Origin of the sequence: Microbispora sp. ATCC PTA-5024 (assembly GCF_000511135.2) — a bacterium.
In the GTDB taxonomy this organism is placed as follows: domain Bacteria; phylum Actinomycetota; class Actinomycetes; order Streptosporangiales; family Streptosporangiaceae; genus Microbispora; species Microbispora corallina.
On the sequence record NZ_KI866523.1, the window covers coordinates 1,565,572 to 1,615,770 of the forward strand.

General features: G+C 72.5%; 51 protein-coding genes, 2 tRNA genes and 2 pseudogenes. 34 read left to right on the top strand and 21 right to left on the bottom strand.

Features of this window, described 5'->3' with window-relative positions:
• Positions 1 to 1,262 (top strand): annotated as a pseudogene (locus MPTA5024_RS19805) (BTAD domain-containing putative transcriptional regulator); the annotation flags it as partial.
• Positions 1,263 to 1,313: 51 nt separating this feature from the next.
• Here MPTA5024_RS19805 and MPTA5024_RS19810 read toward each other — a convergent pair.
• Entirely contained in the window at positions 1,314 to 1,937 is a 624-nt protein-coding gene (locus MPTA5024_RS19810; RefSeq protein ID WP_036325589.1) for a hemerythrin domain-containing protein, read from the bottom strand.
• A gap of 146 nt (positions 1,938 to 2,083) precedes the next feature.
• On the opposite strand from MPTA5024_RS19810, the gene MPTA5024_RS19815 reads away from it, so the two are divergent.
• From MPTA5024_RS19815 to MPTA5024_RS19860, 10 genes are all read left to right on the top strand, one after another.
• Positions 2,084 to 2,293 (top strand): hypothetical protein, encoded by a 210-nt coding sequence (locus MPTA5024_RS19815; protein WP_036325590.1) that lies wholly within the window; start codon positions 2,084 to 2,086, stop codon positions 2,291 to 2,293.
• Between the two features lie 88 nt (positions 2,294 to 2,381).
• Complete coding sequence (locus MPTA5024_RS19820) at positions 2,382 to 2,828, top strand: hypothetical protein (protein ID WP_051458373.1); 447 nt, start codon at positions 2,382 to 2,384, stop codon at positions 2,826 to 2,828.
• Between the two features lie 115 nt (positions 2,829 to 2,943).
• Positions 2,944 to 3,016 (top strand) — tRNA-Thr (locus tag MPTA5024_RS19825).
• A 158-nt stretch (positions 3,017 to 3,174) separates the two neighbouring features.
• Positions 3,175 to 3,248 (top strand) — tRNA-Met (locus MPTA5024_RS19830).
• Between the two features lie 79 nt (positions 3,249 to 3,327).
• Complete coding sequence (gene rpmG / locus MPTA5024_RS19835; RefSeq protein WP_036325591.1) at positions 3,328 to 3,492, top strand: 50S ribosomal protein L33; 165 nt, start codon at positions 3,328 to 3,330, stop codon at positions 3,490 to 3,492.
• Between the two features lie 367 nt (positions 3,493 to 3,859).
• The gene (locus MPTA5024_RS19840; RefSeq protein ID WP_036325592.1) at positions 3,860 to 4,309 is read left to right on the top strand and encodes a MaoC family dehydratase N-terminal domain-containing protein; all 450 of its coding nucleotides are present in this window, start codon (positions 3,860 to 3,862) and stop codon (positions 4,307 to 4,309) included.
• 2 nt (positions 4,310 to 4,311) lie between these two features.
• Positions 4,312 to 4,740, top strand: coding sequence for a MaoC family dehydratase (locus MPTA5024_RS19845; RefSeq protein ID WP_036325594.1), 429 nt, complete (start codon positions 4,312 to 4,314; stop codon positions 4,738 to 4,740).
• 61 nt (positions 4,741 to 4,801) lie between these two features.
• On the top strand, positions 4,802 to 5,239 hold the full coding sequence (locus MPTA5024_RS19850) for a hypothetical protein (RefSeq protein WP_036325596.1): 438 nt from the start codon (positions 4,802 to 4,804) through the stop codon (positions 5,237 to 5,239).
• Between the two features lie 218 nt (positions 5,240 to 5,457).
• A complete protein-coding gene (locus MPTA5024_RS19855; protein WP_036325601.1) occupies positions 5,458 to 6,507 on the top strand; it encodes a UDP-N-acetylmuramate dehydrogenase in 1,050 nt (349 codons plus the stop codon).
• Positions 6,508 to 6,783: 276 nt separating this feature from the next.
• A complete protein-coding gene (locus tag MPTA5024_RS19860) occupies positions 6,784 to 7,353 on the top strand; it encodes a TMEM165/GDT1 family protein (protein WP_036325602.1) in 570 nt (189 codons plus the stop codon).
• Positions 7,354 to 7,363: 10 nt separating this feature from the next.
• On the opposite strand, the gene MPTA5024_RS44320 is transcribed toward MPTA5024_RS19860, so the two are convergent.
• Positions 7,364 to 10,228, bottom strand: coding sequence for an ATP-binding protein (locus MPTA5024_RS44320; protein ID WP_269750606.1), 2,865 nt, complete (start codon positions 10,226 to 10,228; stop codon positions 7,364 to 7,366).
• A 178-nt stretch (positions 10,229 to 10,406) separates the two neighbouring features.
• Positions 10,407 to 10,574, bottom strand: a complete 168-nt coding sequence (locus tag MPTA5024_RS41065) for a hypothetical protein (RefSeq protein ID WP_157099568.1) — start codon at positions 10,572 to 10,574, stop codon at positions 10,407 to 10,409.
• Between the two features lie 272 nt (positions 10,575 to 10,846).
• On the opposite strand from MPTA5024_RS41065, the gene deoC reads away from it, so the two are divergent.
• The 5 genes from deoC to MPTA5024_RS19885 all read left to right on the top strand — a co-directional run bounded on the left by deoC (position 10,847) and on the right by MPTA5024_RS19885 (position 15,130).
• Positions 10,847 to 11,812: a deoxyribose-phosphate aldolase gene (deoC, locus tag MPTA5024_RS19870; protein ID WP_036325605.1), complete on the top strand. Its 966-nt coding sequence runs from the start codon at positions 10,847 to 10,849 to the stop codon at positions 11,810 to 11,812.
• A 4-nt stretch (positions 11,813 to 11,816) separates the two neighbouring features.
• Positions 11,817 to 13,244, top strand: a complete 1,428-nt coding sequence (locus MPTA5024_RS19875) for an aldehyde dehydrogenase family protein (protein WP_036325607.1) — start codon at positions 11,817 to 11,819, stop codon at positions 13,242 to 13,244.
• Positions 13,245 to 13,459: 215 nt separating this feature from the next.
• The gene (locus tag MPTA5024_RS19880) at positions 13,460 to 14,326 is read left to right on the top strand and encodes an aldehyde dehydrogenase family protein (protein ID WP_036325609.1); all 867 of its coding nucleotides are present in this window, start codon (positions 13,460 to 13,462) and stop codon (positions 14,324 to 14,326) included.
• A 160-nt stretch (positions 14,327 to 14,486) separates the two neighbouring features.
• Positions 14,487 to 14,660, top strand: coding sequence for a hypothetical protein (locus MPTA5024_RS41070; RefSeq protein ID WP_157099569.1), 174 nt, complete (start codon positions 14,487 to 14,489; stop codon positions 14,658 to 14,660).
• On the top strand, positions 14,657 to 15,130 hold the full coding sequence (locus MPTA5024_RS19885) for a type II toxin-antitoxin system VapC family toxin (RefSeq protein WP_084369814.1): 474 nt from the start codon (positions 14,657 to 14,659) through the stop codon (positions 15,128 to 15,130). The genes MPTA5024_RS41070 and MPTA5024_RS19885 overlap by 4 nt, the downstream gene beginning before the upstream one ends.
• A gap of 9 nt (positions 15,131 to 15,139) precedes the next feature.
• Here MPTA5024_RS19885 and MPTA5024_RS19890 read toward each other — a convergent pair whose 3' ends face one another.
• The 4 genes and pseudogenes from MPTA5024_RS19890 to MPTA5024_RS19905 all read right to left on the bottom strand — a co-directional run bounded on the left by MPTA5024_RS19890 (position 15,140) and on the right by MPTA5024_RS19905 (position 18,107).
• Positions 15,140 to 15,415, bottom strand: a complete 276-nt coding sequence (locus MPTA5024_RS19890) for a hypothetical protein (RefSeq protein WP_036325611.1) — start codon at positions 15,413 to 15,415, stop codon at positions 15,140 to 15,142.
• 29 nt (positions 15,416 to 15,444) lie between these two features.
• Positions 15,445 to 16,506: pseudogene (gene rho / locus MPTA5024_RS19895) on the bottom strand (transcription termination factor Rho); the annotation flags it as partial.
• A gap of 386 nt (positions 16,507 to 16,892) precedes the next feature.
• On the bottom strand, positions 16,893 to 17,471 hold the full coding sequence (locus MPTA5024_RS19900; RefSeq protein ID WP_036325618.1) for a hypothetical protein: 579 nt from the start codon (positions 17,469 to 17,471) through the stop codon (positions 16,893 to 16,895).
• A gap of 30 nt (positions 17,472 to 17,501) precedes the next feature.
• Positions 17,502 to 18,107, bottom strand: coding sequence for a TetR/AcrR family transcriptional regulator (locus tag MPTA5024_RS19905; protein WP_036325621.1), 606 nt, complete (start codon positions 18,105 to 18,107; stop codon positions 17,502 to 17,504).
• 73 nt (positions 18,108 to 18,180) lie between these two features.
• Between MPTA5024_RS19905 and MPTA5024_RS19910 the strand changes: the two genes are divergently transcribed.
• The 4 genes from MPTA5024_RS19910 (at position 18,181) to lipB (ending at position 21,352) form a co-directional block, all read left to right on the top strand.
• Positions 18,181 to 19,140, top strand: coding sequence for a hypothetical protein (locus MPTA5024_RS19910; RefSeq protein ID WP_051458375.1), 960 nt, complete (start codon positions 18,181 to 18,183; stop codon positions 19,138 to 19,140).
• Positions 19,141 to 19,301: 161 nt separating this feature from the next.
• Positions 19,302 to 20,327: a lysylphosphatidylglycerol synthase transmembrane domain-containing protein gene (locus tag MPTA5024_RS19915; RefSeq protein ID WP_036325622.1), complete on the top strand. Its 1,026-nt coding sequence runs from the start codon at positions 19,302 to 19,304 to the stop codon at positions 20,325 to 20,327.
• A gap of 105 nt (positions 20,328 to 20,432) precedes the next feature.
• Positions 20,433 to 20,630 (top strand): PspC domain-containing protein, encoded by a 198-nt coding sequence (locus MPTA5024_RS19920; RefSeq protein WP_036325623.1) that lies wholly within the window; start codon positions 20,433 to 20,435, stop codon positions 20,628 to 20,630.
• An 86-nt stretch (positions 20,631 to 20,716) separates the two neighbouring features.
• Positions 20,717 to 21,352, top strand: a complete 636-nt coding sequence (lipB, locus tag MPTA5024_RS19925) for a lipoyl(octanoyl) transferase LipB (protein WP_051458376.1) — start codon at positions 20,717 to 20,719, stop codon at positions 21,350 to 21,352.
• Positions 21,353 to 21,362: 10 nt separating this feature from the next.
• On the opposite strand, the gene MPTA5024_RS19930 is transcribed toward lipB, so the two are convergent.
• The 4 genes from MPTA5024_RS19930 to MPTA5024_RS19945 all read right to left on the bottom strand — a co-directional run bounded on the left by MPTA5024_RS19930 (position 21,363) and on the right by MPTA5024_RS19945 (position 26,152).
• Positions 21,363 to 22,760 carry a hypothetical protein gene (locus MPTA5024_RS19930; RefSeq protein WP_036325633.1) on the bottom strand — a complete coding sequence of 466 codons (1,398 nt, stop codon included), beginning with the start codon at positions 22,758 to 22,760 and terminating at the stop codon, positions 21,363 to 21,365.
• Between the two features lie 107 nt (positions 22,761 to 22,867).
• A complete protein-coding gene (locus MPTA5024_RS19935) occupies positions 22,868 to 23,509 on the bottom strand; it encodes a hypothetical protein (protein WP_036325635.1) in 642 nt (213 codons plus the stop codon).
• Positions 23,510 to 23,670: 161 nt separating this feature from the next.
• Positions 23,671 to 25,218, bottom strand: coding sequence for an amino acid permease (locus MPTA5024_RS19940; protein ID WP_036325637.1), 1,548 nt, complete (start codon positions 25,216 to 25,218; stop codon positions 23,671 to 23,673).
• Positions 25,219 to 25,228: 10 nt separating this feature from the next.
• Positions 25,229 to 26,152, bottom strand: a complete 924-nt coding sequence (locus tag MPTA5024_RS19945) for a phosphotransferase (RefSeq protein WP_051458377.1) — start codon at positions 26,150 to 26,152, stop codon at positions 25,229 to 25,231.
• Positions 26,153 to 26,224: 72 nt separating this feature from the next.
• On the opposite strand from MPTA5024_RS19945, the gene MPTA5024_RS19950 reads away from it, so the two are divergent.
• Positions 26,225 to 28,663, top strand: a complete 2,439-nt coding sequence (locus MPTA5024_RS19950; protein WP_036325642.1) for a GcvT family protein — start codon at positions 26,225 to 26,227, stop codon at positions 28,661 to 28,663.
• Positions 28,664 to 28,775: 112 nt separating this feature from the next.
• On the opposite strand, the gene MPTA5024_RS19955 is transcribed toward MPTA5024_RS19950, so the two are convergent.
• Complete coding sequence (locus MPTA5024_RS19955; protein WP_036325643.1) at positions 28,776 to 29,654, bottom strand: sugar kinase; 879 nt, start codon at positions 29,652 to 29,654, stop codon at positions 28,776 to 28,778.
• A gap of 99 nt (positions 29,655 to 29,753) precedes the next feature.
• Entirely contained in the window at positions 29,754 to 30,299 is a 546-nt protein-coding gene (locus MPTA5024_RS19960; protein WP_036325646.1) for a type 1 glutamine amidotransferase domain-containing protein, read from the bottom strand.
• A gap of 137 nt (positions 30,300 to 30,436) precedes the next feature.
• On the opposite strand from MPTA5024_RS19960, the gene MPTA5024_RS19965 reads away from it, so the two are divergent.
• From MPTA5024_RS19965 to MPTA5024_RS19975, 3 genes are all read left to right on the top strand, one after another.
• On the top strand, positions 30,437 to 31,231 hold the full coding sequence (locus MPTA5024_RS19965; protein WP_051458378.1) for a DUF72 domain-containing protein: 795 nt from the start codon (positions 30,437 to 30,439) through the stop codon (positions 31,229 to 31,231).
• A 198-nt stretch (positions 31,232 to 31,429) separates the two neighbouring features.
• A complete protein-coding gene (locus MPTA5024_RS19970) occupies positions 31,430 to 31,900 on the top strand; it encodes a hypothetical protein (protein ID WP_036325649.1) in 471 nt (156 codons plus the stop codon).
• A gap of 12 nt (positions 31,901 to 31,912) precedes the next feature.
• Entirely contained in the window at positions 31,913 to 33,394 is a 1,482-nt protein-coding gene (locus tag MPTA5024_RS19975) for a multicopper oxidase family protein (RefSeq protein ID WP_198167238.1), read from the top strand.
• 107 nt (positions 33,395 to 33,501) lie between these two features.
• Here MPTA5024_RS19975 and MPTA5024_RS19980 read toward each other — a convergent pair whose 3' ends face one another.
• Positions 33,502 to 34,068: a hypothetical protein gene (locus MPTA5024_RS19980; protein ID WP_036325652.1), complete on the bottom strand. Its 567-nt coding sequence runs from the start codon at positions 34,066 to 34,068 to the stop codon at positions 33,502 to 33,504.
• 230 nt (positions 34,069 to 34,298) lie between these two features.
• On the opposite strand from MPTA5024_RS19980, the gene glnII reads away from it, so the two are divergent.
• From glnII to MPTA5024_RS20010, 6 genes are all read left to right on the top strand, one after another.
• Positions 34,299 to 35,312, top strand: a complete 1,014-nt coding sequence (glnII, locus tag MPTA5024_RS19985) for a glutamine synthetase (protein ID WP_036325653.1) — start codon at positions 34,299 to 34,301, stop codon at positions 35,310 to 35,312.
• 107 nt (positions 35,313 to 35,419) lie between these two features.
• Entirely contained in the window at positions 35,420 to 36,463 is a 1,044-nt protein-coding gene (locus tag MPTA5024_RS19990; RefSeq protein ID WP_232326545.1) for a glycerophosphodiester phosphodiesterase family protein, read from the top strand.
• 173 nt (positions 36,464 to 36,636) lie between these two features.
• The gene (locus MPTA5024_RS19995) at positions 36,637 to 37,584 is read left to right on the top strand and encodes a metal ABC transporter substrate-binding protein (RefSeq protein WP_036325657.1); all 948 of its coding nucleotides are present in this window, start codon (positions 36,637 to 36,639) and stop codon (positions 37,582 to 37,584) included.
• Positions 37,581 to 38,414: a metal ABC transporter ATP-binding protein gene (locus tag MPTA5024_RS20000; RefSeq protein ID WP_084369817.1), complete on the top strand. Its 834-nt coding sequence runs from the start codon at positions 37,581 to 37,583 to the stop codon at positions 38,412 to 38,414. Before MPTA5024_RS19995 ends, MPTA5024_RS20000 begins: the two co-directional genes overlap by 4 nt.
• Positions 38,411 to 39,289: a metal ABC transporter permease gene (locus MPTA5024_RS20005; RefSeq protein ID WP_036325659.1), complete on the top strand. Its 879-nt coding sequence runs from the start codon at positions 38,411 to 38,413 to the stop codon at positions 39,287 to 39,289. The genes MPTA5024_RS20000 and MPTA5024_RS20005 overlap by 4 nt, the downstream gene beginning before the upstream one ends.
• Positions 39,286 to 40,140: a metal ABC transporter permease gene (locus MPTA5024_RS20010; RefSeq protein ID WP_063794715.1), complete on the top strand. Its 855-nt coding sequence runs from the start codon at positions 39,286 to 39,288 to the stop codon at positions 40,138 to 40,140. The genes MPTA5024_RS20005 and MPTA5024_RS20010 overlap by 4 nt, the downstream gene beginning before the upstream one ends.
• A gap of 13 nt (positions 40,141 to 40,153) precedes the next feature.
• On the opposite strand, the gene MPTA5024_RS20015 is transcribed toward MPTA5024_RS20010, so the two are convergent.
• The 3 genes from MPTA5024_RS20015 to MPTA5024_RS20025 all read right to left on the bottom strand — a co-directional run bounded on the left by MPTA5024_RS20015 (position 40,154) and on the right by MPTA5024_RS20025 (position 42,613).
• Positions 40,154 to 41,335 (bottom strand): zinc-dependent alcohol dehydrogenase, encoded by a 1,182-nt coding sequence (locus MPTA5024_RS20015; protein WP_036325661.1) that lies wholly within the window; start codon positions 41,333 to 41,335, stop codon positions 40,154 to 40,156.
• 191 nt (positions 41,336 to 41,526) lie between these two features.
• Positions 41,527 to 41,802, bottom strand: coding sequence for an isoamylase early set domain-containing protein (locus MPTA5024_RS20020; protein WP_036325663.1), 276 nt, complete (start codon positions 41,800 to 41,802; stop codon positions 41,527 to 41,529).
• Positions 41,803 to 41,920: 118 nt separating this feature from the next.
• Positions 41,921 to 42,613 carry an SDR family NAD(P)-dependent oxidoreductase gene (locus MPTA5024_RS20025; RefSeq protein WP_036325664.1) on the bottom strand — a complete coding sequence of 231 codons (693 nt, stop codon included), beginning with the start codon at positions 42,611 to 42,613 and terminating at the stop codon, positions 41,921 to 41,923.
• Positions 42,614 to 42,708: 95 nt separating this feature from the next.
• Here MPTA5024_RS20025 and MPTA5024_RS20030 point away from each other — a divergent pair, with 95 nt between their 5' ends.
• Positions 42,709 to 43,344: a TetR/AcrR family transcriptional regulator gene (locus MPTA5024_RS20030; protein ID WP_198167239.1), complete on the top strand. Its 636-nt coding sequence runs from the start codon at positions 42,709 to 42,711 to the stop codon at positions 43,342 to 43,344.
• A gap of 7 nt (positions 43,345 to 43,351) precedes the next feature.
• On the opposite strand, the gene MPTA5024_RS20035 is transcribed toward MPTA5024_RS20030, so the two are convergent.
• The 3 genes from MPTA5024_RS20035 to MPTA5024_RS41075 all read right to left on the bottom strand — a co-directional run bounded on the left by MPTA5024_RS20035 (position 43,352) and on the right by MPTA5024_RS41075 (position 45,673).
• The gene (locus MPTA5024_RS20035) at positions 43,352 to 44,170 is read right to left on the bottom strand and encodes an SAM-dependent methyltransferase (RefSeq protein ID WP_036325668.1); all 819 of its coding nucleotides are present in this window, start codon (positions 44,168 to 44,170) and stop codon (positions 43,352 to 43,354) included.
• Between the two features lie 150 nt (positions 44,171 to 44,320).
• Complete coding sequence (locus tag MPTA5024_RS20040; protein WP_051458379.1) at positions 44,321 to 45,394, bottom strand: sulfite oxidase; 1,074 nt, start codon at positions 45,392 to 45,394, stop codon at positions 44,321 to 44,323.
• 117 nt (positions 45,395 to 45,511) lie between these two features.
• On the bottom strand, positions 45,512 to 45,673 hold the full coding sequence (locus MPTA5024_RS41075; protein WP_157099570.1) for a hypothetical protein: 162 nt from the start codon (positions 45,671 to 45,673) through the stop codon (positions 45,512 to 45,514).
• Positions 45,674 to 45,847: 174 nt separating this feature from the next.
• On the opposite strand from MPTA5024_RS41075, the gene MPTA5024_RS20045 reads away from it, so the two are divergent.
• Positions 45,848 to 47,806: an ABC1 kinase family protein gene (locus MPTA5024_RS20045; RefSeq protein WP_036325671.1), complete on the top strand. Its 1,959-nt coding sequence runs from the start codon at positions 45,848 to 45,850 to the stop codon at positions 47,804 to 47,806.
• A gap of 36 nt (positions 47,807 to 47,842) precedes the next feature.
• Here the strand turns inward: MPTA5024_RS20045 and MPTA5024_RS20050 are convergent, their stop codons facing one another.
• Entirely contained in the window at positions 47,843 to 48,622 is a 780-nt protein-coding gene (locus MPTA5024_RS20050) for an SDR family NAD(P)-dependent oxidoreductase (RefSeq protein WP_036325672.1), read from the bottom strand.
• Positions 48,623 to 48,736: 114 nt separating this feature from the next.
• Here MPTA5024_RS20050 and MPTA5024_RS20055 point away from each other — a divergent pair, with 114 nt between their 5' ends.
• Together MPTA5024_RS20055 and MPTA5024_RS20060 are read left to right on the top strand one after the other, a co-directional pair.
• Positions 48,737 to 49,606: a sigma-70 family RNA polymerase sigma factor gene (locus MPTA5024_RS20055; protein ID WP_036325675.1), complete on the top strand. Its 870-nt coding sequence runs from the start codon at positions 48,737 to 48,739 to the stop codon at positions 49,604 to 49,606.
• A gap of 26 nt (positions 49,607 to 49,632) precedes the next feature.
• A complete protein-coding gene (locus tag MPTA5024_RS20060; protein WP_232326546.1) occupies positions 49,633 to 50,094 on the top strand; it encodes a carboxymuconolactone decarboxylase family protein in 462 nt (153 codons plus the stop codon).
• Positions 50,095 to 50,199 lie beyond the last annotated feature (105 nt).

A 50,199-nucleotide genomic window follows, 5' to 3' on the forward strand; every position in this document is an offset into this window, starting at 1 on the left:
CGCTGGACGCGCTCGGCCTGCTCGCGGAGCCGCCCGCGGACACCCGGATCGACCTGCTGTGCCGCCTGGTGTCCGCGCTGGCGCACGCCGGCGAGGTGGAGACGGCGGTCGCGACCCGGGACGCGGCGCTGGCCGCCGCGCGCGGGACGGGCGACCGGCGGGCGATCGCCCGGGCCGCCACGGCGTTCGACGCGCCGATCATCTGGACGATCCAGCCCGAACGGCGGTTCGAGCGCGAACTGGTGCGGGTCATCGAGGACGCGATCCGCGACGAGACCGGGGAGCTGCGCTGCCGCCTCCTGTCCGCCCTGTGCCACGAGGTCGAGGGACACGATCCCGGACGGCTCGAGTCGGCGAGCGTGGAGGCCCTGGCCATCGCCCGCGACCTCGGCGACCCCCGCCTGCTGTGCACGGCGCTCAACGCCCGCTACTGGGCCTGCCTCGGTCCCGGCAGGCGCGACGAGCTGGAGGAGCTCGGCCGCGAGCTGCTGGAGGTCTCGACCGCGGCCGGGCTGCTGGGCCACCGGATGCTGGGGCACGTGGCGCTGTGCATGGTCGCGCTCGGCCGCAACGACTGGGCCGAGGCCCGCCGGCACGCCGACCAGGCCGTCGAGCACTCCACGAGCGGCCAGCTCGGCCTCGCCCTCGGCATCCTCGCGTTCCTCGACGCCGTTCACCTGCTGATCCGCGGGGAGTTCGAGCGGGCGGAGCACGCCTACACCCTGCTGGGGGAGCGGATAGCCGAGACGGGCGGCGGCGCCAGCGGGCACCTCATGGGGGTGTGGTGCCGGTTCGCGGTCCGTCTCGTCGTCGGGCGCGGCCACGAGTCCGTGGACGAGATCGCCCCGGTGTGGCGGCGGATACCGACGGTGACCGACGAGATCTACACCCGCGCGCTCGTCGCCGCCGGACGCCTGGAGGACGCGGCGGCCGTCTGGTCCCCCGTGCGCCTGCCGAGCGCCGACTACAGCTGGCTGATGATGATGGTCCTGCGGGCCGAGAACGCGATGGCGCTCGGGGCGCGGGCGGCGGCCGAGGAGTGCTACCGGCTCCTCCTGCCGGCGGAGGGCGAGATGGGCGGGCTGAGCATGGCGTCGGTCACGCTCGGGCCGGTGGCCCACACGCTCGGCGATCTCTCGGTGTACCTCGGCAGGCCCGGGGCCGCCGCCGGCCACTACGCGCGGGCGGCGGAGGTCGCCCGGCGGATCGGCTCACCGCACTGGGAGGAGGCGGCCCTTCGCGCGCTCGCCGGGGTCTCCTGACCCGGGCGGCCTCGGTCACGTGGCGAGGCGTGGTCACAGGGCGCCGGGTGGTCAGGGGGCGCCGAAGACGAGGCGCTCGCGGCGGCGGTGGCCGGGGCGCAGCAGGGCGAGCAGGAGCACCAGCACGGGGCCCGCCAGCTTCCGCAGCTCCGCCATCTCGGACGGCTGTACGTACCGCTCGATACGGGGCAGCTCGAAGCGGATGTCGCCGCCCTTCTGGGCCGCCTTCTCCACCTGCTCCCAGTCCCCGGCCGAGACGTGCCCCAGGATAACGGGGAACAGCAGCCGCTCCTCCTCCTCGATGTGCTCGTCGAGCAGGTCGGCGAGGCGGGCGAGCGGCTTCGCCAGGGCGGCCGGGTCCCCGGCGGCAGCGGTGATCTCGTTCAGCAGCGGGTCGAGGGCCGAGTGGTCGTCGGTCAGGTCGCTCAGGTCCACCTCGGCGCCGGCGGAGCGGACGATGACGGGCCAGAGCACGTCGTCCTCCGTCTTGTGGTGGTGGTGGATCCCTGCGCACAGCTTGACGACGTAGTCGCGGATCGCGGCCGCGCGCCGGGCGTCGCAGGCCTGCCGGCCCTCGGCGATCGCGCGGGTGGTCTCCGCCAGCCGGCGGGAGTCGCCCCGCATGGTCCGGTGGCCGAGGCGGAAGCCCAGCAGGTTGGGAGTGGTGGCGGACATCGGGTGACCTCTCGTTGCGTCTCGATGGTGTACGACCACCGTGCGGGAGGACACTTGGCGTTCGTTAGGTCCGCACTTAAACCCGGTCCCTATGGGACGAGTGTCATTTCAAGATATGCTGGGGAAATCCGATAGCTTGTTCCCCTATGGACAGGCGATGGGTGGGGCCCGACGGGCTCGAGATCGTGCCGGCGCACCGCGCCGGCCGCCAGGTCCTCCGTCTCCGGCGGCACGGCCTCGTCGTGGCCGACTGCCTGTCCGTCGAGGAGGTCGCCCGTTACGTCGATCTCGCCGACCTGTGCGAGGTCATCGCGCTGCCCGGGGCCCGGCAGGACGCCCGCGCCGCCGTACGCTGACCGTCACGGGATGACCTAGAGTCACAGATCGACGCCGAAGCGTAACTGTGATCGTGGATGGGCACCACACCCCGTGAGAGGGGATCCGATGCGTCTGCCCAGCCCGACCGTGCGCCCGGCCGCGACAGCGGCGTGCGCGATCACCGTGGCCGCGCTCGGCCTCACGGCGGCCGGCTGCGGCGCGCCGGAGACGGCCGCGGCCGGTGAGCCGCCGATCTACGTGCTCAACTTCCACAACGCGGAGCGGGGCCGCGCCGACCGGCGGCCGGCCGACCTCGTGCTGTCGGAGTTCAGCACGCTCACGAAGGTGACCTGGCGGACCTGGGGGCCGTCCGGCGCCACCGGGGCCGGCAAGCTCAGCGGCACCTGGTGCCTGCCCCGCTGCGCCACGGCGCCGTACGACGCGACGGTGACGCTCAGCGCGGTGGTCCCGGTCCGCGGGAACGGCTATTTCACGAGGTACCGGGTCCGGGCGAGGCTGCCTGCGGACGAGCGCGCCCAGGCCGACCTGGACGGGGTCCTGCCGACGCCCTGAGCCGGTACGGGCGGGTCCCGCCGCCGCTCGGAGGCGCCGCTGTTTGATTTCGCATCGGCCGTCGGGGACGTGTATGGTTACACCTGTCCGCGACGCGCGAGCGCACACCGGGCACGCCCCTATAGCTCAGTCGGCAGAGCGTCTCCATGGTAAGGAGAAGGTCAACGGTTCGATTCCGTTTGGGGGCTCTGGCCGGAAAGTCCTGTCCGAGGTCATCGGATGGGGCTTTTGGCTTGGTGGGGGTCTCTCCCCATCGGAAGACCGATCTCGATCACGGCATATCCCGTTGAGGGAAAGCCGTCCAGGTCGGGTATCCTTGCGTGGCCGGTTCCCGTTTTCCGGCCAAGGCGGAGTAGCTCAGTCAGGCAGAGCAAGCGGCTCATAATCGCTGTGTCGCCGGTTCAAGTCCGGCCTCCGCTACTACCCGCGCCGGCCGCCCCCGAAGGGTGGCTCCGGCCCGGGTTGTCCAGTAGTCCCGAACGCAGAAAGGCACTCCCACGTGGCTGCCACAGACGTTAGGCCGAAGATCACGCTGGCCTGCCAGGAGTGCAAGCACCGCAACTACATCACGCGGAAGAACCGGCGCAACGACCCGGACAGGCTTGAGCTGAAGAAGTACTGCCCCAACTGCAAGACGCACCGGGCGCACCGCGAGACCCGCTGACCCGGATCCGTCCGCGGCCCCTCGCGTGAACGGGGCCGCCGGGCCCGTGCGGCGCATCCGCGCACGCGCATCCTCGGGACGCCGTGGCGCGCGTCAAGCGCCGCCCCTCCTCAGGGTCGCGGTCTATCGCGATCTTCACATAGATACGTACGCGGACGGCCGGCGTTCCCGCCTGGGAGCGCCGGTTTGTCGTGTCCGGACAGGGAACGGCCCGCGATCGTTGGCGCCGCCCGACAGCCCCGTCTGAGCGCCCCGGCCACTAGCGTGGACAGTCGCCGGCGGGGGCGCTGCCGCCTCACGACAGCGGAACCTTGTTCTGTTACCGTCGGCCGCAGAGGTCTGGCGCAGCAGCGAAGGAGTCCCGCCGATGGCGTTGAACCGCGATTTCGTCGGGCGGACGTACGAGTCGTCCGCTCCCTACGAGGTCAGTCGCGTGAAGATCAGGGAGTTCGCCGCCGCGATCGGCGAGACGAACCCGGTGTGCCACGACCGGGACGCCGCGGTGGCGGCCGGGCACCCCGACCTGGTGGCCCCGCCGACCTTCCCCATCGTGTTCAGCCTGTCGAGCACCGGCGGCGCGCTCGCCGACCCCGGTCTCGGGCTCGACTTCTCCATGGTCGTCCACGGCGAGCAGCGGTTCGAGTACGACCGGCCGATCTACGCCGGGGACGAGCTCGTGTGCACCTCGACGATCACCGAGATCCGCAGCGTCGGCCGCAACGAGTTCCTGACCCTGCGCAGCGACGTCAGCACCACGTCCGGCGAGTCGGTCTGCCGGACCTACAACACCATCGTCGAGCGCGGAGGGGCGGCGTGACCATGGCTGCGACGGTCAAGTACGACGAGGTGGAGGCGGGCCAGGAGATCCCGGCCGTCGAGTACCCCGTCCACCGGGTCGACCTCGTGCGGTACGCCGGGGCCTCGGGCGACTTCAACCCGATCCACTGGAACGAGCGCTACGCCAAGGCGGTCGGCCTGCCCGACGTCATCGCGCACGGCATGTACACGATGGCCCAGGGCGGGCGCTTCGTCACCGAGTGGGCGGGTGATCCGTCGGCCGTCGTCGACTTCGGGGTGCGGTTCTCCTCGATGGTGGTCGTCCCCGACGACGACGCCGGCGCGACGATCAGGATCAGCGGCGTCGTGGAGGAGAAGCTCGAGGACAAGCGCGTGGTGGTCGTGCTGACCGCCAAGTCGGGCGACGCCCGGGTGCTGTCCAAGGCTCGCGCCGTCGTCCAGCTGTCCTGAGCGGCCCGTACGGCCCGGGCGGGGCCGATTGGGTGCGGCGCCGCTGGGTAGCGGTGGGGACGTGAGCGAGCGAACCAGACAGACCGACCGGGCCGGCGAGACCGAGGGTGTGGTGGACGAGCCGGTCACGAGCCAGAAGAAGTGGCCCCACGACGCCGAGACGGCGGAGCAGAGCCAGCCGGGCGGCCACGCCGCGACCGCGCCGGGGATGCCGCCGCCCCGGGCCGAGAACGCCCGGCAGGCCGCGGGCGCCGCGGGCGAGGAGGCCGTCACCGAGGTCAAGCGGGACGTCGCGCCCGGCGGGACGATCGAGACGGCCCTGACGGAGTCGGGCACGGCCTCGATGGTCGCCTCCCAGCTGCTGTGGGACGGCAGCTCCGCCACCTCGCGGATCGACGCGGTCATCGCCGGCGCCCAGAACGACGCCCAGAACGACGCGGCGGAGGACGCGGCGGAGGACGGCCGGGGCGAGACCGGCGGGGCTCCCGGGGGACGGTGAACCCGGCGCGGGGCGAGAGGGCGGCGGGAAACCGGATCACCGACCTGTACGGCCGGTCCTGACTATTCTGTTCGTCGGGACGTTCCGGATACTCCCGGGCCGCATTCCGGCTTCCGGGCATGCCGTTGGGAACGGGCGAGGCCCGGCGTCCCCGGCCGGCGCGGGTCCACCGCCGCCTGGCGGGTTCCCGTCGTGCTGAGGAGACGCTGAGGGTGCGCATGGCTGAACGGCTGGCAGGGGTACGGCTCGCGCCGTACACGACGATCCGGGTGGGCGGCCCGGCCAGGGCGTTCGCCGAGGCCCGCTCCCAGGACGAGCTCGTCGGGATCGTGGCGGAGGCCGACCGCGAGGGCGAGCCGGTCCTGATCCTGGGCGGCGGCAGCAACCTCGTCGTCGCCGACGAGGGCTTCGACGGGCTCGTGGTCCGGGTGGCCGGCACGGGCGTCGAGGTGGCCGCCGACGGCGACCGGGTGACGGTCACCGCCCAGGCGGGCGAGGACTGGGACGCCCTGGTCGCCCGCTGCGTCGAGGAGGGCTGGTCGGGCGTGGAGTGCCTGTCCGGCGTCCCCGGGCTGGTGGGGTCCACCCCCATCCAGAACGTGGGCGCGTACGGGCAGGACGTCTCGCAGACCGTCACCGGCGTGCGCGTCTACGACCGGATGACGGGGGAGACGGCCGACCTGACGGCGGCCGAATGCGGCTTCGCCTACCGCGACAGCGCGTTCAAGGCCGACCCGGGCCGCCACGTGGTGCTGTCGGTGACGTACGCGCTGGAGCGCGGAGAGCTGTCCGGCCCGGTGGCCTACAAGGAGCTGGCCCAGCGGCTCGGAGTGGAGATCGGCGAGCGGGTGCCGCTGGCCGAGGTCCGGGAGGCGGTGCTGGCCCTGCGGCGCGGCAAGGGCATGGTGCTCGACCCGGACGACCCCGACACCCGCAGCGCGGGCTCGTTCTTCACCAACCCCGTTTTGGACGCCGCGGAGGCGGCCGACCTGGACAGGCGCGCCCCCGGCCACCCCCGCTGGGACATGCCGGACGGGACGGTGAAGGTGCCGGCCGCGTGGCTGATCGAGAACGCCGGGTTCCCGAAGGGATACGAGAAGGGCGCGGTACGGATCTCGACCAAGCACACGCTGGCCCTGACCAACCCCACGGGCGAGGCGGGCGCGGCCGACCTGCTCGCGCTGGCGCGGGAGGTCCGCGAGGGCGTGCAGGAGAAGTTCGGCGTGCTGCTCGTGAACGAGCCCGTCCTGGTCGGTGTCACGCTCTGACCGGTTTTTACCCTCGATGTCCGGTGCTCGGGGACGGTCCGGCCGCTGGAGCCCGTTAGACTCTGACGGAACACCGAAGGGGAGTAGTCCCGAATCCACTGATCGACATACTGGCCCGAGCCGTCCCCGGTTCGTACGGCCCGGTCGTGGAGCCCCCGTGGCGGACGAGACCTTCGGCCCGACAGCGACGCGTACGCCGCCGGGCCGAAGTCGCGTGCCCGAAACTCCCCGGGTGTGAGACGGCGGCCCGGTCGCGCCCCACCGGAAAGGCCGTCCGTGCAAGCCCTCTGGATCTCCCTCGTGGTCGTCTTCGTCGCCGAGCTCGGCGACAAGAGCCAGCTCATGGCCCTCACCTTCGCGACCAGGTTCAAGCCGCTGCCCGTCCTGGCCGGCATCACCGCGGCCACCGCGCTCGTGCACCTCGTGAGCGTCGCCCTCGGCCGTCTGGTCGGCGACGCCCTCCCCACCACCGCCATCTCGATCGTCGCCGGCCTGGCGTTCCTCGGCTTCGCCGCGTGGACGCTGCGGGGCGACGAGCTCACCGAGGAGGAGTCGGGCAAGGCGGCCAGGACGACGCGCAACGCGTTCATCGCGGTCGCCGTCGCGTTCTTCCTCAGCGAGCTGGGCGACAAGACCATGCTCGCGACGATCACGCTCGCCACCCAGCACGGCTGGTTCGGCACGTGGATCGGCTCCACGGTCGGCATGGTCGCCGCGGACGCGCTCGCCATCCTCGTCGGCCGCTTCGTCGGCGCGCGGCTGCCCGAGAAGTGGATCCGGTACGGCGCGGCCGCGGCCTTCGCCGTCTTCGGGGTGGTCCTCCTCCTGGAGCCGCTGCTGGCGTAGCCGGCCGGGCTCAGCCGAGCAGCTGCAGCCGGTGGGCCGCGGCGGCCGCCTCGCCCCGGGTGGAGACCCCGAGCTTGGGCAGGATGTTCGACACGTGGACGCTGACGGTCTTGGCGGAGATGAACAGCTCGGCGGCGATGTCCCGGTTGCTCCGCCCGGCCGCCACGAGCCGGAGGACCTCCAGCTCGCGGGGGGTCAGCGCGGCGGGGTCGTCGGCGGGCCGCGCCGTCTCGGACAGGGGGGCGCCGACGCGGCGGGCCAGCGTCTCGATCTGCGTCCTCAGCGGGTCGGCCCGCAGAGCCTCGGCCAGCGGGCACGCCTCACGCAGGCGGGCCGTCGCCCCGTCGCGGTCGCCCGCGGCGGCCGCCACCCCGGCGGCGTGCAGCAGCGCCTTGGCCCGTACGTAGGGGCGGCCGAGCCGCTTCCACTCCTCGGCGGCCGCGTCGAAGTCGCCCTGGTAGACCAGGCGGAACGCCCTGCCCACCGGGCCGTCCTCGGTCATGTCCGCGGCGAGCTCCTCGGTCCGGGCGCGCACCGCCGCCACTCTCGCGCCGTCGACGGGCTCGGCCGCGTCGCACACGCTCCTGATGGCGGCCAGCAGCCGCCAGCCGAGCATGGCCTTGCGTGACAGCGGCGGGTCGTCCAGCGCCACCTCGGCCACCTCGACGGCCTTCAGCGGCTTGCCCCGGAGCATGAAGTACGCGATCAGCAGCCGGGTGTTGTTCGTCCACTCCTGGGTCTGCTCCTCGGGCTGCGGGGAGAACGCGCCGACCTCGGCGAGGATGCCGTGGGCAACCTCCTCCTCGCCGCGGGCGATCGCGATGTCCGCCCTGACCCGGAGCATGTGCCAGCGGTTGCGCGGGGACGGGCCCATGGTGAAGGCCCGCTCGATGATCTCGATGGCCTCGTCCCACCTGCCCAGCGACTCCAATGCCTCGGCCCGGTTGTTGGCGATGAACACGCCCTGGTGCCGGTACCGGCCGTACCTCCGGGCCAGCTTCTCGCCCTCCAGCGCGAGCTCGACGGCCTCCTTCGAGCGGCCGAGGTTGTCGAGGGCGTCGACGTTGTTGGCGAGCGCGCGCAGCACGATGCGGGGCGCGTTGAGCCGGGTGCCGATCGCCAGCGCCCGCTCGTTCGTGGCGAAGGTGAGCTCCAGGTCGCCCGAGACGGAGTGGCCCAGCGCGAGGTTCATGAGGAGGTCGGCCTCCTGGCACTCGTCGCCGGTCTCCCGGGCGTAGCGCAGCGCCTCCTCCGTGACGGCCGTGCCCTCCACCACCCGGTCGGTGCACATGAGTATGGTGCCGAGCCGGGTGAGCACGAGCGTACGGGTGTCGCTCGGCCGCGGGACCAGGCGCTCGGCGCGCCGCAGGTCCTCCACCGCCCCCGGGCGGCCCTTGTGCTGCTTGATGTCCGCCATCCGGACCATCAGCTCGGCCACCCGCTCGGGTGTGGTCCGCTCGTCCAGCTCGTGGAGCGCCCCCCGGACGAACTTCATGCTGCGTTCCATGTCGCCGCTGACGTACGCGGCCTCCGAGGCCCGCTCCAGCACCGTGCAGTGGTCGACGCCGATGCGCTCGGCGGCGTCGGGGACCTTGTCCCACAGCGTCAGCACGCGTTCGAGGAGCTGGATCTGCTCGGTGTACGCGAACGACTTGGCCGCCTTCTGGGCCGCCTCCCAGGCGGAGATGAGCGCCCACAGGTCGTCGCGGGCCGAGTACCAGTGGTGGGCGATCTCTATCGCCGCCCGGCCGTGCGGCACGAGCGTGCGGTCCCTGTCGATCTCCTCGGCGTACCGCGCGTGCAGGCGGGCGTGCTCGCCGGGCAGCAGTTCGTCGTGGACGGCCTCGCGGATCAGCGCGTGCCGGAAGGTGTACGCCCGTCCGTCGGCCACCTGCAGCACGTTGGCGGCGATGGCCGGCCGCAGGGCGTCCTCCAGGTCCACGTCGGACAGGCCGCCGACGGCCGCGAGCAGGTCGTGGCCCACCCGCACGCCTCCGGCGGCGGCGATGCGCAGCACCCGCTGGGTCTCCTCCGGCAGCCGCTCGACCGAGCCGATGATCAGGTCGTGCAGGGAGTCGGGGAACGAGCAGTCGCTGCCGGAGTCGAGCAGCGCCTCCACGAACAGCGCGATGCCGCCGCTACGCTCGAAGACCTGGTCGACCCGGGCGAAGTCGGGCGTCACGCCGAGGATGCCGGCCATCTGCTCGGCGACCTCATCCTGCGTGAAGCGCGGCAGGTCGACCCTGATGACCCCGTTCACCCGGGCCAGCTCGGCCAGCACCGGCCGCAGGGGATGCGTGCGGTGCAGCTCGTCCGACCGGTACGTCATCACCATCAGGACGGGCGCGGTCCTGAGGTTGCGGCTGAGGAACGCGATGAGGTCGCGGCTCGACCGGTCCGCCCAGTGGAGGTCCTCGATGATGAGGACCACGGGCCGCCGCTCGGCCAGCCGTTCCAGCAGCGTGAGGATGAGCTCGAACAGCCGCGCGCGGGCCGACTCGCTTTCGCCGTCGCCGCTGGGCTCGCCGAACTCGGGCAGCAGCCGGGCGAGGTCCCGCCCCGCGCCGTCCGGCAGCAGGGCCGCCACCTCGGCCGCGCTCGTCTCGCGGACGAGCTGGCGCAGCGCGGCGGTGAACGGCGCGTACGCGAGGCCCTCGGCGGACAGTTCCACGCAGCCCCCGACGAGCACGTGGGCGCCGTCCTGCTCGGCCTGCTCGGCGAAGCGGCTGACGAGGCGGGTCTTCCCCACGCCCGCCTCACCGCCGATCAGCGCCGCGGCGGTGGCCTGCTTTCGAGCCTGGTCGTAGGCCTCTCCCAACGTCTCGAGTTCGGCGCCCCGCCCGACGAAGACGGGGCTGACAGCCCGGCGCGTCATGTCGTTAAGCATGTCATGCCCTCTGTATGGCTTCGCCTGATTTATTGGGGAGGTTCGCGTTGCCCGCTCGCCCTCCCGCCGCCTCCGTCAGGCCGCTCAGGGCGGCGGCCCGGAACGGCTCAGGGCGGCTGGAAAGCCCGGCCGGGAGGGAGGTTCCGGCCGGGCTTCCTGATGCGGCTCACGACGTGCGAAGCTTGCCGAAGGCGGCGCGCAGGCGGCGGTTGCCCGACTGCTGCTGCGCCTTCCTGGCGGCCTGCGCCTCGCGGACGCGCCGGTGGCTGGCCGCCTCCTGCTGGAGCTCAGCGGCGCGGTTGATGACGAACTGGTAGTGGAGTTCGGGACCCATCACGGTGTCTCCTTGTGTGCGCTTTTCCTTTACACACTCAAGGTTCGGTCTAAGGCCCCCACCCCCACATCGGGCGGATGCCTTATCTCCGGGAGGTCCTGCGGCGTAGGACCTCTAAGGCGGCCCCTCGGACGCCTTAGACAGGCGTAGGGCGGTCTGAGCACCTGCTCGGGGCCACTCCGGCCAGAGCTGCCAAAAATCGCGGGGCCGTCTCGGCTGCGGTCGGTTTGGAATCATTCACACTGGTCGGCGATGCTGGACCCGTGCCAACTTTGACTACTCCGCTCGCGGAGGTCGCCTCTTCCACCTCGACGTTGCGGGCGTTCCTGCACGGCCTTCCCGGGGTCGACCGGGTGGGCGCGGACGCCAGGGCCGCGATGCTGGGCACCCGATCGATCAAGACCACGGCCAAGAAGCAGGCCATCGACCTCGCCATCCGCATGATGGACCTCACGACCCTCGAGGGCGCGGACACCCCCGGCAAGGTCAGGGCCATGTGCGCCAAGGCGGTGCGGCCCGACCCCACCGACGCCTCCGTTCCCCCGGTGGCGGCGGTGTGCGTGTACCCCGACCTCGTCCCGACCGCCGTCCAGGCGCTCGCCGGGTCCGGCGTGAAGGTGGCCTCGGTCGCGACCGCGTTCCCCAGCGGCCGTTCGTCCCTCGAGGTGAAGGTGGCGGAGACCGGGCTCGCGGTGGCGGCCGGGGCGTCCGAGATCGACATGGTGATCGACCGGGGCGCGTTCCTGGCGGGCGACTACCTGAAGGTGTACGAGGAGATCGCCGCGGTGAAGGCCGCCTGCGGTCCCGCCGGAGGCGCGCACGACGAGCCGGGCGCGCATCTGAAGGTGATCCTGGAGACCGGCGAGCTCGCGACGTACGACAACGTGCGCCGGGCCTCCTGGCTCGCGATGATCGCGGGCGCCGACTTCATCAAGACCTCCACCGGCAAGGTGTCGCCGGCGGCGACGCTGCCCGTGACGCTGGTCATGCTGGAGGCGGTGCGCGACTTCCTGCGGACCACCGGCCGCAAGGTGGGCGTGAAGCCCGCCGGCGGCATCCGGACGACCAAGGACGCCATCAAGTACCTCGTGCTGGTGAACGAGACGGCCGGGCCCGACTGGCTCGACCCCGACTGGTTCAGGCTGGGCGCGTCGTCGCTGCTCAACGACCTGCTCATGCAGCGCCAGAAGATGGCAACCGGCCGCTACGCCGGCCCCGACTACTTCACCCTGGACTGAGGGCATGTTCGAATACGCACCCGCGCCCGAGTCGCGGGACATCGTCGACATCAAGCCGTCGTACGGCCTGTTCATCAACGGCGAGTGGGTCGAGCCGCAGAGCGAGGAGCGGCACAAGACCGTCAACCCGGCGACCGAGGAGGTCCTCTCCGAGATCGCGTGGGCCGGCGAGGCCGACGTCGACCGGGCCGTCGAGGCGGCCAGGAAGGCGTTCGCCACCTGGTCGGCCGTGCCGGGGTCCGAGCGCGCCAAGTACATCTTCCGGATCGCCCGGATCATCCAGGAGCGGTCGCGCGAGCTGGCCGTCCTGGAGTCGCTCGACAACGGCAAGCCGATCCGCGAGTCGCGCGACGTCGACCTGCCGCTGGTGGCCGCCCACTTCTTCTACTACGCGGGCTGGGCCGACAAGCTGTCGTACGCCGGGTTCGGCCCCGACCCGCGGCCGCTCGGGGTGGCCGGCCAGGTCATCCCGTGGAACTTCCCGCTGCTGATGCTGGCCTGGAAGATCGCCCCGGCGCTCGCCTGCGGCAACACGGTCGTGCTGAAGCCCGCCGAGACGACGCCGCTGACGGCCCTCGCCTTCGCGGAGATCTGCCGCCAGGCCGACCTGCCGCCCGGGGTGGTCAACATCGTGACCGGCGCCGGCGAGACCGGCTCGGCGCTCGTCCGCCACCCCGGCGTCGACAAGGTGGCCTTCACCGGCTCGACCGAGGTCGGCCGCCTGATCGCCAGGAGCGTCGCCGGGACCCGCAAGAAGCTCACGCTCGAACTCGGCGGCAAGGCCGCGAACATCGTGTTCGAGGACGCGGCCGTCGACCAGGCGGTCGAGGGCATCGTGAACGGCATCTTCTTCAACCAGGGCCACGTGTGCTGCGCCGGCTCCCGCCTGCTCGTGCAGGAGTCGGTCGCCGAGGAGGTGCTCGACGCGCTCAAGCGCCGGCTGGCCACGCTGCGGATGGGCGACCCGCTCGACAAGAACACCGACATCGGCGCGATCAACTCGGCGGCCCAGCTCGCCAAGATCCGCGAGCTGTCCGAGGCCGGCGAGTCGGAGGGCGCCGAGCGCTGGTCGCCGCCGTGCCCGATCCCCGACAAGGGGTTCTGGTTCCCGCCGACCGTGTTCACCGGGGTCGCCCAGTCGCACCGCATCGCCCGCGAGGAGATCTTCGGGCCGGTGCTGTCGGTGCTGACGTTCCGCACCCCGGCGGAGGCGATCGAGAAGGCCAACAACACGCCGTACGGGCTGTCGGCCGGCGTCTGGACGGAGAAGGGCTCGCTCATGCTGTGGGCCGCGTCCCGGCTGCGCGCGGGCGTCGTCTGGTCCAACACGTTCAACCGGTTCGACCCGGCCTCGCCGTTCGGCGGCTTCAAGGAGTCGGGGTACGGCCGCGAGGGCGGGCGCCACGGTCTGGAGGCGTACCTTGCCGTGTGACGACAGGCACCACGAGGGCCCTTCGTGCCGGTGCGACCACCGGCGGCGCCGCAGGCTCGCCCGCCGCGCCGAGGCCGGGGCGGGCAGCGGCTACTCCCGCGGCCGCCGGTCCCGGCGCTTCGCCGTCCGCCACGGCTGGTTCGCCCACCGCGGCGGCGTCTGCCGGTGCGGCCAGACCTACCAGCCGGCCCGTCCACTCCAGATTGGATCCTTCGATGAGTGAGCGTCTCGCCGTGCGCAAGACGTACAAGCTGTTCATCGGCGGCGCGTTCCCGCGATCCGAGAGCGGAAGGTCGTATGTCGTGACCTCCTCCAAGGGCGACTTCCTCGCGAACGCGTCCCGGGCCTCGCGCAAGGACGCCAGGGACGCCGTCTCGGCCGCCCGCAAGGCGTTCCCCGGCTGGTCGGGCGCCACGGCCTACAACCGGGGCCAGGTGCTCTACCGCGTGGCCGAGATGCTGGAGGGCCGCCGGGCGCAGTTCGCGGCCGAGATCGCCGACGCCGAGGGCGTGGGCGCGCGCAAGGCCGGCGAACTGGTGGACGCCGCCGTCGACCGGCTCGTCTGGTACGCGGGCTGGTCCGACAAGATCGGCGCCGTCCTCGGCTCGGCCAACCCCGTCGCCGGGCCGTACTTCAACCTGTCCAGCCCCGAGCCCACCGGCGTGGTGGCCGTGGTCGCCCCGCCGCTCGGGTCGCTGGCGGGCCTGGTCGGCGTGATCGCGCCGGTCATCGTGACGGGCAACACGTGCGTCGTGATCGCGCCGGAGCGGGCGCCGCTGCCGTCGATCACGCTGGCGGAGGTGCTGGCCACCTCCGACGTGCCGGGCGGCGTGGTGAACATCCTGACCGGCTCGGCGGCGGAGATCGCCCCCTGGCTGGCCGGCCACATGGACGTCAACGCCGTCGACCTCGCAGGCGCCGACCCCGACCTGGCCGTGACCTGCGAGGAGCTGGCCGCCGAGAACCTCAAGCGGGTCGTGCGCCCGCCGGTGGCTCCCGTCGACTGGCTGGCCGACCCCGGCACCGACCGCATGACCGCCTTCCTGGAGACGAAGACGGTCTGGCATCCCATCGGCACCTGACCCTCCACGGCGTCCCCGGCCCCCGGCCGGGGACGCGGTAGGCGTTCTTCACGGCGACGACCATCATCACTTCAAGTAACGGTATGGTGGCGATGTGTCGAACAATGCCCATGTCCAAATGGTCCTCGGAGGCTCTGGCGTGCCTGTCTATGCTGGAGGCATGAGCGAAGAGGAGCCCATCGACTACGAAGCCGTCCGGCGGCGCTTTCCGTGGGTCGGGCTGGGAGAAAGCGGCGAACACGACCTGTCCACCCGCTATCGCGAGATCATGGCAGAGGCCCGTAAGAATCGGGAGGTCGTGGAGGCGATCGACGCTGTCCGCCTCAGCGCATGAAGGGTTTGCCGTGCGACTCGGGTCCCCTGATCGCCACTTTCGATCCTGGTGACAGGTTTCACGCCCGATGCACACGGCTGCTCATGACGTGGCCTGGCCGTCTCGTCATTCCCGAGCCGGTTCTCGGCGAGACCTGCAATTTCCTGCGCAACAACGTCCGGAAGGGCGCGGAGCTGGAAGCCGCCCTGCTTGAGGCGGTCACCGCGCACGAGGGCGATTTCGTCGTCGTCGGCCCTACTGCGGAAGATCGCCAGCGTGCCTCCCAGCTCGTCCGCCGTTTGGTCACCGCTCCCATGGGCTACGTCGACGCAACGGTCCTCGCCATGGCCGAACGGCTTTCCATCACCGATGTCGCCACGACCGATGCCAAGTTCGTCGGATTGGCGCACGGCGTCTCCCGGATCACTCCCCTCGCATGGCCGTTCCAGGAGTACGCCGGCTGGCCTGCTCAACGGGCCAGAATCACCTGACTGAGCGACTCAGCCGCGGTGGACGAGCTCGGCGACGGTGACGCGGTAGTGGTAGCGGGCGGTCAGGCCGATCACCATGGTGATCCAGCTGTCCTCGCCGACCTTGTAGACGGCCCGTTCCTGGGTGAAGGACGGATGCCGGGGCGAGTACCGCATCGCCAGCTCGGCGGCGATGGCCCGGGCCTCCTCCCGGCCGCCCTCGACCTCGTAGATGTCGGAGATCCGCCACTCCTTGCGCTCGCCGGCGCCCATGTTCTCCTCGATGAGGACCCGCCACTGGCTCATACCGCGATCATGCCGAATCCGCCCGGCGTTCACGCGCCGTTGAGGCCGAGAAGCAGCTCCGCGTTCGACCGGGTCTCCTTCAGGCGGGCCAGGAAGGGCTCGAACGCCTCCGGGTCGTGCAGGGCCCGCCGCAGCTTCCGTACGAGGACCAGCTCGGCGGGGTCGAGGAGGAGCTCCTCGCGGCGGGTGCCCGAGCCGGTGACGTCGACGGCCGGGAAGACCCGCCGCTCGGCCAGGCTCCGGCTGAGCCGCAGGTCCATGTTGCCGGTGCTCTTGAACTCCTCGAAGAGGTTGTCGTCCATCCGCGACCCGGTCTCGACGAGCGCGGTCGCGAGGACGGTGAGCGACCCGCCGTCCTCGACGTTGCGGGCCGCGCCCAGCACGCGCTTGGGCGGGTGGACGGCGCGCACGTCGATGCCGCCGGTGAGGATGCGGCCGCCGCTCGGGGCGGCCATGTTGTACGCCCGGCCGAGGCGGGTGATCGAGTCGATGAGGACGACGACGTCGCGGCCGTTCTCGACGAGCCGCTTGGCCCGCTCGACGGCGAGCTCGGTCATGGCGATGTGGTCCTGCGGGACGCGGTCGAAGGTGGAGGCGAGCACCTCGCCCTTCACCGACTCCCGCATGTCGGTGACCTCCTCGGGCCGCTCGTCGACGAGGACGACCATGAGGTGGCACTCCGGGTGGTTGGCGCTGATGGCGTTGGCGACGGCCTTGAGCAGCAGCGTCTTGCCGGCCTTGGGCGGGGCCACGATCAGGCCGCGCTGGCCCTTGCCGATGGGCGCGACCAGGTCGATGACCCGGGTGGCCAGCAGGCCGGGAGCGGTCTCCAGGCGGAGCCGCTCGTCGGGATGGACGGGGACGAGGTCGGCGAAGTCCGGCCGGAGCCGGCCGGGCTGCTCGCCGTTGACGGTGCCGACGGCGGCGAGCCTGCCGCCGACGGCCGTCCCGTGGACGACGTCCCCGCGCCGCAGCCCCTGGGACGCGACCAGGGCGGGCGGCACGGTGACGTCCTTCGGCCCGGGCAGGTAGCCCTGGGTCCGGATGACGGCGTTCCTGCCGGTGATGTCGAGGAGCCCGGTGACGGTGACGGGGCTCTGCGGGGGCCGCGCCGTACGGGCGGGCTCGCCGGCGCTCCGGGCGGCACGCTGCCGGGGAGCGGTTGTGATGGTGGTCATGGCGACTCCTGGAAGAAGAAGGGTGAACGGAGCCCGCGGACCTGTGAACGGGGACGGGCGCCGGGCATGCCGGGAAGGACGCCGGGACATGCCGGGGCCGGTCGCGGCGGGCGAGGCGTCGCGGGACGGCGGGCGGTCGACGAATCGTGGTGGTGATCGATGCGACGACGCCGGGAGTCGCGCGATGGTGCGGAGAATCAGGGGGAGCCACCGCATGTGCCCGGAAACCGGGCCAGAACCATGCGGCTCACCGTCGACTATAACAGCCGCGGCTTCGCGGTGATTCCCCCAAGAGACGATCAGCGGGCCTGGAGGGCGTCCAGGGCCACGGCCATGGCGATGACCAGGCGCCGGTCGACGCGGGGGTCGTGGATGTCGATGAGGTAGCGGTCGCGCAGCCCCCACCGGCGGTCCACGGAGAAGGCGATGGACGCGCCGATGCTGAAGTCGAAGTGGTACGGCAGCCAGGACAGGGAGTCGGCGAACCGGCGCAGCAGGGCCACCGGGAGGTTGCGCTCGTGGCCGGTGAGGGTGGGCAGGCCGGGCTGCTGGAGCTGCCAGGTGGAGCGCAGGAGCGACCGGCCGAAGTCCTTGCGGAACATACCGATCGGGGTGCCCGAGTCGTCCACCACGTCGTACTCGCCGGCGAGGTCGATGACCTTGCGGGCCTTGAACCCGGCGAGCGGCCGCTCCCGGGACTCGTCCGTGTAGATCGTCACCTGTTCCTTGAACGCCATCCGCTTCTGCTCGGCGAAGGCGACGACCGGGCCCTCCGATCCGTCGGGCTGTGCCACATGGACGACGTACCGGTTCACCATCATGGTGATCTTCTGACGCAGGAACAGCCTGGTCTGCGCCTGGAGCGCCGCAATATCCATGTGTATCTCCATAGAGCCTCTGTTGGAAGGCTATATGCCCCCATCGAGCGGAAGATCACCAGTGAGATAGCGCTGGATCGCCGGCGCCACGCACCGGACGAGTTCGTCCCTGCCGAGCTTCGCCAGCGGCTCGATCTCCAGCACGTACCGGGCGAAGGCGACGCCGATCAACTGCGCCCCGGCGAGGATGCCGCGGGTGTCGGCGCGCTCGACGCCGAGCCGCCGGGTCATCGGGAGCAGCACCTTCTGGGTGACGAACTCCTTGAGCATCGCTGCGGCCGCGGGGGAGGACGCCGCCGCGCTCATGACGGCGCGCAGGCGGGGGCCGTGCACCGGGTCCTCCCAGAGCGACACGTACCGGCCGACCAGGCGCTCGCCCAGGCCGTCAGGGTCGCCCTCGAACGCCTCGACGAGCAGGCCCAGAGGGATCTCGCCCGCCCGGATCGCGGCCTCGAACAGGCCGTCCTTGCTGCCGAAGAAGTGCATGACGAGCGCCGGATCGACGCCGGCCACCCGGGCCACCCCCCTGATCGTGGTCCCGGCGTACCCGTCCTCGGCGAACGCCCGCATCGCCGCGTCGAGGATCGCCTCCCGTGTCTGCGGTGTGCCGGGCCGCCGTCCGCTCCTGCTCTCCATGGGGCTATTCAACCACGATGAATTCATCTATGTTGAACTCAACAGCGTTGAAGTCAACAGATGGAGAATTCCAGTGATCCGGAAGACAGTGGCGGTGATCGTGCTGGTCACCGCCCTCGCGGCGGTCTTCGTGGCCTCGTTCCTCGGGGCGTTCCACGCGCCCCGCCCCCACGACGTGCCGGTGGCCGTGGTCGGCCCCGCCCCCGTCGTGGCCACGTTGCGGGCCGCGCTCGACGCCCGCGTCCCCGGCGCGTTCGCCCTCACGCCGTACGCGGACGAGCGGGCGGCCCGCGACGCGCTGGCCGCCCGCGAGGTCGACGCCGTGCTGGCGCCCCAGGCGGGCCGCCTCGTGGTCGCGAGCGCGGCCGGGCGGACCGGTGCGACCGTCGTGACCGAGGCGTTCCAGGCGGCGGCCCGGGCGCAGGGCCGCCCGCTTACCGTGGAGGACGCGATCCCTCTGCCGGCCGGGGACGCCGGCGGCATCTCGGGCATGTTCTACGTGCTCGCCCTGGTCGTGCCGGGCATCGCGGTCGCGCTGCTGTTGTCGAGGGCGGCGCCCGGGCTCGGCGCCGGCGGCCGGCTCACGGCGCTCGTGTCCGCGGCCGTCGTCGCGGGCGCGGTCAACGCCTGGCTGGCCGACGTCGCGTTCGGCGCGCTCCCCGGTCACCTGCCCGCGCTGGCCGCGGTGTCGGCGGCCGTCGTCCTCGCCATCGCGCTGGCCGCGGCCGGGCTGAACCGGGCCGCGGGCCCGGCGGGAGTGGGCGTGGCCGCGCTGCTGTTCATCCCGGTGGGGCTGCCCGCGAGCGGCGGCCCGCTCGGCGCCCGCTTCATCCCCCAGTGGTACGCCGCCGTGGGCCAGGTCCTCCCGGTGCGCCAGGCGGCCGACGCGGTCAGGAATGTCGTCTCGTTCGACGGCGCGGCGCTGGGCGTGCCGCTGCTCGTGCTCGGCGGCTGGGCGCTGCTCGGAGTGGTCCTGCTCACGTTGCCCGAAAGGCGGAAGGCACCCGCCCCCGAACCGGTTCTGGTCGGGTGAGATCCTCGGATGGTCTTGCCGGAATCCGGAAGCGCCGGGCGGCCCAGATGCCCTGGTTCGGGCATCGTCCCCGCCCCGGCGCCGGGGGGACGATTCCGGTGACGGGCACGGCTCGCGGCCGCCAGAAGGGACGGGAGTCGTGCAGAGTAGAAGGAGTGGCGATGTCTCCGCGGTGGCGATACGCACTGGCGCTCGGGGTGGCGGCGCCGGCGCTGTACCTCCTGAAGGACCGCCTGCCCGGCGAGGACGCGGTGGTGCGCGCGCTGACGGGTCTCGACCCCATCTGGCTCGGGGCCGCCGTGCTCGCCGAGGCCATGTCGATGAGCACGTTCGCCCGGCTGGTCCGCCGGCTCCTCGCGGTGGGCGGGACACGGCTCACGATGCCCCGGGCGGTGGCCCTCACCTACGCCCGCACGGCGGTGTCCAACTCGCTGCCCGCCGGGCCGGTGCTGTCGCTCGCCTACGTCACCCGGGAGCTGTCCCGCCTCGGGGCGGCCAAGCCGCTCATCGCCGCCACGCTGGTGCTGAGCGGCGTCTACTCGACGGCGACCTTCACCCTGCTGGGGGTGGTGGCCCTGCTCGCCGAGCCCGCGACCCGGCCGTACGCGCTGGCCGTCGCCCTCCTCCTGCTCGCCGTCGCGTCCGCCATGGTCCGGCTGCACCTCCACCCCGTACGCGACTGGATGCGGCGGCACTCCCCGGCGGTGCTGGAGCAACTGCGGGCGGCGCGCGAGGCGATCCGGCCGGGCCGCCGCGACCGGGTGGTCCTGGCCGGGCTCGCCCTGGCGAACTGGGGGCTCGACATCGCCTGCCTGGGCTTCGTCTGCGCCGCGGCCGGGGTCAGCATAAGCCCGCCCACCGTGCTGTTCGGGTACGTGGCCGCCAAGGCCGCCGCGATCCTCGCGCTGATCCCGGGCGGGCTGGGCGTCGCCGAGTTCGGCCTCGGCGCGACGTTCGTCGCCGCCGGGGTGACGGGCGGGGCGGCCGCCGCCGTGGTGCTCCTCTACCGGCTCATCTCCTACTGGGCCGTGCTCGTGACCGGGTGGCTGGCCTGGGCGCTGCTGCTCGACCGGGTCCGCGCCGCCCTCGTCCAGGCAGGTCACTGGGGATGGACGGCGCTGCTGCGCATGGGCGCCGCCATGGGCCCCTGCGCCGCCCTGTACGGCTACCGCGACCTGCCCCGGTAGCCAGGATGTCCCATCCCTGAGGGAGTCGGGGTTTTCTCAGGGTCTCCGGTGGGAGTGGGATCTCACGGCGGCTCGTTGACCGTGATGACGAAGGGGGCTACCACCATGTACCGATCGAGGCAGCACAAGATCATCGCCGGCGTCTGTGGCGGCATCGCGGAGCGCTTCGGCATGACGCCGACGGCCGTGCGGCTGCTGTTCCTGCTCTCCTGCCTGCTGCCCGGCCCGCAGTTCGTGATTTATCTCATCATGTGGCTGTTCGTGCCCAAGGCGCCCGAGCGCGTGGGCTACGGCTACCGCTGACGGCTCCCGTGGGAGCCGTGAGCTCGGCCTGGGCGCGTCCGCGTCCGGGCCGCGCTCTATGCTCGCAGGGGAAGAGGTGACGTGAAATGCGGCAACGGCCCCTGACGCTGGTCCAGGACGAACTGGTCGACTACGAGAAGGCCATGGAGCGCATGGCCGCCCTGGTCGAGGAACGGCAGGACGACGCGCGGCCCGACACGCTCTGGCTGCTCAGTCATCCGTCGGTCTTCACGATCGGCAAGCGGACGCTCCAGTCCCACCTCCCCGACCCCTCGCACGGCATCCCCGTCGTGCCGACCGGGCGGGGCGGCCAGCTCACCTACCACGGCCCCGGCCAGCTCGTCGGCTACCTGATCGTGAAGCTCCGCCCGGACGAGGGCGTCGTGGACTACATCCGCGAGGTCGAGCTGCGGCTGGTGGAGGCGCTCGCGGCGCTGGGTGTCCCGGCCGAACGGCGGGACACCCCGCCCGGCTCGGAGCTGCTGACCGGGGTGTGGACGAGGGAGACCGGCCGCAAGATCGTGTCCATCGGAATGCGGGCCAGCCGCTCGGTCACCAGCCACGGCTTCGCGCTCAACGTCGACGGCGACCTCACGCCCTGGCGCCTCGCCGTCGCCTGCGGCATGCCCGACGTGGAGATGACCTCGGTCGTCCACGAGGCCGGCCACGGCTCGATGGACGAGGCCCGCCGCGTGATCGCCGACGCGTTCGAGGCGTCCTGACCGGCCCTGATCAGGAGTCGCGCACGGCGGCCAGCCACGCCTGCCAGAACCGCGACGTCTTCGGCAGGGCGAACGGCTGGTCCTCCAGGCCGATCTCATGCAGCGCGTCGAAAAGCGAGTCGCTGCCGGTGAACCCCATGAGCGTGCGTTTCTTGACGATCGTGAGATAGAGCTCAAGGGCTTTGGCCTGGCCGTAGGTCAGGTGGACGTACCGGAAGATCGACCACCCGAGCGCGTAGTTGAACCCTCGAGACGTGTCGTCGTAGAAGTGGTTGTTGTCGGGGAGATCATCGCGGAACAGGCCGCGCCGCATGCCGTCCTTGACGATCTGGATCAGCGTCTGCCGCTTGGCGGGCGCCTCCAGCGTCTCGACGTAGCCGGCGAAACCCTCCGACGCCCATCGAGGCACCGCGGCGCCGTCGTCCTCGCCGCCGTTCAGCCCCTTCAGGAGGGTGTCGACGGTCTGGACCGCCGTGCTGATGGCGTGCGTGATCTCGTGCTTCATCACTTCGTACGGATCACCTCCGCCGAGCTTGGACGAGAGATTCACCACGATCCGGGAGCCGGCGTATCCGGCCGGCCCCGAGACGCCGCTGTCCAGCGACTCGGGCAGGGAGATCTCGACCCCCTCCGACCACGACGGTGTCCCGGCACCGAACCATCTCCGATAGCTGCTGGACCGGGTGGTCAGGAAGAGCGCGAAGGCGTCTGGCGCCGGATTGGAGCCCCATACGCGGCGAACCGCTCTGCTCGCCTTGGCCGCTACCCGGACGTACGACTCGAAGTCGTGCACGGACCCGTCGGTGGCGAGGATCACGTCGCCGGTCCGCTGCACCCGCAGGGGCGTCAGGTCCCACGGGCAGTCGTAGACGACGTCGGACCCCTCCTTGTCCGGTCCGACGTCGATCAAGCGGAGGCTCTTGTCGTCGACGATCTCGAAGACGTAGAAGTACTGGCCGGCGCTCGTCGCCCTGTCCACGCCGCGGAGCCGGGTCATCAGCCGCATGGCGAAGGCGACCGTCTTCTGTGGGAGATCCTTGCGGAACGTCATCGGCTTCGCGTAGAGCGGCGCGCCGCCGTACTCCACCAGCTTGAGTGTCTCGAAGTCGAACTTCCGGAAATTGGCGAAGACCATGCGCTCGTGCTTCAGCAGCGCGGCGTTGGCGGTGTCCACGTCCTTGAGCCAGGCCGCCACGTCGCCGGACTTCAGGGCGGCCGTCCGCCTGGCCGCCATCTGCTTCACCAGGGGAACCATCTCCGTGGCCGACATCGTCTTCGGCGGCCTGTCGATGAGGCCGCAGCCGCTCAGGAGGAGGGCGGATCCGGTCAGGGTCAGCAGGGCCTCGCGGCGGGTGGGGGACACGTCGTGGCTCTCCATGGTGACCGGCGGGTTGGGACCGCTGATCATGATATTGCTCTGATTCCAGACATCCCGTATGGGCGGAGGGTCAGGGGGGCGGTCCGCACGGCCCGCAGGCCGTCCATGAGGACCGCGAGCAGCCGGTCGGTGCCGGCTCAGGCGGGCAGAGCGGCGGTGCGGCGCGCCCGCCAGAGCGCGAGGCCGAGCCAGACGCCGCCCGCCGCGATCAGCGCGCCGTGCGCCATGCGGAGCGCCGGCGTGCCGAAGAACTGCGGGAGGAACAGCACGAAGCCCGCCGCGAGCGGGACGCCGCTCCACCGCGGCAGCGTGCCCGAACGCCAGACCGCCACGGCCGCCATGACGGCGCCCACGGCGAGCAGCAGCAGCCCGGCCCCGAACAGGGTCATCGCCACCGGGCCGTACCGGAACTGGTCGGCCAGTTCCAGCAGCGAGGCGTCTTGGTCGCGCACGGCGCGACCCCCGATGACGTTCAGGCCGAACACCTCGGCACCGTAGTAGGGCAGCGTGAGCCCCACGCCGATCCAGGTAGCCACGACGGCGCGCAGCGCGAGGCGCCGGCCGAGCACGAGGTGCAGGCCCAGCAGGCCCAGGGTCAGCAGGATGAAGCCCCCCACGGCGAACAGGTGGGCGGCCATCCAGGCGGACGAGGCCATGGCCCGGGCCCCTGCCATCGACTTCTCGTCCGAATAGGGCCGGACCACCGGATACAGCAGGAACAGGATTCCGGCTCCGATGAGGGACAGGGCGCTCGATCGCGCGGGGGGAACGGCGGTCATCTCAGCACTCCCATACGGCAATGTGGCTTCATCGCTCTGATTCGAGAGCAATGCTCTCGAAATGGATTGACGATGTCAATATGGACCGCCGATCTGGATGAAAGCGGCGCAGACACGCGTACGGCCCGCTCGGGGGCGGGCCGTACGGGGGAGTGGGGGTGTCAGGCGACCGGCTCGGGCTGGTCGATCTCGTCGATCGTCCGGCGCGGGCCGGTGAACCAGTTCTTGGCCGACAGGTTCCACCACAGCGCGATGCCGATGAGGACGGCCCCGACGGCGATGGGCGCGTAGTTCACCGACGTCCAGGCGAAGTCCTTGTTGCCCGGGACGCCGGAGGGCGCGATCGGCAGGATGAAGTAGATCGAGATGACCGCGATCTCGATCACCGCGATCCAGCCGAGCACCTTGTACTTGCGGCCCAGCGTCCACGGACCGGCCTGGAAGGAGTCGCCGGCCCGCAGCCGGAGCCAGATCGGGATGAGGAAGGCCAGGTAGAGCCCGATCACGGCGATCGACACGACGGCCAGGAAGGCGACCGGGGTGGCGCTTCCGGGAGGGGCGTACAGCGCGGGCAGCGTGATCAGCAGGGCCACCAGGCAGCCGCCGATGATCGCGTTGACCGGGGTGCGGTTGCGGTCGACCTTCGACCAGAGCCGCCACCCGGGAACGGCGCCGTCACGGGAGAAGGCGTAGGTCATCCGGGACATCGAGGTGACGCAGCTCATCCCGCAGAAGAACTGCCCGATGGTGGAGATGCCGAAGACCACGGTCGCAAGGGTGGACGACAGCGAGGAGGTGAAGATCGCCCCCACGAAGCCGAACTCCTTGTTGACCGCGTCCACGTCGGTCGCCGCGAACAGGAACGCCAGCAGCAGGATCCAGCCGCCGATCGCCGAGTAGAAGATCGACTGCCACAGGCCCTTCGCCGCCGACGTCGAGGCGCCGTGGGTCTCCTCCGAGACGTGGGCGCACGCGTCGAAGCCGGTGATCGTGTACTGCGTGAGCAGGAAGCCCAGCGGCAGGACGTACAGCCAGAACGTGGGGCCCGAGCTGCCGTTGCCGAAGCCCGAGTTGTTGAACTGCTCGAACAGGAAGCCCACGCTCTGGTGCTTGGACGGCCCGAAGATCAGGATAAGCACGACGGCGGCCGCGCCGAACACGTGCCACCAGACCGAGACGTTCTGCAGCACCGAGATCAGCCGGTGGCTGAAGATGTTGATCAGGGCGTGCAGCACCAGGATCACGGCGAACAGCAGGAACGTCTGGTGCAGCGCGTTGCCGGCCGCCCAGCTGTCGCTGAACCGCCCGATCACGATGTTGAGGAACGTGGCGCAGCCGTAGTCGACCGAGGCCGTCACCGCGATCAGGCCGATCAGGTTGAGCCAGCCGGTGAACCAGCCGTGCACCGGCCTGCCCAGCTTGGCGGCCCACCAGTAGATGCCGCCCGCCGTCGGGTACGCCGACACCAGCTCCGACATGCAGAAACCGATGATCAGGATGAAGGCGGAGATGAGCGGCCAGCCGACGGAGATGGCCAGCGGCCCGCCGTTGTTCCACGCCTGCCCGAAGGTCGTGAAGCATCCGGCCAGGATCGAGATGATCGAGAAAGAGATGGCGAAGTTGGAGAACCCGCTCCACGTGCGGGCGAGTTCCTGCCGGTAACCGAGTTCTGCGAGTCGCCGGGCGTCGTCGTCGAGGGCTTGCGCCATGAGGCCTCCTCTAACTGGTGCGGGGTGTCCGGCCGCCGGCCTGATCGATCAGGCGGCCGAAGGCGGGATCCTCGACGTCGCGTACGGCCTGCGCGAACTTGTCGGCGGCCTCAGCGGTGTAGTCGAAGTCTGGGTGGGCCGGGTCGCGGACCAGGCCCTGGTGCACGACGAACCAGAGTGTCCAGGTGAGGTTGGACATGATCAGGTTCAGGCGCACACGGGGGAGCTGCTCGTCGTCCCCGAAGTACGCCCGGGTGAGCCGGGCGACCTGGGCGGGGTCGAAGTCGGCCTCGGCGGCGATGTCGCCGAGCTCGAAGCAGGGGTCGTTGTTGCCGGACAGCTGGTAGTCGACGATGCGGACGCCCTCGCGGGTGGCGATGAGATTCTCGGCCAGCAGGTCGTTGTGGCACGGCACGGACGGCAGGGGCCGCCGGGCCAGCGCCGCCTCGATGTCGGCCGCCACCGGCGTCACGTCGTCGTAGCCGGGTGGGGGAGCCAGGCCGCGGGAGCGGCACAGCTCCCGCAGCTCCTCGAGCTTGCGGAAGATCGAGAAGTCGTTGACGAAACGGGGGCCCGCGTGCAGGCGGCGGCACGCGGCGGCGATCTCACCGATCATCGAGCCGACCGCCGGGCCGTCGAGCGTGGTCCCCTCGATGTACTCCAGCAGGACGGCGCCCGGGAGCACGCGGACGACCCGGGCGCCCACTCCCGTCGAGGCGGCGCGGACGGTGTTGTCGATCTCCTGGTCCAGCGGGATGCCGAGACCGGTCGCGGCGATCCGCGGGTCGAGCACCCGGAGGATCCATCGCTCGCCGTCCGCGCTGTCGAGGCGGGCGATGTGGTGGCTGAGCCCGCCCTTGATGACGGTGGAGGTGACGGGGCGACCGGCCCAGGCCGTGACGAGCTCCAGTGCGTCGCCGACGGGATCTGGCATGCCCGGCTCCTTTTGGTCTACCTTCAGACCATTGATCCGATTGTCTGGGCCGGGTGTTACAGGACGGTACCAATGTCGCAACTTCCAGCTGACGCCCGCGTCGTCGTGATCGGCGGCGGTGTGGCCGGCTGCAGCGTCGCCTACCACCTCGCCCGGCTCGGCTGGACCGACGTCCTGCTGGTCGAGCGGCACGACCTCACCGAGGGCACGACCTGGCACTCCGCGGGGTTCGTCGGACAGCTCAGGTCGACGGTGACGCAGACGCGCATGATCATGTATTCGGCCGGGCTCTACCCTGAGCTGCGCGAGCTCACCGGGCTCGACCCGGGCTGGCACGGCGTCGGCGGCCTCCGCCTCGCGACCACCCCCGAACGCCTCGAGGAGCTCGTACGGCAGGCCGGCGCGGCCGAGACGTACGGGCTCGACCTGGAGGTGCTCGACGCGCGGGGAGCCCTCGACCGGCTCCCGCTGCTGGAGGTGGCCGACGTGCTGGGCGCGCTCTGGCTGCCCGGGGACGGCTGGCTCGACCCGGCCCGCCTCGGCCGCGCGCTCGCGGAGGGCGCCCGCAGGCTCGGCGTCCGGATCGTCACCGGCGTCGAGGTGACCGGGATCGACTCCGGCGGCGGCCGGGTGCGGGCCGTACGGCTCCGGGAGCGGCCGGACGCGCGCGGCGCCGATCACGGCGAGCACGTGGTGCGCACGGAGATCGTGGTCGACGCGGCGGGGGCGGCGGCCGGGGTCGTCGGCCGGATGGCCGGCGCGCACATCCCGGTCGTGCCGATCAGGCACCAGTACGTCGTGACCCCGCCGGCGGGCGTCCCGGCGGACACGCCCACCGTGCGGGACCCCGACAACATCGTGTACTTCCGTGAGGAGGACGGCGGCATCCTCGTCGGCGGCTACATCCGCAGCCCGCAGGTCTGGGACACCGACCGGCCGCTGGCCGAACCCCGCACGCTCTTCCCCCCCGATATGCCGAAATTTCGTGAATCGTGGGAGTCGGCGGTGCGGAGGGTCCCGTCGCTCAAGGCCGTGGGCCCGGGGGACGACCCCTCGGCGTTCCGGAAGGTCGTCCACGGGCCGGAGGCGTTCACGCCTGACGGCGAGTTCCTGCTCGGCGAGACGGCGGTGCGGGGCCTCTGGGTGGCCGCCGGCTTCTGCGTGCACGGCCTGGCCGCCGCGGGCGGCGTCGGCAAGGTGATGGCCGAGTGGATCGTGGACGGCGCGCCCGAGTACGACGTCTTCGGCATGGACGTGCGCCGGTTCGGCGGCCATGCCCGCTCAGCCCGCTGGGCCAGGGACAGGGCGATCGACTCCTACAGCGCCTACTACGACATCGTGTATCCGGGCGAGGAGCGCACGGCGGCCCGGCCGCTGCGCCGGTCGCCCGCCTGGGTGCGGCACGCCGCCCTGGGCGCATCGTTCGGGGAGAAGGCCGGCTGGGAACGGGTCAACTGGTTCCCGTCGTCGGACGAGCCGCGGGGTGAGCCGTCCGAGGGGCCGCGGGGCTGGGCCGGCCGGGTGTGGTCGCCGGCGATCGCCGAGGAGTGCCGGGCCACGGCGGAGGCCGCGGGCCTGTTCGACCAGACGTCCTTCGCGAAGCTGGAGATCTCGGGCCCGGACGCCGCCGCGGCGCTCGAGTCGGTCTGCGGCAACACCCTGGACCGCCCGGTGGGCTCGGTCGTCTACACCCAGATACTCGGCGAGCGCGGCGGCGTCGAGGCCGACGTGACCGTCACGCGGCTGGCCGAGGACCGGTTCCGCCTGGTCACCGGCACCGCGTTCGGCGTCCACGACGCGGCCCTGCTGCGCGCCCGGGGGCTGCGGGTGGACGACGTCACCTCGGCGTACGCCTGCTTCTGTCTCTGGGGGCCGCGCGCGTACGACATCCTCGCCCCGCTGACCGGCGACGACCTGACGTTCGGGTACATGCGGGCCGCAGAGATCGGCGTCGGATACGTCCCGGTGCTCGCGCAGCGGGTCACGTTCGTGGGCGAGTTCGGCTGGGAGCTGTACTGCCCGTCCGAGTACGGCCTCACCCTGTGGGACACGCTCGTGGAGGCCGGTCTGCCGCACGGCATGCGGCCGGCGGGGTACCGGGCGCTCGACTCGATGCGGCTGGAGAAGGGCTACCGGATCTGGGGACTCGACGTCACGCCGGAGACGACGCCGCTGGAGGCCGGGCTCGGCTTCGCGGTGCGGCCCGGACGCCGGGGGGAGATGCCCCGTCCCCGCTCGACCCTGCGCTGCCTCGTGGTGGACGACCCGCGGGAGGTGTGCCTCGGCGGCGAGCCCGTGCGCCTCGGCGGGCGTCCCGTCTCCCGCGTCACCAGCGGCGGGTACGGCTGCCGTGTCGGCCGCTCGATCGCGTACGCGTACCTGCCGGTGGGCGTGGAGACGGGTGAGCGGGTGGAGATCGGGGTCAACGGCGCCTGGGCCGGCGCCCAGGTGGTCGCGGAGCCGCTGTACGACCCCGAGGGCGTCCGCGTCCGGGCCGAGCCCTGGCGATGACGCGGCCGCGCCGCGCCGGAGGGCCGCGCCGGAAGCGGGTGGGCGGGCCGGGAGCGGGCGGGCAGGCTCAGGCGGAAGCTCGCCGGAGGGCGGCCGGGAGAGGGCGGGCGGCTCAGGGCGGGAGCTCGCCGCGCGTGGGCAGGCCCTGCCAGGAGCTCGGGCTGGCCACGGCGAACGCGGCGAGCGCGATGCCGCGCTTGAGCCGGTCGGCGGGGTGCAGCCCGTCGAGCAGCGCGCTGAGGTAGCCGGCCGTGAAGGCGCCGCCGACCCCGGTCGGGTCGAGCGCGGTCACGGGGGCCGCCTGGGTGTCGTAGCGCAGCCCGTCGACGGTCGCGCTGGCGCCCTTGGCCCCCCGGGTGACGACGAGCTCGGGGACCCGCGCCAGCACCGGATCGACGAGCGTCAGCTCGTCCTGGTTCGCGAACAGCACGTCGGCCGACGTGGCCAGCTCGGTCAGGCCCTGCCGGGCCTCGTCCACGCTCTCCCACAGGTGGGGGCGGTGGTTGACGTCGACGGAGACGAGCACGCCGGCGTCCCGCGCGAGCTTGACGGCGTGGTGGACGGCGCTCCACGCGAAGCCGCTGAGCCCGATCGTGATGCCCGTGACGTGCAGGACCCGGGCCGACTGGACGGCCTCGGCGGGCACGTCGCCGGTGGACAGGCGCGAGCCGGCCGAGCCCTCGCGGTAGTGGACCTCGTGGGAGGAGCGGCCGATGCGGCGCTGGCGGACGACCAGCCCGGTCGGAGCGGTCTCGTCGACCCGGACGTGGGAGACGTCGACGCCCTCGCCGCGCAGCGCGGTGAGCGTGCGGACGCCGATCTCGTCGACGCTGACCCGGCCCAGCCAGGTCACCTCGTGACCCAGCCGGGCCAGGCCGATCGCCGTCGTCAGCTCCGGGCCCTCGATGTCGAGGCGTACGGTCGCGTCGTGCCGCAACCGGTCCGCCGTGACGACACCCAGCGCCTCTCCGAGCGTGAACACCTCGGTCATGCGTTCCGTCTCTCCCGCGGCCGTCCGCCGTCACCGTGATGATCGGCGGATGCCGGACAGCATGGCAGACGCGGATCGGCCCGGGGAAGGCGGTCCGGGTCAGCCGCCGAACGCGTCGACGGCCGCCTGGCAGAACGCCTTGAGGTCGTCCGGCTTGCGGCTGGTGACCAGCGTGTTCGGGCCGGCCGTGCACACCATGACCTCCTGGTCGACCCAGGTGGCCCCGGCGTTGCGCAGGTCGGTCTGCAGGCTCGGCCAGGAGGTGAGGGTGCGGCCGCGGACCACGTCCGCCTCCACCAGCGTCCACGGGGCGTGGCAGATCGCCGCGACCGGCTTGCCGGCCTCGAAGAACGCCTGCGCGAACCGGACGGCGGCGGGCTGGGTGCGCAGGAAGTCGGGGTTGGCCACCCCGCCCGGCAGGACCAGCCCGTCGAAGTCGGCGGCGGACACCTCGTCCACGGTCGCGTCGACCGGGAAGGTGTCGGCCTTGTCCAGGTGGTTGAACGCCTGCACCCGGCCTGACCCGGTCGAGACCAGCTTGGGGGTGCCGCCCGCCTGCTGGACGGCCTTCCACGGCTCGGTGAGCTCGACCTGCTCGATGCCCTCGGGGGCGACGAGGAATGCGATCGTCTTGCCCTGAATCATCGTGCTCCCCTTCTCGGGCGCGCCCACCGGCCCCGATCGGAGCCGGCGCGGCACGCCCTGGCTGCGGCTTTGTCCGTTCTTGACCTCGCCTGCCCCGCGACCCGCGATCTATTCCGGATGCTGGGTAGGGGAACGGCATGCCGGTCTTCGTCGGGACCTCCGGGTGGCAGTACGCCGACTGGCGGGACGTGGTCTACCACGGCGCGCCGCAACGCCTCTGGCTGGAGAGGTACGGTGAGCTGTTCGCCACCGTCGAGAACAACAACGCCTTCTACCGGCTGCCGAAGCGGGAGACGTTCGAGGCGTGGCGGGAGCGCACGCCCGGGGACTTCGTCATGGCCGTCAAGGCAAGCCGGTTCCTGACGCACATCAAACGGCTGAAGGACCCCGAGGAGCCGGTACGGCGGCTGATGGGCGTGGCGGAGGGGCTCGGCCCGAAGCTCGGCCCGATACTGCTGCAGCTCCCGCCGACCCTGCAGGCCGACGCCGGGCGGCTGCGCGACTGCCTCGGCCGGTTCCCGCGCAGGGTCAGGGTGGCGGTCGAGCCGCGCCACGCCTCCTGGTGGACCGAGGAGATCCGCGACCTGCTCGCCGAGTTCGGGGCGGCGCTGTGCTGGGCCGACCGGTGCGGGCGCCCCACGTCGCCCCTGTGGCGCACGGCCGGCTGGGCGTACCTGCGCTTCCACGAGGGGAGCGCGCACCCCTGGCCAACGTACGGGAGGCAGGCGCTCGGGAGCTGGGTCGACCGGCTGGGCGACGCCGGCGACGCGTACGTCTACTTCAACAACGACCCGGGTGCGGCGGCCGTCCGCAACGCGGTCACGTTCGCGGAGCTGGCCGAGGCGGCGGGCCGGGAGGTCGGCCGGGTCAGGTCCCCCGAGCGGTTGGAGGACGCGGGCCGGGAGGCCGGGTGCGGACGGCCGAACGAATAGGGAAAGCCCTCGGCCCGGCATAGGGATTTCCCGGATTCCTCCCAGGTCCCCCGGACGTACGTTCGGCCCATGCCGCATCGGCCCGGCCTGACCGGCGAGCGCAGATCCCCTTCCACCGGAAGAACGAGCCTGTCGAAAGGGCGTGGCGCCGGACGGCGGCATGGCGAATCCGCCCGACCTCGTGGAGGAAGGAGAACCATGAGAACCGTTTACAAGATCGTGGCAGGCCTCGTCGCCGTGGAGGTCGTCGTCCAGGCGATGGCGATCGTCCTGGCCGTCGCCGGGGAGGGCAAGTGGATCGAGGACGGCGGCGTCCTCGACAAGGCGGTCGTGGAGAGCCAGGAGACCGTCTTCCCCGAGGTAATCGGCTACGCGGTGCACGGGATCAACGGCACGACGGTCATCCCGCTGACGGCACTGATCCTGCTGGTCGTGTCGTTCTTCGCGAAGACCGCGGGAGCGGTCAAATGGGCGGGCCTGGTCCTGCTGCTCGTCGCGGTGCAGGCCCTCCTCGGGATCTTCAGCCACGTCGTTCCCGCGCTGGGCGCCCTGCACGGCCTCAACGCGCTGCTGCTCTTCCTGGCGGCCATCCGCGCCGCGCGACTGGGCCGGGACCAGGTCGTGAGCCCGGTCGCCGACTCGGGAGCCCGCCTCACCGCGCAACCGTGACGGGTGCGCCCGATGCGGTGGAACCGCCAGGTCGACGGCCGGCTCACCCTCGCCTTCGCGGTCATGGCGGCCGCCGTGGTCCTCGGACCGCTCGTCTGGTTCTGGCACGCCAGCCTGCTTCCCTCCGCGTACTCCGTGATGGGAACGGGGTACGCGGAGACGACGGGGGCGCACGGCGGTCACGGGGGGAGCGCGACGGGCGGGCGTGCCGTCACCTCCCTGATCGACGACCCCGATCGCCCGGCCGACGTGGCGGTGACGCTGACCGCGCGCAGGCAGCGGTTCCGGCTGCCTTCCGGGCGCCTCGTGGACGGCTACACCCTGAACGGCGGGTCGCCGGGCCCGGCCATCCACGCGACGGCGGGGCAACTGGTGCAGGTGCGGCTCGTCAACGCGTCGGTGCCGGAGGGAGTCACGCTGCACTGGCACGGCGTCGACGTGCCCAACGCGGAGGACGGGGTCGCGGGGGTCACCCAGGACGCCGTCGGCGTGGGCGAGGAGTTCACCTACCGGTTCGTCGCCGACCGTCCCGGCACCTTCTGGTACCACTCCCACCAGATGTCCGACGAGCAGGTCCGTGACGGGCTGTTCGGCGCCCTGGTGGTGACTCCGGCCACCCGGGCCGCGGGCGAGGCCGACGTGACGGCTCTGGTGCACCTGTACGACGGGGTCCGCACGATCGACGGGCGTGAGGGCGACGTGCGCGTCGAGGCGTCGCCGGGGGAGCGTGCCCGGGTGCGGATCGTCAACACCGAGAACGGCCCGATGCCGGCGTGGGTCACGGGGGCGCCGTTCCGGCTCGTCGCCGTCGACGGCACCGATCTCAACGGGCCCACCGATGTGCGGGACGCGGCGGTGCTCGTGACGGCGGGCGGCCGCGCCGACGTCGAGGTCACCATGCCCGAGGACGGCTCGCCGGTCCGGGTCCAGCTCGGCGGCTCGTCGGCCGTGGTGCTCGGTTCGAGGTCGTACGACGCCCCGACGGCCGGGCGGCCCGCCGCGACGCTGGATCTGCTCTCGTACGGGGTGAGGGCGCACGTGGGGTTCGACCCCGACCGGCCCGATCGGCGGTTCGACTACGCGATCGGCCGCCGGCCCGGATTCCTCGACGGGAGGCCCGGGCTCTGGTGGACCGTCAACGGACACCTGTACCCCGACACGCCGATGTTCGTCGTCTCCGAGGGCGACGTCGTCCGCATGCGCATCTCGAACCACAGCGGCGAGGTCCACCCCATGCACCTGCACGGCCACCACGCGCTGGTGCTGAGCCGCGACGGAGTGCCCGCGCGCGGGAGCCCCTGGTGGGTCGATTCCCTCAACGTCGCCGACGGCGAGTCATACGAGATCGCCTTCGTCGCGGACAACCCCGGCATCTGGATGGACCACTGCCACAACCTGCCGCACGCGGCCGAAGGGCTCGTCGCCCACCTGATCTACGAGGGGGTGACCACGCCGTTCTCCATGGGAGGGCCGGCGCGGAACACGCCGGAGTGACCGGCGGTGTCCCGCAGGAACGCGGAGCGCGGCGGTGCGGCTCGGGGAGCGCACCGCCGCGCAGGCGGTTCCGCGGGTCCGGCGTGGGGCGGCCGGTCCTGGCGGGGTCAGATACGGCGGCCGGGGTCATCGGCCGAGGGGCTGCCCGCGACCAGCCGGTCGCCCGACTGCTGGGCGGGGACGGAGACGTGGTGCCGGCCGGTCGCCGCGGCCGTCTCGTCGCGGTCGTCCACGCCGTCGCCGTCCCGGTCCACGACGACGCCGGCGGGGCGGCGCAGCGGCCGGGTGGCCGGCGCCGGGGCGGTCTCGTCGCGGTCGTCGACGCCGTCGCGGTCGCGGTCGACCCCGGCGGTCGTGGCGGGCGTGGTCTCCAGACGGCGCTCCAGGTCGCGCTTCTCGGCCTCGAGGCGGGACACGCGCTCGCGCTCGGCGAGCTGGGCCTCGCGCCGGCGGCGGCGCTTCACGGCGGCGCGGCGCATGCCTCCGGTGACCATCAGCAGGCCGATGAAGAACACCGCGGTCGTCGCGACCCCGGCGATGAACAGCTCGAACGGGCTGAGGTGGAACGTGCGGTCCAGCACGGTGACGGGCATCGTGTTCGCCGTATCGTTCACGGACACCTCGATCAGGGCCGCTGCCGCGACCAGGATGAGAAGAAGTCCCAGTAAGACCATGTGACCCTCACTCCCAGCGGATTGCGTTTCGTGGGCACAGGTCCGACTTCCCTGTACGGCACGGATCATGTCTGTTCGCGGTCGATTCGTTGAGAGCCACGTCACAGTGGGGTAATGGCAAAATCTGCGACTTAACAAGCCGTTCACATTCGGGCAAAAGGCTCGAAATGCGTATTCAGCATTCTCGACCGTGGCGGACGAATGCGCCTGCGTCTTTTGAAGGGAACGACGTGTCCTACAAGGCTGAGTACATCTGGATCGACGGCACCGAGCCCACCGCGAAGCTCCGGTCCAAGACCAAGGTCCTTGCCGACGGCGCCGAGCCGCCGATCTGGGGGTTCGACGGGTCCAGCACCAACCAGGCCGCGGGCGACGCGTCGGACTGCGTGCTCAAGCCGGTCTTCACGTGTCCCGACCCCATCCGCGGCGGCGCCAGCGTCCTGGTCCTGTGCGAGGTCCTCCTCCCGGACATGACGCCCCACCCGAGCAACAGCCGCGCGCTGCTCACGCCCGTCGCCGAGCGGTTCGCCGAGCAGGACTCCTGGTTCGGCATCGAGCAGGAGTACACGTTCTTCAAGGACGGCCGTCCGTACGGCTTCCCGGTCGGCGGCTTCCCCGGCCCCCAGGGCCCGTACTACTGCGGCATCGGCGCCGACGAGGTCGTGGGCCGCGACATCGTCGAGGCGCACCTCGACGCGTGCATCGAGGCCGGCCTGAAGATCTCCGGCATCAACGCCGAGGTCATGCCCGGCCAGTGGGAGTTCCAGATCGGCCCGGCCGGGCCCATCGAGGTCTCCGACCACCTGTGGATGGCCCGCTACCTGCTCTACCGGATCGCCGAGGACTACGGCGTGGCCGCGACCCTCGACCCCAAGCCGGCCAAGGGCGACTGGAACGGCGCCGGCGCGCACACGAACTTCTCCACGGCCGCCATGCGCGAGGGCTACGACCCGATCGTCACCGCCTGCGAGGCGCTGGCCGAGCGCGCCGCCGAGCACATCAAGGGCTACGGCTCCGGCATCGAGCAGCGGCTCACCGGCCACCACGAGACCGCGCCGTGGAGCGAGTTCAGCTACGGCGTGTCCAACCGCGGCGCCTCCGTCCGCATCCCGTGGCAGGTCGCCATCGACAAGAAGGGCTACATCGAGGACCGGCGTCCCAACGCCAACATCGACCCGTACGTCGTGACCCGCCTCATGGTCGACACCTGCTGCTCCGCCCTGGAGAAGGCCGGGCAGGTCTGACCGCGGCCTCCCCGGCTCCGCGCGGCTCCCGCCTCCCCGGCGGGAGCCGTTCCTTTACGCTCCCGGCCGCCGCCCCGGCGGTGCGCGCGGACGGTACGGTGGCCGCTGTGCTGCTGCAGCCCGGACCGGCGGATGCCGACAGGCGCGACCGGGAACCCATCGTCATCGGCCACCGCGGCGCGGCCGCGCTCCGCCCCGAGCACACCCTGCTCTCCTACGAGACGGCCGTCGCTCTGGGCGCCGACTTCGTCGAGCCCGACCTCGTCTCCACCAAGGACCACGTCCTGGTGGCCCGGCACGAGAACGAGATCTCGGGCACGACCGATGTGGGGGACCACCCCGAGTTCGCCTCCCGCAGGACCACCAAGACCGTCGACGGCGTCCCCGTCACCGGATGGTTCACCGAGGACTTCACGCTGGCCGAGCTCAGGACGCTGCGCGCCAAGGAGCGGATCCCCGGCCTGCGCCCGGGCAACACCGCGTTCGACGGCGTGGCCCTGATCCCGACGTTCGACGAGGTCGTGGAGCTGGCCCAGCGGCACGGGGTCGGCGTCTACCCCGAGACCAAGCACCCCACGTACTTCGACTCCCTCGGCCTGCCGCTGGAGGAGCCGCTGCTCGACGTGCTGGCCCGGCACGGCTGGAAGGACCGGCGCGACCGCGTGTTCATCCAGTCGTTCGAGACGGCCAACCTCCGGGATCTGCGCACCAGGACGACGCTCCCGCTGATCCAGCTGATCAACACCTCCGGCGCGCCGTACGACCGGGTGGCCGCGGGCGACCCGCTCACCTACGACGGGATGGTCACGCCGCAGGGGCTCGGGGACGTGGCCGAGTACGCCGACGGCGTGGGCGTGGCCACCTCGCGCATCGTGCCGGCGGGCCCGGACGGGCGCCTGCTCGCGCCGGCCACGCTGATCCGGGACGCCCACCGGGCCCACCTCGACGTCCACGCGTGGACGATCCGCGACGAGAACTCCCAGCTCCCGGTGGACTACCGGCTCGGCGACCCGGCGAGCCCGGCCCACCCCCGGGCGACCGGGAACGTCACGGGCTGGCTGAACACGCTTTACGACCTCGGCGTCGACGGCGTCTTCGCCGACAACCCGGGCACGGCCAGGGCCGTGCTGGCGGCCCGCTCGCGCCGCTGACCCCCCTCGCCCGGCCTCGTCGTGCCCGGTCCCCTTGTGGGGGCCGGGCACGACTCGTACATGAAGGACCTCATGGGCCAAGTTGACAATGATTTTCATTTACGGGACGATTCTGGAAGGATCCGCTTCAAGAGGTCCTGTAACCACTACGAACCAGCGTCCCGAGGACCCTTGTGATTCCGCCTCTCGCCAGATCGTTGCCGGTCGCGGCACTCCTCGTCCTGTTCGCCGGCGCCTGCGGCTCCGGTTCCGGCGCCTCGGCCGCCGGGGGTTCCGGCCGGCTCCAGGTGGTCGCGACCACCACCCAGATCGCCGACTTCGCCCGTGCCGTCGGCGGCGACGAGGTCGAGGTCCACCAGATCCTCAAGCCGAACGTCGACCCCCACGACTACGAGCCCTCGCCCCTCGACATCAAGGCCATCGCCGAGGCGGACGTCGTCGTGAAGAACGGCGTCGGCCTGGAGAGGTGGCTCGACTCCGTCATCTCGTCGGCCGGCTTCGACGGCCCGGTCGTCGACGCGAGCCGCGGCGTGACGATCCGTCAGGGCGACGGGTCCGCGGAGGAGGCCGCCGGCGACCCCCACATCTGGCACGACCCGCGGAACGCGAAGATCATGGCGGCGAACATCGAGAAGGCCTACGAGGCGAAGGACCCGGCGGACGCGACGGCGTACCGGGCGAGCCTCGCGGCGTACGACGCGAAGCTCGACGCGCTCGACGCCGACATCGCCAAGAAGATCGACTCTATCCCCGCAGACCGGCGCAAGCTGGTGACGAACCACGACGCCTTCGGCTACTACCTCGACCGATACAAGCTGACCTTCGTCGGCTCGATCATCCCGAGCTTCGACACCTCCGCCGAGCTGTCCGGCAGGCAGATCTCGGACCTGGTCGCCAGGATCAGGGCGACCGGGGTGACCGCGATCTTCTCGGAGTCGTCCCTGCCGCCGAAGACGGCGGAGGCGATCGGGCGCGAGGCCGGCGTGAAGGTCGTCGCGGGCGAGGACTCCCTCTACGGGGACACGCTCGGGCCCGCCGGTTCGGCCGGTGCCACCTACCTGCAGATGGAGGAGCACAATACCGACATGATTGTCAACGCCCTCAAGGACCCGGCGGCATGACCCCCACCCCCGAGACGCGGAGCCCGCTGACCGCCGCCGAGGGCGGCGACGGCCGCACCGGCGAGCCGGAGACGGCCCGGCCGGCCGCCCTGGTGCTCGACCGGGCCAGCGTGGCGTACGGCGAGGTTCCGGTGCTGGAGGAGCTGCACGGCACCGTCTACGAGGGCGAGGCCGTCGCCCTGATCGGGCCGAACGGCGCGGGCAAGTCCACGCTGATCAAGGCCCTCCTGGGGCTGGTCCCCGTCGTGCGCGGCCGGATCGAGGTGCTGGGCGCCGCCCCCGCCCAGGCCCGGCGCGACGTCGCGTACGTCCCCCAGGCCGACACGCTCGACCCCGACTTCCCGGTCTCCGTCGAGCAGGTCGTGATGATGGGCCGCTACCGCAGGATCGGCTGGCTGCGCCGTCCCTCCGCCGCCGACCGGGCCGAGGTCGCCGCGGCGCTGGAGCGCGTGGGCCTCGCGGGGCGGGCGCGCGACCGGTTCGGCACGCTGTCGGGCGGCCAGCGGCAGCGGGTGCTGCTCGCCCGGGCCATCGCCGCCCGGCCCCGGCTGCTGCTGCTGGACGAGCCGTTCAACGGCGTGGACGCGGTCAGCCAGCACGCCATCCTGGAGGCCATGAACGGGCTCAAGGCGCAGGGCGCCTCGGTGGTCGTCAGCACGCACGACCTCGCCGTGGCCCACCTCGCCTGCGACGAGGTGTGCCTGCTCAACCGGCACCAGTTCGGATTCGGGCCGACCGAGGCGACGCTCACGCCCGAGCGGCTGCGCGCGACGTACGGCGGGCACGCGCTGGAGCTGCGCGGCGACCGGGTGATCGTGACCCAGACATGAGCCTGTTCGAGCCCTTCCAGCTGCCGTTCATGGCCAGGGCGCTGGTCGAGCTGGTGATCCTCGGCGCGCTCGCCGGGACGGTCGGCGTCCTGGTGCTGCTCCGCCGGCTGGCGTTCGCGAGCGACACGCTGACCCACACCGTGTTCCCCGGCGTGGTGATCGGCTACCTCATGGCCGGCGACGGGGGCATCTTCTGGGGCGCGCTCGCCGCGGGCGTGGTCACCGCCGTGCTGCTCACGCTGCTCACCCACCGGCGCCGGGTGAGCGAGGACGCCGCGCTGGCGATGCTGCTGACCACGCTGTTCGCCATCGGCGTGGTGCTGGTCTCCCGGCAGACGGGCTACACGTCGGACCTGACCGCGTTCCTGTTCGGCCGCGTGCTGACCGTCACGGGAGAACAGCTCGCGGAGACGGCCGTCGTGACCGTCCTCGTCGTGGCCCTGCTGGCCGCGCTGCGCCGGCCGCTCCTGATGCGCGCGTTCGACCCCGAGGGCGCCCGCGCGGCCGGGGTGCCGGTCGGACTGCTCGACCTGGTGTCGAACGTCGTGATCGCGCTGGTCGTCGTGGCCGCCGTCCGGGCCGTCGGCACGATCCTCGTGATCGCGCTGCTGATCGTCCCGGCCGCCGCCGCGCGGGCGCTGTCCGACCGGCTCGCGGTCATCGTGCCGCTCGCCTGCCTCATCGGGGCCGCGGGCGGCTGGCTCGGCCTCGCGGCCAGCTACGAGGCGTCCGTCGAGCACGGCCTGCGCCTCGCGTCCGGCGGCACGGTCGTGCTCGTCCTCGTCGCGCTGTACGGCCTGGCGGCGGCCGCGGGGGCCGCCCGCCGGCGGATCCGGCTCGGCCACACCGGGGCGGGACTGGAGGCGCTGCGGTGACCTGGCTCGACTCCACCGTCCACCGGGCCCTCGTCGAGGCCGCCATGGTGGGCGCGCTCGGCGGGGTGGTCGGGGTGTTCGTGATCGTCCGGCGGCTGCCGTTCTTCGCGATGGCCCTCACGCACGCCACGTTCCCCGGCATCGTCGTCGCGGCGCTGCTCGGGCTGAACCTCTACCTCGGCGGCGGCCTGTTCGGCGTGCTCGTCGTGCTCGCGGTCGTCGCGTTCAGCCGGGTGCGCGGCCAGGACTTCACGTCCGCCACCGGGATCGCGCTGTCCGGGGGCTTCGCGCTCGGCGTCGTCCTGGTGTCGTCCCAGGACGGCTTCTCCAAGGACCTGACGGCGTACACGGTCGGCGACGTGCTGGCCGTGAGCACGGGCGACCTGGCGATCACGGCCGGTGTGGCGCTGGCGGTCGTGCTCGTGCTGGCCCTCGTCGGCAAGGAACTGCTGCTGGCCGCCTTCGACCCCACCGGGGCCTCGGCCCTCGGCCTGCCGACCGCCCTGCTGGACTTCGCCCTGCTGGTGCTCATCGAGGTCACCGTGGTGGCCGTCGTCCCCGCGCTCGGGGCCATCCTGGCGGTGGCGCTGCTCGTCGGCCCGGCGGCCACCGCTCGGCTGCTGAGCGACCGGCTCGCGGTGCTCTTCCCCGTCGCGGCGGCGATCGGCGTCCTGTGCGCCCTAGCCGGCGTGTGGGTCTCCAGCCAGTGGAACATCGCGGCCGGGGCGTCGATCGCGCTGCTCGTCGGCCTCGTGTTCGGGCTGGCGTTCCTCGGCTCGGCCGTCCGGGGGCGGGCCGGGCGTGCGCGGGCGGCCGGGCCGGCGGCCCTCCCGGAGGAGGCGCGCGCCTGACCCGGCGCCGGGCTCAGGGCCGGAGCAGGACCTTGATCGCGCCGTCCTCCTTCTTCTGGAAGATCTCGTACCCGTGCGGCGCCTCGTCGAGGGGCAGCACGTGCGTGGCGAGGTCCTCCACGCCCAGGGGGTCGGCGTCGTCGGTCACCAGCGGCATGAGGTCGTCGATCCACCGCTTGACGTGCGCCTGGCCCATCCGCAGCGCCACGCCCTTGTCGAACATCTGCAGCATCGGCAGCGGGTCGGTCATCCCGCCGTACACGCCGCTGACCGAGATCGTGCCGCCGCGCCGCACGGTCTCGATGGCCTGCTGCAGGGCGGCGAGCCGGTCGACGCCCACGCGGGTCATCATCGCCGCCGCGGCCCGGTCCGGGAGCAGCGAGGTCATCGTCTGGGCGAGCTTGCCGCCGGCCGAGCCGTGGGCCTCCATGCCCACGGCGTCGATGACCGAGTCGGTGCCCCGCCCGCCGGTCATCGACCGTACGGCCCCGGGCACGTCGTCGACCTGCGATCCGTCGATCACCTCGACGCCGTGCCGGCGCGCCATCTCCAGCCGCTCCGGGACGACGTCCACCCCGATCACGCGGTAGCCGCGGTACCGGGCGACGCGGGCCGACATCTGCCCGATGGGCCCGAGGCCGAAGACGGTCACGCTGCCGCCGTCGGGCACCTCCGCCCACTCCACGGCCTGCCACGAGGTGGGCAGCACGTCGGACAGGTAGACGAAGCGCTCGTCCGGCGGGCCCTCCGGCACCTTGATCGGGCCGAAGTGGGCCTGCGGAACCCGGAGGTACTCGGCCTGGCCGCCCGGGACCTCGCCGTACAGCTTGGTGTAGCCGAACAGGGCCGCGCCGGTGTCGTACTCCCGGACCTGGGTGGTCTCGCACTGCGCGAAGAGCGCGCGGTCGCACATGTAGCAGTGGCCGCAGGAGATGTTGAACGGGATCACCACCCGGTCGCCGGGGGCGATGTGGGTGACCTGCGCGCCCACCTCCTCGACGATCCCCATCGGCTCGTGGCCGAGGACGTCCCCCTCGCCGATGAACGGGCCGAGGAGCTCGTACAGGTGGAGGTCGGAACCGCAGATGGCCGTGGTGGTCACCCGGATGATCGCATCGGTCGGTTCCTTGATGGCGGGGTCGGGGACCTCCTCGACGCGGACGTCCCGCTTCCCGTGCCAGGTGACTGCCTTCATCGTGCCCTCCCGCGTCGTCGTCGGCCCGTACGGGCCCTCACTGCGCGACGGCGGGCCCCGGGGCCGGGGCCGGGCGGTGCCGGAGGGAGCGGCTGCCGCCGGTCCGCCGCGCGCCAGGTCCACGTATGCCCCCGGTCGGGAGGGGGAAACGGCCGGTCCCCGGGACGGCGTCCCGGGGCGGTGCGGGTGTGTCAGAGGTGGACGACGCTGCCGTGGTCGTCGATGAGGTCGGCGCTCTCGTCGTCGAACCACAGGCCGCCGGTGGCGAGGTAGCGGAAGCGGTGGGCGCCGGGCGGCAGGATGATCGAGACGCTCCGGATGCCGCTCCGCCGGCGCAGCAGCTCGTGGTGGCCGGGCCGCCAGTCGTTGAAGTCGCCGACGACGCTGACGACTCCCTCGGGCCGGTCGGCGGGCAGGGCGAACGTGACACGGGTCTTCTGTCCGAAAAGCCGGGACCGCTTGAGCATGGGATCCTCCCCAGGAGCCGGGATGCCCACAGGGTGGCGTCTCGGGGCCAGTGGGAGAAATGGGACACGCGGTACGTAACACAATTTTCACCAACCTTTTCGCATGCCCCTCCCGGCGTCAGGCGAGCCGAGCGACGGCCGCCCGGACCAGCGCGACGTCGCCCAGGACCACCTCGGTCCCCTGCGTTCCCGCGTGCATGCTCCAGTGGGTCTCGGCCACCGTCTCCGGCGACGCGGGGGAGCCGGGCGCGACCACGGCCGCGATGGGCAGGTGGCCGACGCGCACGCCCGTCCCGTCGAGCGCCTCGGCGAGGGCCAGCGCGTAATTGCGCAGGCCGGCGACCGCGATCCCCACGTTGCCCAGGTACGGGATGGGGTGGATCGCCGACACGCCGGATGTGAACAGCAGCGTGCCCGACCCGCGCTCGACCATCGCCGGAAGGACGGCCCGCACGGCCGTGACCGCGGCCAGCACGGTGACCCCGAACGCGTCCCGCGCGCCGTCCACGGTGACGTCCAGGACCGGGGCCAGGCCCTCCGGCGCGCCGGCCGCGTTGTGGAGCAGCACCTGTGCGGGCCCGGCCTCGCGCTGGATCTCCGCCAGCGCCTCCTCTAGGGCCGCCGGGTCGGCGGCGTCGGCGGGGAAGGCCCGGGCCTCGATCCCCTCGGCGCCGAGCTCGCGGACGTGCCGGTCCAGCCGTCCGGCGTCCCGGGCGACGAGGGCGGCCCTGAACCCCTCCGCCCCGAAGCGGCGGGCGGTCGCCATGCCGATCCGCGGGCCGGCCCCGATGATCACGATGGTCGGTCTCATGTCAGGTCCTCCAGAAGTCGAGGGTATGCCTCACATTTTCTGCGTACGGTAGCACGAACCTGAGGGCATGCCTCGACTTCGGTAGGATGGCGAGCGTGACCGCCGAGACCCGACCACTCCGCCGCGACGCCGTCCGCAACCGCGAGGCCCTGCTCGCGGCGGCCCGCGAGGTGCTGGCCGAGCGCGGCGCCGACGCCCCGCTGGAGGCCGTGGCCCGGCGGGCCGGGGTGGCGATCGGCACGCTGTACCGGCACTTCCCGGCCCGGGCCGACCTGGTCGACGCGATCCTGCTGGAGAAGCTGCGGACCTGGGCCGCCATCGGCCGGGAGGCCGCGGCCGCCGCGGATCCCTGGGAGGCGTTCGTCCACTACCTGCGCCGGGTGTGCGAGACGCAGGCCGGCGACCGGGCCTTCGAGGATCTCGCCTGCCGCCGGGTGCTGGAGGGGAAGGAGGCGGGCGACGTCAGGGCCGAGGTCTACCGGCTCACGACGGGCGTGATCGACCGGGCCAGGGCCGCGGGGCGGCTGCGGACCGACTTCACGCTGTCCGACCTGTCGTTCGTCGTCTGGGGCGCGTCGCGGGTCCACGAGATGACCGCGTCCGTACGGCCCGGGCTGTGGCGGCGCCACCTGGAGCTCATCCTGGACGCCCTGCGGGCGGAGAACGCCCACGACCTGTCCGAGCCCCCACTGGGCTCCGAGGAGCTGGCGGCGCTGCTGTCCGAGCGGTGAGATCCGGTCAGAGCGCGCGGCCGACGCCGCAGAGGAACCAGGTCGGCAGCTCCTTGCCGCCGAAGTCGGCAGAGGAGGCGTCCGGCTCCGGATGCCACTCGTCGAGCCGGACGAGTCCAGGTTCGACCAGCTCGAATCCGTCGAACAGCTCGCTGATCCGCGCCCGGCTCCGCAAGGTCACTGCGGCGCTGGCCCGGCTGTAGACCGACGCGCCCAGATGCGCGGCCCCGGCCCGCTCCTCGGCCGTGACGTGGGACATGACGAGGTAGCTGCCCTCCGGCAGGCCGTCCCGCAGCCTGCGGATCAGGTCGCCGGGCTTGTCGGAGTCGGGCAGGAAGTGCAGGACGGCGACGAGGAGGACGGCGACCGGCTCGGAGAAGTCGAGCAGCGCCTCGAGCTCCGGGTTGGTGAGGATGTCCTCCGGGTCGCGCAGGTCGCCGCGGACGGTGACCGTGTTGGTGGCGTTGGACAGCAGCGCCCGGGAGTGGGTGAGCACGACCGGGTCGTTGTCCACGTAGACCACGCGGGTGCCCGGGTCCACCTCGGCCGCCACCTCGTGCACGTTGCCCTTGGTCGGCAGGCCGGTGCCGATGTCCACGAACTGCCGGATCCCCGCCTCCGACACCAGGTGGCGCACGGCCCGCCGCATGAAGGCCCGGTTGCGCCGGGCCAGTTCGCGGGCCTCGGGGGCGACCTTCAGGACGCGCTCGGCGGCCTCGCGGTCGATCGGGAAGTTGTCCTTGCCGCCGAGGAAGTAGTCGTACATGCGCGCCGCGTTCGGGATGTGCGCGTCGATGCCCTGCTGCGCCGCGCCGTCGTCGGTCACGCGTCCGCTCCTTCCCGGAGACTCGGGCTGAACGTGCACCTTCCGCGAGCATAGGAGTCGCTACCGGAAATTGAAATGAATTTCCGCTTTCGGTGCCCTGATGGGCGAAATCTCCGGCCTATAGCGCTTTCGAGCGGTCCGTTTCCGATCTCAGCGCGCGGTCACCGTGACGGGATGGGCGAGGACCGAGTTGTGACAGTAGCCGAGGGCGTTCCAGGGTGTCCGGTCGGGCTGCCGGCGGCCCCGCTCGTCGGTGGCCCGGACCCGGACGACGTGGTCGCCGGGAGCGGGATCCCAGGGGAACTCCCAGCGCGCCCACACGCCGCGACCTCCCTGGGCCTCCAGGTCGGCGGTCCGCCAGGGGCCGTCGTCCAGGCGGTACTCGACCGTGGCGACGCGGCTTTCCCCGGCGTACGCCCGGCCCCTGACCAGACGGGGGCCGGCGGGCAGCCGGGCCGGCCAGGGCAGTTCCACCAGGCTCGCCACCGGCGTCTCGGTGATGGGCACGGGGGCGGGGCGGTCCGGGGTGACGATGACGTAGTCCTCCGTGGTCCACGGGACGCGCAGCGGGCGGTCGGAGACCTGGATCCTGCCCACCCACTTGATGCTCGCCGCCCCGAGCCAGCCCGGGACCACGACGCGGGCGGGGAACCCGTGGTCGGGCGGCAGCGGCTCGCCGTTCATCGCCAGCGCGAGCAGGGTGTCGCCGGCGAGCGCCTTGGCGAGGGGGAGCGGGCGGCGGGCGCGCGCCTCGTCCAGCGACTCGGGCATCACCTCGCGCGCATCCGAGGTGATGCCGGCCGGTTCGAGCAGGTCGCGCAGGCGGATGCCGGTCCACTCGGCCGTGCCGATCGCGCCGCGTCCCCACGAGACCCCATCGAAAGGCGCGCCCTGCTCCTCGCCGAACAGCCGGCGCCGGTTGCCCGCGCACTCCAGCGTCCGGACGACGGACAGCAGCGGGAACCGGCGCCACAGTTCGTCGTACGTGTAGGTGATCGGGCGGCGGACGCCAGCGCCGTCCACGCGCAGCGTCCAGGCGGCGGGGTCGATCACCGGGGTGGGCGCGTGGTTGCGGACGAAGAAGCGGTCCACCGGGGTGAGGAAGCCCGGCATGCGGTCGGGCCGGGTCCCGTAGTCGAGGTCGCTGCCGGTGTCCTCCATCAGGCCGGCAGGGGTGGGCTTCACCACCGGCCGCGTCGTCCGCGTGAGCGTCCGTCCCGCCATCGCGCACCTCCGCTCGTATGGCGCCTCACGCGGCGAGGACCCCGTGAGGCGTACGGCGGGGCCGGGGGCGCCCCTCCTCCACGGTAGACGGGGCGAACGGGGGAGGGGGCGGGAGGGTCAGCCCAGGTGGCGGCTCGCGCGTGCCGCGTGGTCCTGCGCCCAGGAGGCGAGGCGGGACCAGCGGCGGGCGGAGGCGAGGCGGTGGACGAGCCGGGCCTCGCCGGCCTCCCGGCGCAGCTCCAAGGCGCGTTCCGCGGCGAGCGCGTAGTCGTTGTACATGATCGGCTCCAGACGTCGTGACTGGCTTCGTTGATTTCGGCAGTTACAACGGTAGTCGTCAACCAGTAACTGGTCAAATTTATTTCACCGGTCACTTGCCTTCTTCTGGTCGCCAGGGGCGGGCTAGAGTGGCCGCGATCATGCGCAGACGACCGCGACCGGACGGGGGCGACTGTGGACGCGTTGGTGTGGGTCGTCGTCGCGGCGACGGTCGTCCTGCTGGTCATCGGCTTCGCCCTGGCCGCCCGGCGGCTCCTCGGCCTGCGCTTCGGCGTCGTGCGGACCCTGCTCGGCGGCGGCCTGGCCGTCCTGCTGGCCGGCCCGGTCGGCCGGATCCTCGCAGGCTCGGTGTCGTCGGACGAGCCGGGCATCGCGCCGCTGTGGTTCCTCATCCTGGCGGTGGCGTGCGCGCTGCTGGCCTCGATGGTGTTCCTGGTGGTCGCCGAGGCCCTGGTGCCCACGGGTTCGGTGCCCGGCCCGGTCGAGCTGGCGAGGGCGGCCAGGCGCGCGCTGCTGCGCTCCCGGCGCTACCTGCGCATCACCCGCATCCTCATCCGCCACGGCCTCGGCCCCTATCTGCGGGGCCGTGCCCCGGACCTCGACGCGCCCTCCAGCCGGGCCCGGCTGGCCCGCTCTCTCCGCAGGGCCCTGGACGAGGGCGGGGTCACGTTCGTGAAGCTGGGACAGGTCCTGTCGACGCGCGGCGACCTGCTGCCCCCGGAGTTCGTGGACGAGCTGCGCCTGCTGCAGGACAGGGTCGAGCCCGCGCCCTGGGAGGAGATCGAGCGCGTGCTCGCCGACGAGCTGGGCGGGCCGGTGGACGAGGCGTTCGCCTTCTTCGAGCGCGAGCCGCTCGCGGCGGCCTCGATCGCGCAGGTCCACCTCGCTCGCCTCCCGTCCGGCGAGGAGGTCGTGGTCAAGGTGCAGCGGCCGGGGATCGCGCCCGTCGTCGAGCGGGATCTCGACATCGTCGCGCGCCTCGCCCGTACGGCGGAGCGGCGCACCCGCTGGGCCCGGGGCGTCGGCCTCGGGGACCTCGCCCGGGGGTTCGCCCAGGCGCTGCGCGAGGAACTGGACTTCCGTGTGGAGGCGACGAACATGGCGGCCGTCGCCGCCACCTCGGCGCGGTCGGACGTGCGGACGCCCACGCCGTACCCGCAGCTGAGCGGCCGCCGCCTGCTCGTGATGGAGCGGCTGGACGGCACCCCGCTCGGCGCCGCCCAGGACGCGCTGGGCGACCGCGAACGGCGGGAGGCGGCCACGACCCTCCTGCACACGCTGCTGGAGCAGATCCTGCTGCACGGCGTCTTCCACGCCGACCCGCATCCCGGGAACATCATGCTGCTGGCGGACGGGCGTCTCGCGCTGCTCGACTTCGGGTCGGTCGGGCGGCTCGACGCGTCGGTCCGGGCCTCGCTGCAACGCCTGCTCGCCGCGCTCGACCGGGCCGACCCGATGGGCGTCGGCGACGCGCTGCTGGAGCTGGTGCCCCGCCCCGACGAGATCGACGAGCGCGAGCTGGAACGGGCGATCGGGCGTTTCATGGCGAGGCACCTCGTGCCCGGTGTGACCCCGGACGTCCAGATGTTCGGCGACCTCTTCCGGATCGTCTTCGCCCACGGGCTGTCGGTGCCTCCGGAGGTGGCCGCCGTGTTCCGGGCCCTCGGCACGGTCGAGGGAACGCTCGCCCGCCTGTCTCCCGGGTTCGACATCGTGGAGGAGGCGCGCGGCTTCGCCGGCCGGCACCTGCCCGTTCCCGGCGACCGCGACCAGGTCCGCACGCTCGTCACCCAGGAGGTCGTGCGCCTGCTGCCCGTGCTGCGGCGGCTGCCGCGCAGCGTGGACCGGATCGTCGGCGCGGCCGAGAACGGCCGGTTCAGCGTCAACGTCCGCCTGCTCGCCGATGCCCGGGACCGCCGGCACCTGACGGGCCTGCTGCACCAGGTGCTCCTCACGGTGCTGGCCGCCACCGCGGGGATCATGGCCGTGCTCCTGCTCGGCGCCGGCGGCGGCCCGCGGGTGACCGACGCCGTCGGCCTCTACCAGCTCATCGGGTACAACCTGCTCGTCGTGAGCGGGATCCTCGCGCTCCGCGTTCTTGTGGTCGTCTTCCGGGAACGCCGCGAGGACTGAGGCCGGCCGTCGTGCGGCGGGTCCGGCGTGCCTCGGTCAGTGCGCCTCGGGGTCGCGGGCGAGGACCGACCGTCCGCCGTCCACGGGCACGGTGGCGCCGTTGACGAACGAGGCGCCGTCCGACAGCAGGTAGGCGATCACGGCCGCCACCTCGTCGGCCCGGGCGACCCGGCCGAGGGGGTGCAGCCGTCCCATCTCCCCCTCCACCCGGGCCGCCGCGGCCGGGTCGAGCGAGGCGAGGAACGCCTCATACCGCTCGGTGGTCACCGAGCCGGGCGCCACGGCGTTGACGCGGACGCCCCGGGGGCCGTACTCCACGGCCAGCGCCCTCGTCAGCCCCTCGATCGCCGCCTTGGCCGTGACGTACGGCGTGCAGCCGGGGACGGCCCGCCGGGCCTGGTGGGACGACACGTTCACGATCGCCCCCGGCGTCCCCGCGGCCAGGAATCGCCGGACGGCCGTGGCGCAGCCCGCGAGCGGAGCGGCGAGGTTCACCCCGACGAGATCCAGAATCTCGGCCGCGGACGAGGTGTGCACCGAGGCGTCCCGGAAGACGGCCGCGTTGTTGACCCAGCCCGCGAGCGGCGCGGCCGCCTCCGCCAGGTCGGCCGCCTTCCCGGCCACCGCCTCGTCGCCCGCGTCGCCGGTCACGGCCGCCACCCGGGAGCCCGCCGGATGGTCCGCCGTCCACTCCAGCGCGGCCGGGTCCAGTTCGATCGCCACAACCACGGCCTCGGGATCGGCCAGGAGCCGCTCCACCGCAGCCCTCCCGATGCCGCGTCCTCCGCCGGTCACCACATACGAACGACTCGCCATGATCCGACCCTAACCGCCATCGGCCGGGAGCCTCCGAGGAGCCGGCGTGGGCCCTTCTGTCACATTCGCCGGGTCCGCGGGTTCATCTCCGTGGATGAGAGGAAGGTGTGCCCGATGGACGAGACCGAGTGGCTGGCAGAACGGTTCGAACGGCACCGGCCCCGGCTGCGGGCGGTGGCCTACCGGATGCTCGGCTCGCCGGCCGAGGCCGACGACGCCGTCCAGGACGCCTGGCTGCGGCTGAGCCGATCCGACGTGGACGAGATCGACGACCTCGGCGCCTGGCTGACCACCGTCGTCGCCCGGGAGTGCCTGCACATGCTGCGCTCGCGACGGCGCCGGCGGGAGGATCCCGACGTGCCGGAACCGGTCGCCGTCCCGGACGCCGGCCTCGGCCCCGAGCAGGAGGCCCTGCTGGCCGACTCGGTCGGCCTGGCCATGCTGGTGGTGCTCGACCGGCTCAGCCCGGCCGAGCGGCTGGCATTCGTGCTGCACGACATGTTCGAGCTGCCGTTCGAGGAGATCGCCGGCATTCTGGGCCGCACCCCGGCCGCCACGCGGCAACTGGCCAGCCGGGCACGGCGCCGCGTGAACGGGGCCGAGGCCCCGGATCCCGACCTGGCGCGGCAGCGGCAGGTGGTGGACGCCTTCCTCGCGGCCGCGCGAGCCGGCGACTTCGACGCGCTCGTCCGGATCCTCGACCCCGATGTCGTCCTGCGCACCGACTTCGGCCCCGACGGGGGGCCGGTCCTCGTCCGCGGCGCCGCGGCGGTGGCCAGGCAGACCGGCGGCGGCCGCGGCGGCCGGCTGCACCCCGTGCTGGTCGACGGAGCGGTCGGCGCGGTGGTCAGCCGCGACGGGCAGCCGTTCGCCCTGCTGGTGTTCACGGTCGTGGAGGACAGGATCGCGGCCATCGACGGCATCGGCGACCCGGATCGCGTCCGCTCTGTCACATCGGCCCCCGGCGCGGGCTCAGAGAGATGACGACTTCGACGAACAGGGAGGACTCTGTGGCGATACGGATACCCGAGATCAACACCTTGGTGCCCGAGATCCAGGAGGTGGCGCGCGCACTGGTCAAGGCGACCGGGAACGGATCGGTGCCGTCGGGCACGATCAGCCTGGTCTACCTGCGGGCCGGCCAGCTCGTCGGCAACACCTACCAGGTCCTGCGGCACACGTCGGACCTGCGGAGGGCCGGCGAGTCCGAGGAGCGGATCGCGTGCGTGGCGTCCTGGGGAGACGCGACGTGCTTCACCGACGCGGAGCGGGCCGCGCTGGCGCTGACCGACGCCGTGTTCCAGCCGAATCCGCGGGGGGAGGAGCGGGTGCCGGACGACCTGTTCGCGGAGGTCGCCGAGCACTACGACGAGAAGGCCCAGGCCACCCTGACGGCTGTGATCGCCTCGGCCGGGTTCTGGATGAACGTGGCCCTCGTCCTCAAGCCGCCGCCCGCCGGCCAGGCGGCCTGACACCCGGGATCGTCGGGCCGGCGCCCCGGCGTGCTCCCGGGCCCGGCCAGGCTCGGCGGCGTCCCGGAGCTCCAGGACGCCGCCGGGCCCGCCCGCCGTACGACC

Bases quoted from the DNA above. Each gene is read 5' to 3' on its own strand.
- MPTA5024_RS20055 (WP_036325675.1), top strand. From the start codon at position 48,737: ATGGACGAGACCGAGTGGCTGGCAGAACGGTTCGAACGGCACCGGCCC.
- MPTA5024_RS19950 (WP_036325642.1), top strand. From the start codon at position 26,225: ATGTCGCAACTTCCAGCTGACGCCCGCGTCGTCGTGATCGGCGGCGGT.
- MPTA5024_RS19940 (WP_036325637.1), bottom strand. From the start codon at position 25,218: ATGGCGCAAGCCCTCGACGACGACGCCCGGCGACTCGCAGAACTCGGT.
- MPTA5024_RS41070 (WP_157099569.1), top strand. From the start codon at position 14,487: ATGAGCGAAGAGGAGCCCATCGACTACGAAGCCGTCCGGCGGCGCTTT.
- MPTA5024_RS20020 (WP_036325663.1), bottom strand. From the start codon at position 41,802: ATGCTCAAGCGGTCCCGGCTTTTCGGACAGAAGACCCGTGTCACGTTC.
- MPTA5024_RS19960 (WP_036325646.1), bottom strand. From the start codon at position 30,299: ATGATTCAGGGCAAGACGATCGCATTCCTCGTCGCCCCCGAGGGCATC.
- MPTA5024_RS19935 (WP_036325635.1), bottom strand. From the start codon at position 23,509: ATGACCGCCGTTCCCCCCGCGCGATCGAGCGCCCTGTCCCTCATCGGA.
- MPTA5024_RS20005 (WP_036325659.1), top strand. From the start codon at position 38,411: ATGAGCCTGTTCGAGCCCTTCCAGCTGCCGTTCATGGCCAGGGCGCTG.
- MPTA5024_RS41065 (WP_157099568.1), bottom strand. From the start codon at position 10,574: ATGGGTCCCGAACTCCACTACCAGTTCGTCATCAACCGCGCCGCTGAG.
- MPTA5024_RS19980 (WP_036325652.1), bottom strand. From the start codon at position 34,068: ATGGTCTTACTGGGACTTCTTCTCATCCTGGTCGCGGCAGCGGCCCTG.
- MPTA5024_RS20050 (WP_036325672.1), bottom strand. From the start codon at position 48,622: ATGGCGAGTCGTTCGTATGTGGTGACCGGCGGAGGACGCGGCATCGGG.
- MPTA5024_RS19840 (WP_036325592.1), top strand. From the start codon at position 3,860: ATGGCGTTGAACCGCGATTTCGTCGGGCGGACGTACGAGTCGTCCGCT.
- MPTA5024_RS19920 (WP_036325623.1), top strand. From the start codon at position 20,433: ATGTACCGATCGAGGCAGCACAAGATCATCGCCGGCGTCTGTGGCGGC.
- MPTA5024_RS19885 (WP_084369814.1), top strand. From the start codon at position 14,657: ATGAAGGGTTTGCCGTGCGACTCGGGTCCCCTGATCGCCACTTTCGAT.
- MPTA5024_RS19965 (WP_051458378.1), top strand. From the start codon at position 30,437: ATGCCGGTCTTCGTCGGGACCTCCGGGTGGCAGTACGCCGACTGGCGG.
- MPTA5024_RS19820 (WP_051458373.1), top strand. From the start codon at position 2,382: ATGCGTCTGCCCAGCCCGACCGTGCGCCCGGCCGCGACAGCGGCGTGC.
- MPTA5024_RS19905 (WP_036325621.1), bottom strand. From the start codon at position 18,107: ATGGAGAGCAGGAGCGGACGGCGGCCCGGCACACCGCAGACACGGGAG.
- MPTA5024_RS20015 (WP_036325661.1), bottom strand. From the start codon at position 41,335: ATGAAGGCAGTCACCTGGCACGGGAAGCGGGACGTCCGCGTCGAGGAG.
- lipB (WP_051458376.1), top strand. From the start codon at position 20,717: ATGCGGCAACGGCCCCTGACGCTGGTCCAGGACGAACTGGTCGACTAC.
- MPTA5024_RS20025 (WP_036325664.1), bottom strand. From the start codon at position 42,613: ATGAGACCGACCATCGTGATCATCGGGGCCGGCCCGCGGATCGGCATG.
- MPTA5024_RS41075 (WP_157099570.1), bottom strand. From the start codon at position 45,673: ATGTACAACGACTACGCGCTCGCCGCGGAACGCGCCTTGGAGCTGCGC.
- MPTA5024_RS19975 (WP_198167238.1), top strand. From the start codon at position 31,913: ATGCGGTGGAACCGCCAGGTCGACGGCCGGCTCACCCTCGCCTTCGCG.
- MPTA5024_RS19875 (WP_036325607.1), top strand. From the start codon at position 11,817: ATGTTCGAATACGCACCCGCGCCCGAGTCGCGGGACATCGTCGACATC.
- MPTA5024_RS19845 (WP_036325594.1), top strand. From the start codon at position 4,312: ATGGCTGCGACGGTCAAGTACGACGAGGTGGAGGCGGGCCAGGAGATC.
- MPTA5024_RS19815 (WP_036325590.1), top strand. From the start codon at position 2,084: ATGGACAGGCGATGGGTGGGGCCCGACGGGCTCGAGATCGTGCCGGCG.
- MPTA5024_RS19890 (WP_036325611.1), bottom strand. From the start codon at position 15,415: ATGAGCCAGTGGCGGGTCCTCATCGAGGAGAACATGGGCGCCGGCGAG.
- MPTA5024_RS20000 (WP_084369817.1), top strand. From the start codon at position 37,581: ATGACCCCCACCCCCGAGACGCGGAGCCCGCTGACCGCCGCCGAGGGC.
- MPTA5024_RS19930 (WP_036325633.1), bottom strand. From the start codon at position 22,760: ATGATCAGCGGTCCCAACCCGCCGGTCACCATGGAGAGCCACGACGTG.
- MPTA5024_RS19970 (WP_036325649.1), top strand. From the start codon at position 31,430: ATGAGAACCGTTTACAAGATCGTGGCAGGCCTCGTCGCCGTGGAGGTC.
- MPTA5024_RS19955 (WP_036325643.1), bottom strand. From the start codon at position 29,654: ATGACCGAGGTGTTCACGCTCGGAGAGGCGCTGGGTGTCGTCACGGCG.
- MPTA5024_RS44320 (WP_269750606.1), bottom strand. From the start codon at position 10,228: ATGACGCGCCGGGCTGTCAGCCCCGTCTTCGTCGGGCGGGGCGCCGAA.
- MPTA5024_RS20040 (WP_051458379.1), bottom strand. From the start codon at position 45,394: ATGGCGGGACGGACGCTCACGCGGACGACGCGGCCGGTGGTGAAGCCC.
- MPTA5024_RS19810 (WP_036325589.1), bottom strand. From the start codon at position 1,937: ATGTCCGCCACCACTCCCAACCTGCTGGGCTTCCGCCTCGGCCACCGG.
- MPTA5024_RS19945 (WP_051458377.1), bottom strand. From the start codon at position 26,152: ATGCCAGATCCCGTCGGCGACGCACTGGAGCTCGTCACGGCCTGGGCC.
- MPTA5024_RS19880 (WP_036325609.1), top strand. From the start codon at position 13,460: ATGAGTGAGCGTCTCGCCGTGCGCAAGACGTACAAGCTGTTCATCGGC.
- MPTA5024_RS19915 (WP_036325622.1), top strand. From the start codon at position 19,302: ATGTCTCCGCGGTGGCGATACGCACTGGCGCTCGGGGTGGCGGCGCCG.
- MPTA5024_RS19900 (WP_036325618.1), bottom strand. From the start codon at position 17,471: ATGGATATTGCGGCGCTCCAGGCGCAGACCAGGCTGTTCCTGCGTCAG.
- MPTA5024_RS19855 (WP_036325601.1), top strand. From the start codon at position 5,458: ATGGCTGAACGGCTGGCAGGGGTACGGCTCGCGCCGTACACGACGATC.